The 57671-nt window shown below is 69.8% G+C and carries 44 protein-coding genes (1 of these 44 cut by a window edge); 25 read left to right on the top strand and 19 right to left on the bottom strand.

From position 1 onward, the window contains the following. The first annotated feature begins 41 nt into the window (after nucleotides 1-41). The 6 genes from FOJ82_RS08685 to FOJ82_RS08660 all read left to right on the top strand — a co-directional run bounded on the left by FOJ82_RS08685 (nucleotide 42) and on the right by FOJ82_RS08660 (nucleotide 8508). The gene (locus FOJ82_RS08685; protein WP_143938099.1) at nucleotides 42-818 is read left to right on the top strand and encodes an SDR family NAD(P)-dependent oxidoreductase; all 777 of its coding nucleotides are present in this window, start codon (nucleotides 42-44) and stop codon (nucleotides 816-818) included. Nucleotides 819-824: 6 nt separating this feature from the next. Continuing rightward, nucleotides 825-1652 carry a lysophospholipid acyltransferase family protein gene (locus tag FOJ82_RS08680; protein WP_143938098.1) on the top strand — a complete coding sequence of 276 codons (828 nt, stop codon included), beginning with the start codon at nucleotides 825-827 and terminating at the stop codon, nucleotides 1650-1652. Beyond that, nucleotides 1652-3358 carry an FAD-binding oxidoreductase gene (locus tag FOJ82_RS08675; protein ID WP_143938097.1) on the top strand — a complete coding sequence of 569 codons (1707 nt, stop codon included), beginning with the start codon at nucleotides 1652-1654 and terminating at the stop codon, nucleotides 3356-3358. The genes FOJ82_RS08680 and FOJ82_RS08675 overlap by 1 nt, the downstream gene beginning before the upstream one ends. 249 nt (nucleotides 3359-3607) lie before the next feature. Further along, the gene (locus tag FOJ82_RS08670; protein WP_143938096.1) at nucleotides 3608-4531 is read left to right on the top strand and encodes a type IV toxin-antitoxin system AbiEi family antitoxin domain-containing protein; all 924 of its coding nucleotides are present in this window, start codon (nucleotides 3608-3610) and stop codon (nucleotides 4529-4531) included. Nucleotides 4532-4700: 169 nt separating this feature from the next. After that, nucleotides 4701-8042, top strand: a complete 3342-nt coding sequence (locus tag FOJ82_RS08665; RefSeq protein WP_143938095.1) for a PPi-type phosphoenolpyruvate carboxykinase family protein — start codon at nucleotides 4701-4703, stop codon at nucleotides 8040-8042. Between the two features lie 70 nt (nucleotides 8043-8112). Next, on the top strand, nucleotides 8113-8508 hold the full coding sequence (locus tag FOJ82_RS08660) for a VanZ family protein (RefSeq protein ID WP_185975694.1): 396 nt from the start codon (nucleotides 8113-8115) through the stop codon (nucleotides 8506-8508). Between the two features lie 30 nt (nucleotides 8509-8538). On the opposite strand, the gene FOJ82_RS08655 is transcribed toward FOJ82_RS08660, so the two are convergent. Beyond that, nucleotides 8539-9423, bottom strand: a complete 885-nt coding sequence (locus FOJ82_RS08655) for a dihydrodipicolinate synthase family protein (RefSeq protein WP_143938094.1) — start codon at nucleotides 9421-9423, stop codon at nucleotides 8539-8541. A 33-nt stretch (nucleotides 9424-9456) separates the two neighbouring features. After that, on the bottom strand, nucleotides 9457-9948 hold the full coding sequence (locus FOJ82_RS08650; protein ID WP_185975693.1) for an IclR family transcriptional regulator: 492 nt from the start codon (nucleotides 9946-9948) through the stop codon (nucleotides 9457-9459). An 85-nt stretch (nucleotides 9949-10033) separates the two neighbouring features. Here FOJ82_RS08650 and FOJ82_RS08645 point away from each other — a divergent pair, with 85 nt between their 5' ends. Further along, entirely contained in the window at nucleotides 10034-10567 is a 534-nt protein-coding gene (locus tag FOJ82_RS08645; RefSeq protein WP_143938092.1) for a hypothetical protein, read from the top strand. Between the two features lie 328 nt (nucleotides 10568-10895). Next, nucleotides 10896-12152, top strand: a complete 1257-nt coding sequence (locus FOJ82_RS08640; RefSeq protein ID WP_143938091.1) for an MFS transporter — start codon at nucleotides 10896-10898, stop codon at nucleotides 12150-12152. On the opposite strand, the gene FOJ82_RS08635 is transcribed toward FOJ82_RS08640, so the two are convergent. The 6 genes from FOJ82_RS08635 to FOJ82_RS08610 form a co-directional block, all read right to left on the bottom strand. Next, nucleotides 12122-12778 carry a hemerythrin domain-containing protein gene (locus FOJ82_RS08635; protein ID WP_143938090.1) on the bottom strand — a complete coding sequence of 219 codons (657 nt, stop codon included), beginning with the start codon at nucleotides 12776-12778 and terminating at the stop codon, nucleotides 12122-12124. The genes FOJ82_RS08640 and FOJ82_RS08635 overlap by 31 nt on opposite strands. Before the next feature lie 73 nt (nucleotides 12779-12851). Then, nucleotides 12852-13874, bottom strand: coding sequence for an exo-alpha-sialidase (locus tag FOJ82_RS08630; protein WP_143938089.1), 1023 nt, complete (start codon nucleotides 13872-13874; stop codon nucleotides 12852-12854). Continuing rightward, nucleotides 13874-15373 (bottom strand): tripartite tricarboxylate transporter permease, encoded by a 1500-nt coding sequence (locus FOJ82_RS08625; protein WP_143938088.1) that lies wholly within the window; start codon nucleotides 15371-15373, stop codon nucleotides 13874-13876. The genes FOJ82_RS08630 and FOJ82_RS08625 overlap by 1 nt, the downstream gene beginning before the upstream one ends. Then, nucleotides 15370-15870: a tripartite tricarboxylate transporter TctB family protein gene (locus tag FOJ82_RS08620; RefSeq protein WP_143938087.1), complete on the bottom strand. Its 501-nt coding sequence runs from the start codon at nucleotides 15868-15870 to the stop codon at nucleotides 15370-15372. The genes FOJ82_RS08625 and FOJ82_RS08620 overlap by 4 nt, the downstream gene beginning before the upstream one ends. A gap of 5 nt (nucleotides 15871-15875) precedes the next feature. After that, entirely contained in the window at nucleotides 15876-16829 is a 954-nt protein-coding gene (locus FOJ82_RS08615; RefSeq protein ID WP_143938086.1) for a tripartite tricarboxylate transporter substrate binding protein, read from the bottom strand. A 14-nt stretch (nucleotides 16830-16843) separates the two neighbouring features. Beyond that, nucleotides 16844-17704: a dihydrodipicolinate synthase family protein gene (locus FOJ82_RS08610; RefSeq protein WP_143938085.1), complete on the bottom strand. Its 861-nt coding sequence runs from the start codon at nucleotides 17702-17704 to the stop codon at nucleotides 16844-16846. Nucleotides 17705-17819: 115 nt separating this feature from the next. Here FOJ82_RS08610 and FOJ82_RS08605 point away from each other — a divergent pair, with 115 nt between their 5' ends. The 3 genes from FOJ82_RS08605 to FOJ82_RS08595 all read left to right on the top strand — a co-directional run bounded on the left by FOJ82_RS08605 (nucleotide 17820) and on the right by FOJ82_RS08595 (nucleotide 19991). Continuing rightward, complete coding sequence (locus tag FOJ82_RS08605) at nucleotides 17820-18479, top strand: GntR family transcriptional regulator (RefSeq protein ID WP_143938084.1); 660 nt, start codon at nucleotides 17820-17822, stop codon at nucleotides 18477-18479. A 106-nt stretch (nucleotides 18480-18585) separates the two neighbouring features. Beyond that, the gene (gene yaaA, locus FOJ82_RS08600) at nucleotides 18586-19359 is read left to right on the top strand and encodes a peroxide stress protein YaaA (protein WP_143938083.1); all 774 of its coding nucleotides are present in this window, start codon (nucleotides 18586-18588) and stop codon (nucleotides 19357-19359) included. Beyond that, nucleotides 19356-19991, top strand: coding sequence for a DUF6518 family protein (locus FOJ82_RS08595; RefSeq protein WP_143938082.1), 636 nt, complete (start codon nucleotides 19356-19358; stop codon nucleotides 19989-19991). Before yaaA ends, FOJ82_RS08595 begins: the two co-directional genes overlap by 4 nt. Here the strand turns inward: FOJ82_RS08595 and FOJ82_RS08590 are convergent. Continuing rightward, nucleotides 19975-21156 carry a hypothetical protein gene (locus FOJ82_RS08590; RefSeq protein ID WP_143938081.1) on the bottom strand — a complete coding sequence of 394 codons (1182 nt, stop codon included), beginning with the start codon at nucleotides 21154-21156 and terminating at the stop codon, nucleotides 19975-19977. The genes FOJ82_RS08595 and FOJ82_RS08590 overlap by 17 nt on opposite strands. Nucleotides 21157-21256: 100 nt before the next feature. Between FOJ82_RS08590 and FOJ82_RS08585 the strand changes: the two genes are divergently transcribed. Both FOJ82_RS08585 and FOJ82_RS08580 read left to right on the top strand, forming a co-directional pair. Next, nucleotides 21257-22666, top strand: a complete 1410-nt coding sequence (locus tag FOJ82_RS08585) for an MBL fold metallo-hydrolase RNA specificity domain-containing protein (protein ID WP_143938080.1) — start codon at nucleotides 21257-21259, stop codon at nucleotides 22664-22666. 49 nt (nucleotides 22667-22715) lie between these two features. Continuing rightward, nucleotides 22716-23648, top strand: a complete 933-nt coding sequence (locus tag FOJ82_RS08580; protein ID WP_143938079.1) for a 1-phosphofructokinase family hexose kinase — start codon at nucleotides 22716-22718, stop codon at nucleotides 23646-23648. Here FOJ82_RS08580 and FOJ82_RS08575 read toward each other — a convergent pair whose 3' ends face one another. Continuing rightward, nucleotides 23649-24311 (bottom strand): pentapeptide repeat-containing protein, encoded by a 663-nt coding sequence (locus tag FOJ82_RS08575; RefSeq protein WP_143938078.1) that lies wholly within the window; start codon nucleotides 24309-24311, stop codon nucleotides 23649-23651. A 129-nt stretch (nucleotides 24312-24440) separates the two neighbouring features. Between FOJ82_RS08575 and FOJ82_RS08570 the strand changes: the two genes are divergently transcribed. After that, the gene (locus FOJ82_RS08570; protein WP_143938077.1) at nucleotides 24441-25406 is read left to right on the top strand and encodes an acetylxylan esterase; all 966 of its coding nucleotides are present in this window, start codon (nucleotides 24441-24443) and stop codon (nucleotides 25404-25406) included. Nucleotides 25407-25440: 34 nt separating this feature from the next. On the opposite strand, the gene ppdK is transcribed toward FOJ82_RS08570, so the two are convergent. Together ppdK and FOJ82_RS08560 are read right to left on the bottom strand one after the other, a co-directional pair. Beyond that, complete coding sequence (ppdK, locus tag FOJ82_RS08565) at nucleotides 25441-28089, bottom strand: pyruvate, phosphate dikinase (protein ID WP_143938076.1); 2649 nt, start codon at nucleotides 28087-28089, stop codon at nucleotides 25441-25443. Between the two features lie 101 nt (nucleotides 28090-28190). Continuing rightward, complete coding sequence (locus FOJ82_RS08560) at nucleotides 28191-29069, bottom strand: pyruvate, water dikinase regulatory protein (RefSeq protein ID WP_143938075.1); 879 nt, start codon at nucleotides 29067-29069, stop codon at nucleotides 28191-28193. Between the two features lie 130 nt (nucleotides 29070-29199). Here FOJ82_RS08560 and FOJ82_RS08555 point away from each other — a divergent pair, with 130 nt between their 5' ends. After that, nucleotides 29200-31716, top strand: coding sequence for a sodium-translocating pyrophosphatase (locus tag FOJ82_RS08555; RefSeq protein ID WP_143938074.1), 2517 nt, complete (start codon nucleotides 29200-29202; stop codon nucleotides 31714-31716). A gap of 120 nt (nucleotides 31717-31836) precedes the next feature. Further along, nucleotides 31837-32568 carry a DUF4282 domain-containing protein gene (locus tag FOJ82_RS08550; RefSeq protein ID WP_143938073.1) on the top strand — a complete coding sequence of 244 codons (732 nt, stop codon included), beginning with the start codon at nucleotides 31837-31839 and terminating at the stop codon, nucleotides 32566-32568. A 36-nt stretch (nucleotides 32569-32604) separates the two neighbouring features. Here the strand turns inward: FOJ82_RS08550 and FOJ82_RS08545 are convergent, their stop codons facing one another. Further along, on the bottom strand, nucleotides 32605-33852 hold the full coding sequence (locus FOJ82_RS08545; RefSeq protein ID WP_185975692.1) for a glycosyltransferase 87 family protein: 1248 nt from the start codon (nucleotides 33850-33852) through the stop codon (nucleotides 32605-32607). A 145-nt stretch (nucleotides 33853-33997) separates the two neighbouring features. On the opposite strand from FOJ82_RS08545, the gene FOJ82_RS08540 reads away from it, so the two are divergent. From FOJ82_RS08540 to FOJ82_RS08525, 4 genes are read left to right on the top strand one after another with little or no spacing between them, the layout of a single operon-like run. Further along, entirely contained in the window at nucleotides 33998-35125 is a 1128-nt protein-coding gene (locus FOJ82_RS08540; protein ID WP_143938071.1) for a lipid II:glycine glycyltransferase FemX, read from the top strand. Nucleotide 35126: 1 nt separating this feature from the next. Further along, entirely contained in the window at nucleotides 35127-36158 is a 1032-nt protein-coding gene (locus FOJ82_RS08535; RefSeq protein WP_143938070.1) for an alanine racemase, read from the top strand. 50 nt (nucleotides 36159-36208) lie between these two features. After that, nucleotides 36209-36655 (top strand): Fur family transcriptional regulator, encoded by a 447-nt coding sequence (locus tag FOJ82_RS08530; protein ID WP_143938069.1) that lies wholly within the window; start codon nucleotides 36209-36211, stop codon nucleotides 36653-36655. A gap of 45 nt (nucleotides 36656-36700) precedes the next feature. After that, nucleotides 36701-38164: a catalase gene (locus FOJ82_RS08525; protein WP_143938068.1), complete on the top strand. Its 1464-nt coding sequence runs from the start codon at nucleotides 36701-36703 to the stop codon at nucleotides 38162-38164. A gap of 55 nt (nucleotides 38165-38219) precedes the next feature. On the opposite strand, the gene FOJ82_RS08520 is transcribed toward FOJ82_RS08525, so the two are convergent. The 5 genes from FOJ82_RS08520 to FOJ82_RS08500 form a co-directional block, all read right to left on the bottom strand. Continuing rightward, nucleotides 38220-39599 (bottom strand): hypothetical protein, encoded by a 1380-nt coding sequence (locus FOJ82_RS08520; protein WP_143938067.1) that lies wholly within the window; start codon nucleotides 39597-39599, stop codon nucleotides 38220-38222. 73 nt (nucleotides 39600-39672) lie between these two features. Continuing rightward, entirely contained in the window at nucleotides 39673-42054 is a 2382-nt protein-coding gene (locus FOJ82_RS08515) for a transglycosylase domain-containing protein (RefSeq protein WP_143938066.1), read from the bottom strand. Next, entirely contained in the window at nucleotides 42047-42463 is a 417-nt protein-coding gene (locus tag FOJ82_RS08510; RefSeq protein ID WP_143938065.1) for a DUF5318 family protein, read from the bottom strand. Before FOJ82_RS08510 ends, FOJ82_RS08515 begins: the two co-directional genes overlap by 8 nt. Nucleotides 42464-42703: 240 nt before the next feature. Then, nucleotides 42704-43591, bottom strand: coding sequence for a mechanosensitive ion channel family protein (locus tag FOJ82_RS08505; RefSeq protein WP_143938064.1), 888 nt, complete (start codon nucleotides 43589-43591; stop codon nucleotides 42704-42706). Between the two features lie 17 nt (nucleotides 43592-43608). Beyond that, the gene (locus tag FOJ82_RS08500) at nucleotides 43609-45018 is read right to left on the bottom strand and encodes a M23 family metallopeptidase (protein ID WP_185975691.1); all 1410 of its coding nucleotides are present in this window, start codon (nucleotides 45016-45018) and stop codon (nucleotides 43609-43611) included. Nucleotides 45019-45225: 207 nt separating this feature from the next. On the opposite strand from FOJ82_RS08500, the gene FOJ82_RS08495 reads away from it, so the two are divergent. Next, on the top strand, nucleotides 45226-46665 hold the full coding sequence (locus tag FOJ82_RS08495; protein WP_246099814.1) for a CCA tRNA nucleotidyltransferase: 1440 nt from the start codon (nucleotides 45226-45228) through the stop codon (nucleotides 46663-46665). A 73-nt stretch (nucleotides 46666-46738) separates the two neighbouring features. Further along, entirely contained in the window at nucleotides 46739-48685 is a 1947-nt protein-coding gene (locus FOJ82_RS08490) for a DUF6049 family protein (RefSeq protein ID WP_143938061.1), read from the top strand. Between the two features lie 20 nt (nucleotides 48686-48705). On the opposite strand, the gene FOJ82_RS08485 is transcribed toward FOJ82_RS08490, so the two are convergent. After that, nucleotides 48706-50085, bottom strand: a complete 1380-nt coding sequence (locus FOJ82_RS08485) for a D-apionate lactonase family protein (RefSeq protein ID WP_143938060.1) — start codon at nucleotides 50083-50085, stop codon at nucleotides 48706-48708. Nucleotides 50086-50296: 211 nt separating this feature from the next. Between FOJ82_RS08485 and murJ the strand changes: the two genes are divergently transcribed. From murJ to FOJ82_RS16465, 3 genes are all read left to right on the top strand, one after another. Then, nucleotides 50297-54082: a murein biosynthesis integral membrane protein MurJ gene (murJ, locus tag FOJ82_RS08480; RefSeq protein ID WP_143938059.1), complete on the top strand. Its 3786-nt coding sequence runs from the start codon at nucleotides 50297-50299 to the stop codon at nucleotides 54080-54082. Nucleotides 54083-54171: 89 nt separating this feature from the next. Continuing rightward, the gene (locus FOJ82_RS08475; protein ID WP_143938058.1) at nucleotides 54172-56286 is read left to right on the top strand and encodes a GDSL-type esterase/lipase family protein; all 2115 of its coding nucleotides are present in this window, start codon (nucleotides 54172-54174) and stop codon (nucleotides 56284-56286) included. After that, nucleotides 56280-57671: the 5' portion of an SGNH/GDSL hydrolase family protein gene (locus tag FOJ82_RS16465; protein ID WP_221933101.1), read on the top strand. It continues 42 nt past the right edge of the window; only the first 1392 of its 1434 coding nucleotides appear in the window; the start codon lies at nucleotides 56280-56282; the stop codon falls past the right edge of the window. Before FOJ82_RS08475 ends, FOJ82_RS16465 begins: the two co-directional genes overlap by 7 nt.

Raw genomic sequence — 57671 nt, 5'->3', positions numbered from 1 at the left:
GCAGTTCCGGATAGCTTCCCGGAGGGGATACGGTAGACGTCATGGCAACGGCACTGATCACGGGCGCGACAGCGGGTATCGGCAACGCGTTCGCACGCGAACTGGCCGCCCGGGGCAACGACCTGGTCATCGTCGCCCGTGACACCGAACGCCTGGAGTCCGTCGCCGAGAAGCTGCGCGCCGCCCACGGCGTCGACGTGGAGGTCCTCACCGCAGACCTCTCCGTCCGCGACGACGTGGACCGCGTCGCCGGCCGCCTCGAGGACCAGGCCCGCCCCGTCGACATGCTGGTCAACAACGCCGGCTTCGGGCTGCACTCGTCCCTGCTGGACGAGTCCGCCATCGACACCCACGTGAAGGCGCTCGACGTCATGTGCCTGGCCGTGCTGATCCTCGGCGGCGCCGCCGGTCGGGCGATGTCCGAGCGCGGCCGCGGCCAGATCATCAACGTCGCCTCGTCCTCCGCCGCGATCTTCTCCGGCAACTACTCCTCCATCAAGGCCTGGGCCCGCACCTACTCCACGGCACTGGCCCTGGAGCTCAGGGGCACCGGCGTCACCGTCACAGGCCTGCTCCCGGGCTGGGTCCGCACCGAGTTCCACGACCGCGCCGGCATCTCCGCCTCCAACCTCCCGGGGTTCGTGTGGATCGACGCCGACGAGTTGGTGCGCGAGTGCCTCGACGACGCGGCCAAGGGCAAGGTCGAGTCCATTCCCACGTGGAAGTGGAAGCTCGCCATGTTCATCGGCGACCACGGGCCCCGCGCCCTCAACCGCTTCGTGTCGTCCAAGCTCTCCAAGAGCCGGAAGAAGCACTGAGTCCCAGTGGCCAGGAAGGACGACTCGCGCGGGCGCTACAAGTCCCGCCTGAACGCCACGACGAGGCAGGCGGCCCAGATACTGCTGCTGCGCCCGTACGTGTGGCGGCTGCTGCGCGTCCACGTCCACGGACTGTCGAACCTGGACGCCCTCGAGGCACCGTTCGTGGTGGCCGCCAACCACTCCTCGCACCTCGACACCCCGCTGATCTACGGCGCGCTGCCGAACAAGTTCTCCAAGTACCTGGCCGCCGGTGCCGCCGCTGACTTCTTCTACGACAAGTGGTGGAAGTCCGGCCCGATGTCGCTGTTCTTCAACGGCTTCCCCATCGACCGCGGCCGGGATCGCGACGACGACGACCGCAAGGGCCGCTCCAAGGACAAGAACGTCCGCGGCATGTCGTCGGCGCTGCTGTCGGACGGGATCCCGCTGCTGATCTTCCCCGAGGGCACCCGAAGCCGCACCGGCGCGATGGCCCCGTTCAAGCCGGGCGTGGCCGCGTTGTGCATCTCTCGTGGCGTGCCTGCAGTCCCGATCGCGCTGGTCGGCGCGTACGCGGCGTGGCCGTCGCAGCAGAAGCACCTGCCGCGGGGACGTCCCGCCGTGCACGTGGTGATCGGGCGTCCGATGCGTCCGCTGCCGGGCGAGATCGCCCACGAGTTCAGCGAGCGGATGCGGCGCCGGATACTCGAGCTCCACGACACCACAGCTCGTGCGTACGGGGCGAAGACGCTCGTCGAGTACGCACACACCGTCGCCCTCGAGAAGGCGGCCAAGACCGAGATCTCCGCACTGGCCGAAGATGCCAGCACGCGGACAGACGAGGAGGACTGATGATCCAGGGCGTGAAGCAGCAGAAGTGGTGGGGCTGGGGCGAGGAGGGCAAGGCCTACCAGCACGCGGACAAGCCGAAGTTCGCGCCCTTCGTGAAGCGGATCGTGGGCGTCGACATCAACCAGCCTCGCATGTCCCCGCCGCCCTTCGAGAGCCTCGACGTGCCGCCGTCGCGCCTGTCGGAGGAGCTGCGCGCCGAGTTCCAGGCCATCATCGGCAACAAGTTCGTCCAGTCCGACGACGAGACCCGCGTCGTGCACGCCTTCGGCAAGGGCGTGCGTGACCTCGTCCGCGTTCGCCGCGGCGAACTGGGCCGCGTGCCCGACGTCGTGCTCTACCCCGGCACCGAGGAGGAGGTGGCGCGCATCGTCGACAGCGCCATCGCCGCCGACGCCGTCGTGATTCCCTTCGGCGGTGGCTCCAACATCGTCGCGGCCCTCGAGGCCGAGCCGGGCGAGACCCGCCAGGTGGTCTCGGTGAACATGGGCCGCCTGAACAAGGTGCTGGAGATCGACGCCGAGTCCGGTCTCGCCCGCATCCAGGCCGGCGTCTTCGGCCCGGACATGGAGGACCAGCTCAAGGCCCGGGGCTGGACCATGGGACACCACCCCGACTCGTTCGTGTGGTCGACCCTGGGCGGCTGGATCGCCACCCGCAGCTCCGGCATGCAGTCCGACAAGTATGGCGACATCGCCGACATCGTCCGCGGCCTGCGGATGGTGATGCCCGGCCAGATCCTGAACCTGCGCCCGCTCCCGTCGACCTCCTCCGGTCCGAGCGTGCGCGAGATGGTGCTGGGCTCCGAGGGGCGGCTCGGCATCATCACCGAGGCGTGGGTGCAGGTACACCGGATCCCCGAGGTCCGCGAGCTGCAGGCCTACTTCTTCCCCAGCTACGGAGACGGGCTGAGGGCCTGCCAGCAGATCGTCGAGTCCGACGCCGCCGTCATGATGGCGCGCGTCTCCGACCCGATGGAGACGCAGTACATCATGGCCAACGGCAAGAAGTCCGGCCGGGTGGGCAGCCTGATGAGCAAGGCGATCTCCAAGGTCATGGAGGCCAAGGGCTGGGACCTGGAGGGGATCTGCATGTCCTTCGTCGGGTTCGAGGGCAGCCCGAACCACGTGCGCTACGAGAAGGGTCTGGTCAACAAGATCGTCAAGGCCAACCAGGGCATGGGCGTCGGCAGCGGCCCCGGCACCCTGTACGACCAGAAGAAGTACGACACTCCCTACATCCGCGACTTCATGCTGGACCACGGCCTCGTCGCCGACGTGTCCGAGACGACGACCCCCTGGGCTTACGCGGAAAGCCTGCACACGAAGGTGCAGCAGGCCGTGCAGGATGCGCTGGACTCCCGTGGCAAGCGTGGCGTGGTGTTCTCGCACCTCTCGCACTCCTACCACTCCGGCGCCTGCCAGTACTTCACGTTCGCCGTCGCCGACGACTCCGAGGACTGCCTGGACACCTACGACGTCGTCAAGCGCGCCATCCAGCAGACGTTCGTCGACCACCACGGCACCGTCTCGCACCACCACGGCGTCGGCGAGGAGCACAGCCCGTGGATGGCCGAGGACATCTCCGAGGCCGGCGTGTTCATCCAGCGCAAGCTGTTCGAGGGCATCGACCCGGGCAGCAACCTGAACCCGGGCAAGATCATCCACGAGGGCAGGCCGGGCATCAGCTCGAACTCCTCCGACGCCTGAGTCGGCCGGCAGCGGCGGGCCACCGGATGGTCGCCGGCCGCTGCCGACCTCTTCGCCCCCACTGTCTGCAACTGGCTTGCGCTCTCCGGACTCGCCTGCGCTGCAGCGAAGGCGAACTGCAACGGTGCTGGCTAACCTGAGCCAACGCCAGCCAACCGGCGCGACCGTGCGAACAGCGTCGGCACGAGTTGTCCACAGCTTCTCGGGTGGGTCTTGTGGCTGGTCCAGCCGGCGGGGTTGGCTCAGGTCATGCTCGACAACCAGCCAATGTTCACCCACGCGCAACTGGTCGCCCACGGCCTGAGCGATTCCGACATCCGCGCCCGCCTCGCTTCCGGGGCGCTCACCCGCATCCGACGCGGCGTCTACTGCCCCGCCATCCACCTGGATCCGGTCGACGAGCACATCAGGCTGGTGCGGGCCACCGTGCCGGGCGTATCGCCGTCGAACGTCCTGAGCCACCAGTCCGCAGGCTGCCTCCTCGGTCTGCCGGTGCCTCGGAGGCAGCTCGGAGTGGTGTCGATGACGCGTCGCAGCGGCGGACACGGCTCCTCCCGACGACAGCTCCGCGTACACAACACGCCGTTGCCCGACGACGAGGTCACGACCGTCGACGACCTCCAGGTGACCACACTGTCCCGCACCACCTTCGACCTGTCCCGAACCCTGGAGTACCCGCACGCGGTGGCGGTGTGCGACGGCGCACTCAGGGAGGGTCTGGAGCGGCAGGACCTGCTGGGGGTGATCGACCGCCACAAGGGCCGCCACGGCAGGGCCAGGGCCAGAATGGCTGCGGAGTTCGCCGACCCGAGGGCCGAGTCCCCCGCCGAGTCCCTCAGCCGGGTCCAGCTGGCGCTGCACGGCCTGCCAGCGCCGGACCTGCAATTCCCTGTGATCAACGCCGACGGGATCCAGGTTGCGCGCACCGACTTCGCCTGGCCCGAGCTGCGTCTGGTGGGCGAGGTGGACGGCAAGTGGAAGTACGGCGAACTCCTGCGGCCGGGCCGGACGGCCGAGACCGCGATCATGGAGGAGAAGCGCAGGGAGGCCGACATCCGCGACGCCGGCTACTGGATCGTGCGCTGGAACTGGTCGTTGGCCCTGAACGGCGAGGAGTTGGCGCGACGGGTGTGGCGCGCGATCCGGCAGCAACGTCGCCTCCTCGGGATCTGACCTGCGCTGTTCACGTCTCGCTCGCACTCGTCGGGTTCGCCCACGTTGCAGCGCAGGCGCGCTGCAGGAACGCGAGCCAGCCTCCGCCAGCGCAGGCGAGCTCGCCGACGATCGCGCCATTGTGCGGGGGCGCCCGCCCTCGCTGGTGGAGGCCGCGCGAGAATGGAACATGGCAAAGTCACTCGACACCGCAACCATCAGTCTGAGACTCGCACTCCTCGGGTACATGCCCGACGCCGTCACCGCCGGCGAGGAGGGCGTCCGGCTCGTGGCGCCGGTCCTGGCCAAACAGCGGGAGCTCGCGCGCCGGCAGGGTCCGCTGCTGTCTCCGATCGGCACCCGGATCGAGGGTTTCCTCGCCGACTACTTCTCCGGCACCGACTGGGACTGGCGGCTCCCGCCGCGCACGCTGGTGCTCGACGAGCCCGGCCTCGCCAGGGCGATGTCCCTGCCGAAGGGCCGCGACGAGTTCCACTCCGAACACCTCAGCTCCTACCGCCTGGCCAACGGGGTCCTGCACAACCCCACCAATGACCGACGCACCACCAAGGGCGTGTTCCACATCGCCGAGGGCGGCCTGCCCATCCAGGACGACAAGATCGCCGTCCCCCGCGAGGTGGCCGCACGAATCTTCGACGCCGCCCTGCACCCGCCCCGGGAGGCGCTGCTCGTCCCCTGGACGGCCGACGCGCCGGAGCCCGCCTACGCCTGGGCGTCGCTGCTGCTGCGGCCGGTGGTGGTGCCGGAGGTGCCCGGCTTCACGCCTCAGCGCTCGATGGAGATCCGGTTCTTCGCCCCCGCGACGCTGCTGGCGAACCTCGATTTCGTAGAGGGCATCTTCGGCAATGCCGGGGACCCGTTCCTTGCCGACAACGACGCCGCCCTCGACCCGACCACCTGGACCGGGCACACCGGCGCCGTCATCCTGGCCCCCCACCTGACCAAGCTCCGCAAGAAGGACCTTGGCCTGCCCCACCACGACGACGCCACCGAGCGCCAGCGCCGCGACGGCCAGTGCTGGAGCGACGAGGACGAGCTCTACAACGGCGGCACCGCCTTCAAGCTGTGCGTGCGGGACGAGCGCGGCGTGATCGTCACGGTGATCGCAGACAACTACTTCGGCTACTGCAAGAAGGAGGTCAAGGCCCAGATCAGCTACGCCGCCAACCTCCTCGGCCTGGTTGAGGAGGAGCACTCCGGCGGGGCGCTGGCGTTCCCGCGATACAACCTCGGCTCCACCTTCAGCACCGAGGCCACCCCCGGGTTCACCTTCGACGACGTCGTCGCCCGCGATCCCGACCTGTGGGAGGTCGTCGACGGCGGCTATGCGACGCACTCCCGGCTCGACGACGTCGTCCTGGTCCCGTCGCCGGCCACGTACTCGCTGCGCGACGCCAAGATCAGTTGGGGCGAGGGCGAGCACCGGCGTGAGCTGCCGCTGCGCGCCGACGTCGTCCACACCTCACCCGACGGATACCAGGTGGAGCTCACCCGCTGGGGCGTCGACGACCCGCAGTGGGCCCTCGTCGGCACCCGCCCCACCCCCACCCAGGCGCACAAGCCGGCCACCGTCTCCGGCGGCGGGAAGTCGGAGATCTCCAAGTCCATCACCGACGCCTTCGTCGAGGCGAACGTCTACCTGCAGGACTTTCGACAGGACCTGGAGCTCGTCCGCCGGATCGTGGACAGGGACTTCAGCGACAGGTTCATCGACAAGTCCGTCGTCGACGAGCGCCCCCTGCTCTCCGAGGACCGCAGCCTCGGTTCGGTCATCAAGCTGCTGTCCCCCGCCGACGACTTCACCGCCGAGTACAACGCATGGGTGGAGCAGATCCCCCACCACGTCAAGGAACTCGTGTTCACCGTGAAGAACGCCCACCGCCGCGAATGGGGCCGGGACTGGATGTCCCACTTCTCGGTGCCCACCGTCAACGGGCGCGCTGGGCACGCGCTGCGGCTCGACGACGCGAAGATCCACGTCAACATGCTGCGGGTCGGCTTCGACTCCGACGGCAGCTGGCGCCTCTTCGGGCTCCGCCACGACTTCCGTCCCGCCGCGAAGGTACAGACCGAGGACGACATCACGGCCTCCATCACCGCCCCCGGACCGGGAGGGAACGCGCTGAGCCGCAAGTACGTCACCAACTGCGAGCGGCTGCTGTTCCAGCGCCCTGACGACGCCATCCACCGCGGCTACGACAAGCAGACGGAGCGCGACATCGCAGCCGGCGCCTTCCTCAGCAACTTCGCGCCGCTGGAGCGCAGCGACGCGCAGGCAATCATGTCCGACACGATGGGCGCCTGGGAGTACTCCGAGCCGATGCGGGAGCTCATCCGCTCCGTGGCCGACGGCGAGCACGAGGAGCGATACTTCGTGTCCTCGGCGCATCCGCGCATCGTCGACGGAGCCCGGACGAAGAACCCGCGCTACCTGCAGGAGCGGCCCGACCTCGCCGACGCCCGCGCCACCGCCCTGGCAGACCTGGCCAGCCACCTCGCCGGGAAGGTGCCCGCGGAGCGGCCCGTGCGGCACAGCGTCGACGTCGTCGTCGGGGGCCGGAGAAACAACCCGGCCGAGGAGAACATCCCGCCCCTTTGCGCCTACGCCCCGCTGCACCACATGGAGCTGCCGGAGCTGATGATGGAGTTCATCTCGTCCATGACGGGCAAGTCGCCCTCGACGACTGGCGCGGGCTCCGAGGGGGCGATGACCAAGGGTCCGTTCAACCCGCTGCCGTCGGTCTATGACCTGAACGCCGCACTGTTGTCGTTCGCGCTCGGCGGCTACGACGGCTGGATCTCATCGGCGGGCGTGGTGGGCCCCTCAGTGCGAGTCGACCACGACATCTCGCTGCTGGTGCCCGAGCTGTTCGCCCGCATGTCGCCCGAGGAGCGCGACGCCGGCAGCCTGCTCGCCGAGGGGGCCCTGGAACCCGTCCCGGACTTCGAACACGACGGGGAACTGGTGCTTGCCTCACGGCTGGGATTCCGGATGACCAAGAAGTTCACCACGAAGTACTTCGGCCGGATCTTCATGCACCCGCACGCAGTGTTCACTGCCGAGATGCTGCAACCCGAATTGCAGGGGATTGAGGAGTACGCGGCGTCGGTGCGCACCATCGTCGAGACCCACCGTCGCGTGGCGCAGACCTACTTCGACGACGGCATCGCCGACCTCGCCGTGCCGCCGCTCAAGATCGTGCTCGGTATCATGGCCTACGGCGAGTACGAGGGGCTGCGGCTGGAATCGCCGGACTTCCGCAAGCAGTTCGAGCGCGAGCACATCCTGGCCTCCGACTGGTACGAGGAGCGGCTGGACTCGGCGGTGCGCGCCGAGGAGGAGATGCGCAACCGCTCCATCGCCCACATCGAGGCGTTCGTCTCGGACGAGTTCAACGCGGAAGCCTCCGAGCGGCTGCACCTGCGCGAGAAGCTGGAACAGCTCCGTTCCAACCGTCCGGTCAAGCAGTCCCTTCGCGGTACCATCGGCCGCCAGGCCAGGTACGCCTGACCCAACCCAGCAGCCGCCGTCGCGTAGCATGCCAGGACGGGAAGGCCCGGCAGCCAAGATAGGGGCAAGCATGAGAACACGAGTGAGCGGCTGGTTACTGGCGGCCGCGCTCGTCGTACACCTCCTGGCCCTCTACCTCCCCGGGTCGCCGGACCCGGGGCCGGATGTCGTGCCGCACCTGGACAAGCTCGTGCACGTCCTGCTGTTCGCGACCCCCGCCCTCCTCATCTGCCGGATCACGTCGAAGTGGTGGCCCATCGTCGCCATGGCAGCCCATGCACCCGTCAGCGAACTGGTGCAGTACCGGTTGGTCCCGCACCGCAGCGGGGACGTCTGGGACCTCGTTGCCGACGCCGTGGGCGTCATCCTGGGGCTGGGGTTGGCATCCCTGGCGGCGCGTCGCGACGCGGGAGCGTCTCCCAAGTTGGGTCTCCCGTACGGTGAAGGACTGGAGCAACCACGCTGAACGCCGGCGGAGCACACGCCGGGGCGCGACTCAGGGCCGGGCGATCCCCAGCCGGTCCAGAGTGTCCTCGAGGACCGCGACCTGCTCCGGGCTCGGCTCGTCGAGGGCCACGCGCACGGGCCCGGCGGGGACGCCTTGCAGGTCCAGCGCCTTCTTGACGAGCGCGAAGTTGACGCCCTCACAGGCCGTCACGACGTGCTGCACGTCGTCCTGGGCGCGGGCCACGGCGTCGGCGTCGCCCGAGCGCAGCGCGTCGCGCATGGCAACGAACACCGTCGGGAACGCCGCTGACATCCCGCTGACCGCCCCCAGCGCTCCGCCACGGACGCACTCGGCGAAGGTGGCGTCGTTGCCGGTGAAGACCTCGAAGCCGGGGTCGACCGGATCCAGGTAGGCGAGCGTCTCGTCGGCGGGCAACCCGCTGACCTTGATGCCGGCGAGTCCGGCCCGCACCGTGATGTTGCGCACCTGCTCGGGCGGCAGCGCGACGGTGGTCCGGGACGGGAAGTGGTAGCCGTAGAACTGGCCTCCGCCGATGGAGTCGAGCTCGGTGTAGTAGTCCGCCAGCGCGTCGGGATGCGCCACCTCGAAGTAGGGGGTCATGGCGGCGAACCTCGTGGCGCCGACCTCGCGGGCGGCTGCCGTCAGGCGGGCCGCCTGGCGGAGACTGGGCGCACCCGTGTGGGCGATCACCCGATCGGACCCGAACACCCTCACCGCGCTCGCGATCACGGCGGTGCGTTCGCCGTCCTCCAGGGCGATGAACTCGCCGGTGGTTCCGACCGCGAACACGCCGTCGACACCGCTGGCCGCGAGCCAGTGGTGGTACTCGTCGGCCAGGCCGGGGTCGAAGTCACCGGTGTCGGTGAACGGGGTGGTTGAGGCGGTGTAGAGCTGTGCGTCTTTGGCAGCCACTGCTGATCTCCTGTTCGGGTTTCGGCTCCCACACTAGGGGGCCCGGTAGCCAAGCTGTGCCGAGAGTTCCGCCGCGGCAGCAAGCACGGGCGCAGCCCACTCGGCGTCGGAGCGGCTGATCCAGCGGACGTCGGGGACGGACGTGCTGATGGCCGCGACGACGGCGCCCTGCACGTCGCGCACCACCGAGGCCGCGCAGTGCAGCCCGGGCGTGGACTCCCCGTCCTCGATGGCGTAGCCGCGCTCGCGCGTGGTCGCGAGGTCCGCCCGTAGGTCGGGCAGGGTCCGGATGCTCCTCGCGGTCATCACGGGGAGGTCGTCCGGGTCCGGGTAGAGCTCACCGATCTCGACGTCGGTGAGCGCACTGAGCAGCGCCTTGCCGATGCCGGTGCAGTTGGCCGGAAGGCTCTGCCCGATGCCGGATGGGATCTGGAACAGCGCGCGGGCCTCGATCTTGGCGAGGTAGAACACGGAGGCACCCCGCCGGATGCCGACGCTGGCGGTTTCCTGGAGCTCGTCAGACACTTGACATCGAAGTTCGAAAGATTGAAGACGCGTCCAATGCTTCGGACACCAATCCGACATCAGAGACACGAAGGGGTGCTCGGCAATGACGCAAACCGCAGCAATCATCGGGTCGGGCAACATCGGCACCGACCTCATGTTCAAGCTGACCAAGCGCGACGGCAACGTGAAGCTCGCCGCCCTCGTCGGCATCGATCCGAACTCCGACGGCCTCGCCAAGGCACGTGCCCTCGGGCTCGAGGCAATCCACACCGGTGTCGACGGCCTGATCGACTCCCCCGTCTTCGACGACGTCACCATCGTCTTCGACGCCACCTCCGCCGGCGCGCACCACTACAACGCCGAGAAGCTCACCGCGGCCAAGCCCGGCATCCGACTCATCGACCTGACGCCGGCCGCCATCGGCCCCTACTGCGTACCGGTGGTGAACCTCGAGGAGCACATCGACGCGCAGAACCTGAACATGGTCACCTGCGGCGGCCAGGCCACCGTGCCGATCGTCGCCGCCATCTCCTCCGTCGCCAAGGTGCACTACGCCGAGATCGTCGCCTCGATCAGCAGCCGCTCCGCCGGCCCCGGCACCCGCGCGCCGCCCTCTTCGGTGGCCCGCTGCCCCTGATCGCCACCGCCCTGCTCGCCTCGTACGGCAGCTACATCCCGATCGGCCTGGTGATCATCGCCTTCGGTGTCATCTCGCTCGTGGCGCTGGCATTCACCAAGGACCGCACGGGCCAGCCGCTCGACGACTGACTCCCACCTCCCCTTCACGACTGGTCCCCGGTACCGCCCGCACGCGGTGCCGGGGACCAGTCGTTCCCCAGGGGCGACCATCCCGGGAACTGGCGTACACTGGGTCCGTCCGTGCGAGCAATCGAACGGACCCTCGCCTGCTCCTGGTGTGTGTGACCATCGGGACCCTTGCGGGAAATCGACCTCGGAGCACTCCCGTGCAAACCTCACCACTTCGCGCCCTGGCGCACTACAGGATCCTGCCCAAGATCTCGTCCGGACGGGCCATGGTGCTGGCGGTTGCCGCCCGCGCGCCATTCGCCATGATCCCGCTCGGAGTCATGACCGCCATCACCGCCGCCACGGGTTCCGTGGCGACCGGCGGCCTTGCGACGGGGATCGTCTCGATGGCCACCGCAGTCGCCTCCCCCCTGATCGGACGCTGGGCGGACCGCCGCGGCCAGCGCTTCGTCCTCACCCTGCTCACCCCGCTCAACGGTCTCGCGCTGCTCTGCCTGCTCGCTGCCGCCCTGCGCGGCTGGGGCGGGCCGCCCCTGTGGCTGGCCTGCCTCGCCGTCGGGCTCACCTCCCTACCGATCGGCTCCTTCACCCGCGCCAGGTGGGTTGGCGCGGCCACCGATCCCCGGGACCTGTCCACGGCCTTCTCCTACGAGTCCACGGTTGACGAGTTGGTGTTCGTCCTCGGACCGGCGCTCGTGGGCCTCGCCGCTTGGGCCGCCGTTCCGGCGGCCCCCCTCGCGCTCGCGGCCGCGCTGGTGCTCGCGGCAGGGATCCCGTTCGCGACGACAGCGCCGGCAACTGACCCCGTCGCACTCTCGGAGTCGGGAACGGCCCCGGTCCACCCGCCCATCCTGCGGGTCCTGGCCGCCGTCGCACCGGCGATCGTCGTGATGGTCTGCATCGGAACCTTTTTCGGTTCCGTCCAGGCTGCGGTCACTGAGCGCAGCACCCTCCTCGGCTCCCCCGGCCAGGCGGGCCTCGTCTATGCCCTGATGGGGGTGGGTTCCGCCCTGACAGCGCTGCTCGTGGTCATGGTCCCCCAGAATGTCCGGCTGTCGACGCGGTTCCTCGTCGGCGGCATCGGCATGGTGGTGTTCATCTCGATCACCGCGATGCAGGGAACGCTCGCGCTGACCGCCGTCGGACTGCTCCTGGTCGGCCTGTTCATCGGTCCCACCATGGTGACCGCGTTCACCCTCGCCGAGGCCACCAGCCCCAGCGGTGGCATCGGCGTGGCGATGACCGCAATCGGTTCCTCAGTGATCGTCGGTGTCTCCATCGGAGCCACCCTCGGTGGCGCGCTGACCACCCGTGCCGACAGCATCGGCGCGTTCGCAGTGGCCATGGCGGCAGGCATCGTCATCGTCGTCATGGCGCTGGTGGTGCGGCATGGGTCCGCACTCGAAGCGGACCCGTCCGGACTTCAGCTCGATTCCAGCAGTTCACGCCGGTAGGACTCGTACCTGCGCCTGCCGAATCCGCGCCAGACCCAACGGACCGGCGGGGGCAGGTGCTTGCGCAGCCACTCGTCCCCACCGTCTGGCTGCGCCGCCAGGATCTGCCCCAGCATCGGGAATGCGTAACCTCTGGGCGTGGCCCTGCGCCCGTGGGCGGAGGCGTCATCCATCACCTTCTGCACGAACACCTCTTCCATCACCGGCACGACGTTGCCCTCCTCGTCGGGCAGGTGCACAGCGAGCGCGGCGTTGATGCCGACAAGCGCTTCGAGGACCGGATCCGCCTCGGAGGCCCGGCCACTGCTGCGCCAGGCTGGCAGCGCGGCATCGAGTGCCTCGAGATGGAGGAGCATCTCCGCATGCTGCTGCCTCATCCGGTCAACGTGGAGGGTGCAACCCGGTGCCCGTTGGACCAGCGGGTCCCACATCCGCTCGTCCTCGAACTCGTGGTGAGCGTGCAGGGACCGCGAGAGTGCGTGGAGGTGGGCCCCCACCCGGTCGGCGTGGGCAGCATCACCCTGCCTGACGCGACCCACGAGGTCACCACCCTCCCCGAAGGATGACTTGAAGAAGCGGTGGATCTCGGCCATACCGCTGGCGTCGCAGGGCATCATTGCCTCCATTCAGGGGCACCCCCTGCGCCCACGCTTCACAGCGTAAGTCGGCATGCCCACCCCGGCAAGGGGGCGATGCGCATCAGTTGGTGATGCTCGCGAGAGCGACCCGATGCAGTGCGATGCTCCTGCGCTCGACGGTGTGGGTGATCCACAGGTCCGATCGCACGACCTGCATCGAGGGGTAGGAGTACTCGCCCTCACCTGTGGTGACCACCCCGGTCGCCGCGGCCGCGGAAGGAGCACCTGTGCCTGTGGGTGCCGCAGGCCCACCGACGGCGCCGTCGACGACCACGGCGACCTGCCGCCATGACTCTCCAGCATCCCGGGACTCCGACAGGACCAGGCGTGAACGCGCACCCCAGTCATCGGAGGCGTCGTTGTGGCACACGACGATGCGGCCGTCGGCCAGCGCCGCCGCAGCGATCCCGCTGTTGTTGTTCGGCAGGGTGCTCGGCTGCAGCGTCGGCCACGAGTACGGGTCCCGGGTCACGCTTCGGTGGACCGAGCCGCCGCTGCTGCGGGTCAGGACCACCAGTCGGGCATCGGGCAGCACAACTAGGGAGGGCTGGATGCAGCCGGCGCCCCGCACCGCGGAGTGGTCCAGCGGCAGCGGCACCTGCTCCCAGGTCAGTCCGCCGTCGCTGCTCACGTCCAGGAAGGAGTCCCACCTCGGCGGCTCCCAGACCTCGACGGAGCCGGGCGCGAGCCATAGCCCACCCAGCAGTAGTGGGGCCTGCCGCACGGGGCCGCGGCCACCGGACCGGTCGCCCGGCACCAGCTCCGTCGGCGCGCTCCAACTGTGGCCACCGTCACCACTCGTGCACACCCACGTGGTCCACTCGTCGATCCGGTGCCCGCGCTTGAAGAACAGCCAGGTGCGCCCGTCGGGTCCGTCGGCGAGCACGGGGTTCCAGTGCGGGAGGTCATCGTCCGGGGCGATCGGCCGGATGGTGGCGTCGTCGGAGGTCAGGACGTGGACCGTGCTGTCGGGGGAGCCCTCGTGGGCGCCCGCGAACCAGGCCACGACGTGGTCCCCGGAGGGCCTGACCAGCAGCGAGCTGGCGTGCACCTGGATGCCGGGAGCCGGCTCGAACAACAGCATCAGACTGCCGTGGGGGCGCGCCTGGCTGCCCGGTTCTTCAGGCGCTTGCTGATGATCGGCCAGAACAGGGACCCGATGGCCAGGGCCAGCAGCACGGTGGCGATGGGCCGGTTGGTGAGGAACTCGATCGGCTCGCCGATGAGCATCGCCCGGCGGAGGTTCGCCTCGGCGAGCGGTCCCAGGAGGAATCCGAGCACGACCGGCCCGGCCGGGATGCCGACCCGCCGCAGCAGCAGTCCGACGAGGCCGAACAGCAGCATCTGGACGGCGGTGAGGACGTTGTTGGTGGTGGCGTAGGTGCCCACCAGGCAGAACACGAGGATGATGCCCCAGATCCACTGCGGCTGGAGGTCGAGCAGCTTGGTCATGCCCTTGGTCCGCAGGAGGCTGACGATGGTGGAGGCGATGGTGGCGAACAGCATGATCGCGACGATGGTCACGATGATGTCCGGGCGGCGCTCGAACAGCGACGGGCCCGGCTGGATGCCCCAGATGATCATGGAGCCGAGCATGATGGCCATCACCGAGTCGCCCGGGATGCCGAGGGACAAGGTGGTGGTCACGGCGCCGCCGAGCGTGGAGCTGGAGGCGGTGTCCGATCCCGCGAGCCCCTCGATGGAGCCCTTCCCGAACTCCTCGGGGTGCTTGGAGATAGCCTTCGCGCGGTTCCATCCCACGAGGCCGGCGATGTCACCGCCGGCGGCCGGGATGACGCCGATGAGGACCCCGAGGCCGCCGGACTGGGCCATCGGCCTGGCGACGCGCTTCAGCTCGCCCTTCGTGGGCCACCAGCGGCCCAGCGAGGAGATGGGCCTGATCTTGTGCTCGTGGTGGGTGAGGATCTGGTCCAGGACCTCGGTGATCCCGAACAGGCCGATGATCAGGGCGATGAAGTTGAACCCGCCCGTCAGCTCGGCCTGGCCGAACGCGAAGCGGGCGTCGCCCGTGATGGGGTCCAGGCCCATGATGGCCAGCGCTATGCCGAGCAGACCGGCGAAGATGCCCTTGGCAAGGGAGTTCGAGGCGATGGAGATGATGACGGTCAGGCCGAAGCACACCAGGGCGAACATCTCGAACGGCCCGAACCGCAGCGCGAACGCCGCGATGGGTTGCGCCAGGAAGACCAGGACCAGCATCGACATCAGGATGCCGACCGTGGTCGCGATCGCCGAGATCGACAGCGCGAGGCCGGCCTGGCCCTTGCGCGCCATGGGGTAGCCGTCGAGCGTCGTCGCGACGGCGGCCGGTGTGCCGGGGGTGTTGACGAGGATCGAGGGGATCCGGTCCCCGTACTGGGCGGAGACGTAGATCGCGAGCAGCATCGCGAGACCCTGGGCCGGTTCCAGCGTCAGGGTGAAGCTGGTGGCCAGCGCGACGGCCATCGAGATGGTGATGCCTGGGAAGACCCCGACGAGCAGGCCCAGGCCCAGCCCGATCAGGAAGCACAGGATCGCCGTCGGCTCGGCGAGGGCTGACAGCCCTTCGAGGATGGGGTTCACAGCGGCACCTTCAGCAGCAGTCGGAACACCAGGTAGAGCAGGGTGGCGATGATGGCCGGGAACAGCAGCAGCGAGGTCCACTTCCGCAGGCCGTAGATCCAGTTGATCGCGACCAGGAACAGGGGCCCCAGCAACAGGAACGTGACCCCGAAGTGCCACAGCACCAGCACGACCGCCAGACCGCCGACAGTGGCGAGCATCTGGGTCCAGCCCCTGCGCCGGGACGGATCCACCTCACGGTCGATCGATACGCCCAGCAGTGCGTTGGCCAGCATCCACACCCCGCTGGCGATGATGCCGACGGCGATCACCGTCGGCCACCACCGCGGGTCGATTCCGCCCGTCTCGTTGCGCAGGGCGATGCCCCGCGCCCCGACGAGCATCAGCACGCCGAAGCCGAGGACCACCCCTGCCGCCACCTTCTCCATCGCGGGGGCAGTCGCGGCCACGCCGCTGCCGCCGTCGGCGACGCCGGGCTGGTCCTCGGACTCGGTCATTGTCGTCAGCCCTCCAGCAGGCCTGCGAACCGCTCCGCCTCGGACTCGGCGAACTCGGTGAACTCCGCGGAGTCGCGGTAGACGACGAGGTTGCCGCTGCCCGTGATGATCTCCTGGTAGGAGTCCTGTTCGACCGCCTCGGCGATGGCGCTCTCCAGCGTCTCGTGCACGTCCTCGGGCAGGCCCTTGGGTGCGTAGATGCCGCCCCAACCACCGATCTCGATGTCGTAGCCCTGCTCGGCTGCCGTGGGCACGTCGGGGATCTCGGGGTGGCGCTCGGAGTGGAAGATGGCCAGCACCTTGAGCTTGCCGTCGGCCAGGTTCTGCTTGACCTCATTGACACCGGAGGCGGCTGCGTCGACCTGGCCACCGAGCACGGCCGCGACGGCGGGAGCGCCGCCGTCGAACGGCACCGGCTTGATCTGGGCGCCCGTCTCGTCGGCGAGGCTGGCCCCGGCGAGCTCCCAGATGGAGCCCGCGCCGGAGTTGGCGACGGTCATCTCCTTGTCCTGGGCGGCCGCGACGAACTCCTCGAGCGTGTTGTACGGGCTGTCCGCCGGCACCGAGAGGACGCCGGGACCGAGCATGATCTGCCCGAGCATGTCGTAGTCGCTGGGGTGGACGTCGTAGTTCATGGACCCCAGCATCGCGATCTCCACCGGGCCGAAGCCGATGGTGTAGCCGTCGGCGGGCTGGTCCTTGACGTGGAGCATGGCGGTGGAACCGGACGCGCCGGGCCGGTTCTCGACGACGATCGAGACGCCGAGGATGGGCTCGAGGGCCGTGGCGAGGGCTCGCGACGACAGGTCGGAGCCGCCGCCGGCGGCGGCCTGGACGATCAGGGTGATGTCCTTGGTGGGGAACTCGCTGTCCCCACCTTCCTCGCCGGTACCGCCGCTGCACGCCCCGAGGGCGAGCGCGGCCGCGGCCACGGTTGCGATGAGAGTTCTGCGCTTCATGGTGTGTCTCCTTATCACTGGTTTGCCAGGTCGACGGCTGCGGCGATCCTGGTCATGGTTTGCCCGTCGGGCTGGTCGATGGACATCCGGCAGGGTTCGCCGTTGTCCAGTCCCTGCAGGTGCAGGGCGTGCTTGAGGTTCGCGATGCTGCTGCCCAGCACGGGCACCACCTGCGCGATCACGGCCTGTGCGGCCACGGCGGCGGCCTCGTCACCGTCGCGCATGGCGTCTCGCAGTGCGGCCCACGGGCGAGGCGTGGCGCCGCTCACGCCGGAGACGGTGCCGGTTCCACCGGCCCGCATCACGGCGGGGACGTCGGCGTCGTTCCCGGACCACAGCTTGAAGCCCTCGGGGGCGTTGTCGAGGTACTCCACGACGCGCCTGGAGGCCGAGTCAGAAACCTTGATACCTGCGATGCCCGACTTCAGCACCTCGGGCAGGTCGGCCGGCTTGAGGTCCGTCACGGCGACGTCGGGGTAGACGTAGCCGTACAGCTCGCCGCCGCACTCCTCGTTGATGGCGGCCCAGTGCCGCAGGATCCCGCGCGGCGTGGCCGGGATGTAGTACGGGGTGATGGCCGCGTACCGGGTGGCGCCGAGGTCTCGGGCCTGCCTGGTCAGCTCCAGCGCCTGACGGGTGCTGGGCGCACCGACGTGCACCACCACCCGCTGCGGTCCGAAAACCTCCAGGGCCTGGGCCACGAGTGAGCCGTGCTCGGCCGTGGTGAGTGCCGGGTACTCCCCCGTCGTGCCGCCCACGAACACCCCGTCGACGAGGGTGACGAGCCGGTCCAGGTTCGCACGCATCGCGGCACTGTCCACCTCGCCGTCGGTGAACGGCGTGGTGAGTGCCGAGAGGATTTCAGGTGCTGTCATTGGACCCCACTTCGTTGTCGGTCAACCGTTAACGGTTGACGAAACCCTAGCCGTGAGCCGAAGCTGTGTGCAAGCATCTTTGGATAACGTTTGGGTCACGTGAGAGGAGGAAGCCGTGAGTACAGCGGTTCGGACGGTGGCACTGGGAGAGCAGTTGGCCACCCTGCTGCGGGAACGCATAGTCCGGGGCGACGTGCCCGCGGGCACGCACCTGGTGGAGGACGTCCTCGCCGGTGAGCACGGCATCAGCCGCGGCCCGGTCCGGGACGCGCTGCGCACACTGCTGGCCGAGGGACTGCTCGAGTCCCGTCGGCGCGGCTACTTCACCAAGTCGTTCGGACAGGCCGACGTCGACGAGCTCTACGAGATCCGCAAGGCCGCCGAGCACCTCGCCTGCGAACTCGCCATCTCCCGCGGCGGGGCAGCCGAGTGGGACGGGCCACGAGGCGTCCTGGTGGAGATGGCCCGCCACGCCGAGACCGGGAATCGACGCGGCTACGCACAGGCCGACCTCGAGTTCCACACCCGCTTCTACGAGATCTCCGGCAACAGCCGGCTGCTGTCGCTGTGGCACAGGTACATGCCCACCTTCGCGACTCTGCTGGACATCACGAACGCCCAGGACGCGGACCTGCACCCCTCGTTCGAGGACCACACCCTGCTACTGAAACTGGCCGAGGACGGTGACTGGCAAACCTTCCGCGGGGTCCTCGAAGAGCACCTGGCCGGCTCGCACGGCCGGCTGAGCGCCGCCATCTCGGCACCCGGCGCGTAGGGCCGCCGCCGCCCGGATTCCGGCCGTACCCGCCCGTCCCACCTTCGGGGCCGTCCCAACCGGAGGGAGCCTCGCGCGCCCCACGGACATTCCGTATGATCGTCGGATGCTGATCCTCCTCTCGCCCGCGAAGTCACTGGACTTCGAGACGAAGCCGGCCACCCGCAAGCACTCGGAGCCGCGTCTGGTCGCGGAGTCGGAGAAGCTGATCGGCATCATGCGCGAGAAGTCGCCCGCGGACATCTCCAGGCTGATGGACATCTCCGAGGAGCTCGCCACGCTCAACGCCGAGCGGTACTCGAGCTTCGACGCCGAGCACACCCCCAAGAACGCCCGGGCAGCCGTGCTGGCGTTCAACGGCGACGTCTACCAGGGTCTGGCGGCCCCCGATACCTTCGACGCGCGCGACTTCACCGAGGCGCAGAAGACCATCCGCATCCTCTCCGGCCTCTACGGGGTGCTGCGGCCGCTGGACCTGATCCAGCCGCACCGCCTCGAGATGGGCACCAGGCTCACCACCCCGCGGGGGCGGAACCTCTACGAGTGGTGGGGCGACAAGGTGACAGACCAGGTCAAGCGTGACCTCGACTGCTCCCCCGGCGCCGACGTCGTGGTCAACCTCGCCTCCAACGAGTACTTCGGCGTGATCCGCCCGGAGCGCCTCGGCGTCCGCGTCGTCAGCCCCCGCTTCGAGGACCGCGGCCCAAGCGGCGAGCCGCGAGTCGTCTCCTTCTACGCCAAGCGGGCACGCGGGCTGATGGCATCCTGGCTGGTCAAGGACCGCTCCAGGACGCCCTCGCGGGTGTTCGAGTTCAGCGCGGACGGCTACGAACTCGACGACGCCCGCTCCACCAAGGACCAGCCGGTCTTCGTGCGATGAGCCCCGCCGCTACCGCTGGGCCCCCCGCGAACGAGCCCGCCGGCACCGGTGCCCGACGCGTGGGCCTGGTGCTGCTCGCCGCCCTGCTCGCCGGAGTGGTGATCTCCTTCGGGCAGACCGTCGCGCCCGAACCGATCTCACCGCTGTTCAACTCTGCGACGCCGGTGGTCGCGCTGGCCGGAGGGCTGGCGCTGGTCGGACGACGGCTGTGGAGCAACATCGTATTCGGGGCCCTGGCGGGACCGCTCGCGATGGTCGGCTACTACGTCACCACTGCCCTGCGCGACTACGGAGTGTCCATGCGGATGGTGCTGTTCTGGTGTGCGGCCGGGATGGTCAGCGGCGTGGCCATGGGGCTGGCCGTGTGGCTGCTGCGGGGCAACGGATCGCGTTGGTTGCGGGGCGTCGGGGCCGCCGTCCTGCCGGCCACCGCGGTGGGCGAGGCCGCTCACGGAATCGTCCGGATCTCCGACACGACGCCGATCCTCTACTGGTCGGGCCTTGGCGTGCTGGGGCTGGCGCTGCTCGCCTGGCTGGCGGCACGCAGGCTGGACGGCGCCGTCGAACGGGCCGTTGCCGTGGCTGCGACGGCGGTGTTCGCCGTCGTGCTGTTCCTCATCTACGGAGGCTGAACCTCGGCACGTAGCCCGGCTCCGACGGCGTGGCCTCGGTCTCCCCACTGGCACGCCGCAGCCCGATGGCCAGTGAGGCCAGCGCCAGCGCCACCGGCACCGAGGGGATGCGGAACATCTCGTGGGGGTGCAGCAGCGTGAGCCAGCCTAGGCACGCGACCAGGCCGGCCTGCAGGACGACGACGAAACCCAGGGCGTCGCGCCGGTGGAGACCCGCCACGGCCCCGATGGCGAGGACCACGGCGGTGGCAGCGAGCCCGGCGGGGGCCGTGGTCCCGATCTGCATCGAGTACGGGTCCCCCACCCGCAGGTAACTGGCGAACTCGAAGGTCTGGAGCCAGCCCAGGAACGGGAAGCCGATGTTGCCCGCGCTGTAGGCGAGCTGCTCGGCACTGAACCGGGTCCGCACGAAGAAGCTCCAGCCGAAGTACGCGGCCGGCCCGGCTACCAACGCGACGGCTCCGGGCCAGTTGACTGATCGCCCCCGCAGCATGCGGTACGCGGTGTGGAGAAGTAGCGCGAACGGGACGAGGATGAGCTGCTGCTTGAGCAGGCAGGTCACCACCACCAGCGCGGCCAGCACCCAGGCGCTGCCCTTCTCTCCTCGTCCCCACCACAGCAGGATGGCGCAGACCATCGCCAGCTGCATCGGCTCGGTCAGCAGGGTGGTGGAGCTGTAGAGCAGGCCGGGGCTGGCGGCGACGGCCAGACCCCACCAGGCAGACCCACCGCCGCTCGCCACCAGGCGGGACAACAGGTAGCCGGCGCCGAACAGCGAGGCGAGCGTCATGAACCAGAACACCAGCGGCAGGGCAACGGGGTTGCCGAGCGAGAACAACCCCGCGAGCCAGCCCCACAGCGGGCTGCCGTAGCGGTAGCCGGCGAGGTCGATCAGGTCGTGGGCCTGCCCGAGGGCGAACGGGTCGAGGGCGATGGCGTAGTAGTAGACACCGTCGTAGTGCTCCACGCCTGTGACGAACTTGAAGTCGGGATCGAGCTCTCGCACCAGCTGCGCGATGGCGTCGGTGTCGGCGATGTGCAGGAGCTGGCTGACGTGCAGTTCAGGCCAGCGCGACGCCCACTGGGTCAGCGCCGCGACCAGTACGGCCACCGCACCGCAGACCAACGCCACGCCGCGGCCTCCGAGGCGGTGAATGCGGCTCATTCCACGGAGGATACCTGCCGAGGACCGGACGTGGCGGGGGACGGCTGCCGGATCCGACCGAACCCGGGCGCCGGCGCCGGGGGTGCGGCACAGTGGAGGCATGACCGCGCCAGTCACACTTCAGTTCCTCGGAGCCTCAGGCACCGTGACCGGATCCAAGTACCTGGTCGAGGCCGGCGAGCGACGGCTGCTCGTCGACGCCGGCATGTACCAAGGGGCCAAGGAGTTGCGCCTGCGCAACCGCGAGCCCTTCCCCGACGCCAGCACCCTCGACCTCGTCGTCGTCACGCACGCCCACGCCGACCACACCAGCTACCTCCCGGCCCTGGTCAACCAGGGCTTCAGCGGTCCGATCTTCTGCACCCAGGGCACCGCCCGGCTCGCCGAGATCGTGCTGCGGGACTCTGCGTACCTGCAGGAGCTCGAGACCGAGAACGCCATCCGCGGTGGCTACTCCAAGCACGCGCATCCCGAACCGCTCTACACCAAGGCCGACGCCGAGTGGACCATCGAGCTGTTCCAGACCGTCGAGTTCGACACCGACGTGGCCCTCGGGCACGGCGTCGTGGCCCGCTGGACCCGGGCCGGGCACATCCTCGCCTCGGCCTCGGTGAACGTCACCATCGACGGCGTGGCAGTCCTGTTCTCCGGCGACCTCGGGCGCGAGTCCCATCCCGTCGTCCGCCACCGCGACACCCCGCCCGGCGCGCGGTGGGTGCTGTGCGAGTCCACCTACGGAGACCGCGAGCACGAGGACCCGGCCGTGGCCCACGTCGCCATGGCCGACGCGATCACCCGCACGGTGGCCCGCGGCGGCTCGGTGGTCATCCCCGCCTTCGCGATCGACCGCACCGAGGCCGTCCTGCACGCGCTCGTCGCCCTGCAGCGCGAGGGCCGCATCCCAGAAGTGCCGGTGCTCGTCGACGGACCGATGAGCATGAGGGCGCTCGACGTCTACCGGGACATGCCCGAGGAGCTCGCCGAGGGCGTCACCGTCGAGGACTTCCTGGGCCTCCGACGGCTCGAGGAGGTCCGAACCAGCCGCCAGTCGCGCAAGGCGCGCGACGAGAAGGGCTCGCGGATCATCATCTCGTCCTCGGGGATGCTCGAGGGCGGCCGCGTCCTGAGCTGGCTGCAGAAGCTGCTGCCCGACGAGAAGAACTGCGTGGTCATCGTCGGCTACCAGGGCGAGGGCACGCGCGGTCGCGACATCATCGAGGGTGCCCGCCACGTCAAGATCAACGGCCGACACGTCCCCGTGCGGGCCGAGATCGTCGACGAGAACGGGTTCTCCGCCCACGCTGGCGCCTCCGAACTGGTGTCCTGGGTGGCGGCCCTGGACCCCCGCCCCGAGACGGTGTTCCTGGTCCACGGCGAGCCCGGGTCGGCCGCCGCACTGGAGGAGCGGATCGAGACGGAGCTCGGGATCACCACGGTGGTGGCCCGGCACGGGGAGAAGGTGCTGCTCAGCGAGCCGGTCGACGAGGACCTCGAGGACTCCGAGGAGTAGCCCCGCCCGGACCCCACCGGCACCGGCGGCGAGCAATAGGCTGTGGGGCGTGGGAACCCTGCGCACCGTCACCCTGAACACCGGCTTCGACGACTACTACACCGTCACCGGGATGAGTTGGGGAGGGCTCGGGAGGATGCAGGACTTCCGGTCCGTGTGCTCCGGCAAGGGCGTCAGCTGCGCGCGCGCCGCGCTCGCGCTGGGGCTGCCGGTCAAGGCCTACGCGCTGGTGGGGGCCGACGACATCGCCCACTACTCCGAGCGGTTGGCCGAGGAGCACCTCGACCACCATCTCGTCGCCGTGCCGGGCAGCACCCGACACAACCTGACCCTCGTCGACGGCGAGGGCAGGCAGGTGGCCGCCCACTTCGTCGCCAAGGGGTTCACGCTCGAGGGACCCGAGGCCGTCGCGCCGCTGTTCGAGCGCCTGCTGGCTGACCTGGAGCCCGACGACGTGGTCACCCTCAACGGCTCCACGCCGTCGGGCTTGCCGGACGACACCTGGGCCGCACTGGCGCGGGCCTGTCGCGAGCGGGGCGCGCGGGTCGTCGTCGATGCCCAGCAGGCCGCCTTCCGCGCCGCCCTCGCGGTGCCCGGGCTGACGGCGTTCAAGCCCAACGACGACGAGATCGTCGCCCTGCCCGGGGTGGCGGAGGTCGAGCCCGGGGAGCGGGTGGGTCTCGCGCTGGGGCAACTCGCCGCCACCGGCGTGCGGATTCCGCTGGTGAGCCTCGGGGCGCGGGGAGTGGCCGTCCTGCGCGGCGACGAGGTGGTCACCATGGCGTGCCCGGTGGAGAACCCGATCCAGTCGGTGATGGCGGGGGACGCGTTCGTCGCGGGCCTGGTGTGGGGACTGCTCGAGGAAGCCGACGACGAGGGCTGCATCCGCCACGGGCTCGCCGCGGCCGCCGCGCACGTGGCAGGCCTCAGCGGCGCTGCCCTGCGGGAGCGGGCGGTGGCCAACCTCGCCCTCGCGGGCTGATCACGCCAGCCTGATCTTCAGTTCCGCCGCGATCTGCGGAGCGAGGAACATCAGCTGTTCCTCCGACATCGTGGCGCCGCCCAGCCAGGTCCAGCCGCTCACCGAGGACAGCTCCGCGCCGCTGAGGTCGAAGTCGGCCACCTTGGAGTTGTGGACGGTGAGGCTGCCGATCCGGCTGCCCGGGAACGAGACCCGCTTCGCGTCGGCCTGCAGCAGGTCGAGCTCGTCGATGACGCAGTCGGTGAAACAGAAGTCGAGCAGCTTCGACCCGCGCAGGTTCAGGTAACTGATGCGACAGCCCTTGAAGTGGACGGCGCGGGCGTCGAGGTCGAACGCCTCGATGGCTCCGAGCCTTCCGCCGTCGAACTCGACGTCACGCCAAGCCGCGCGCGCCGACCTCACCACCGGCGCCGCCGTCTGCTGGAACCTGGTCTCCACCAGCCGCGACGACGCGAACACCAGCTCGTCCACCACCACGTCCGAGAACAGCGAGCCGTTGACGACGCTGCCCTTGCCGAGATCGAGCCGCTCCGCACGGATGTCCGCGTAGCGCAGGCCGTAGATGTCGGTGTTGGGCTCCAACAGCGACCGCGAACCCTCGCTGAGCTCACCGAAGGAAAGCGCTCTGAGCTGCGGGGGCCTGGGGGCGTCGGATGCTCGCATCCCCCCACCCTAGGGGCGGCCACGGACAAGGGGAGCCGAGGCCTTGGTGACCACCACCCCTCGGCGCCACCCGACCGACAAGGAGCGGGACGGTGTCGCGGGCACCGCCGCGATCAGTAATCTTCTGCCATGCCATTGACTGACCTGACGCTCGCCGAGCTGCGCGAGTTCCGCCCCGACGTCGCCGAGCCCGCCGACTTCGACGCCTTCTGGACCCGCACCCTCGAGGAGTCCCGCGCTGCGGGCGGGGAGGCCACGCTCACGCCGGCCACGACCCCCGTGAACCAGCTCGTCGTCGAGGACCTCACCTTCCCAGGGTTCAACGGCGAGCCCATCCGCGCGTGGGTCACGCGCCCGCGCACCGACTCCCCGCTCCCGGCCGTGATCGAGTACATCGGCTACAACGGCGGGCGCGGCCTGCCGGGCGAGCGGCTGCAGTGGGCCGCCGCAGGCTACGTGCACGTGCTGATGGACACCCGCGGCCAGGGCAGCGCCTACGGCGGAGGCGGCCACACCCCCGACCCGCACGGCTCGGAGGGTTCGGTGGCCGGCTGGATGACCAAGGGCATCAGCAGCCCGGACACCTATTACTACCGTCGCGTCTACACCGACGGCGTGCGCCTCGTCGACGCGGTGAGGCAGTTCCCCTTCGTGGACCCCGACAGGATCTCCGTGACCGGCGGCAGCCAGGGCGGCGGCATCTCGGTGGCGGTCGCGGGCCTGTCGGGGGACGTGTTCGCGGTCATGCCAGACGTGCCGTACCTGGCGCACTTCCAGCGCGCGGTGGAGCTCACGCCGCAGCTGCCGTTCACGGAGGTCACGCAGTACCTGTCGGTGCACCGTGACCGGGAGGACGTCGTGTTCAACACGCTGTCCTACTTCGACGGCGTGAACTTCGCCCGTCGCATCAAGGCCCCGAGCCTGTACTCGGTGGCGCTGATGGACCCGATCGTGCTGCCGTCGACGGTGTTCGCCTCCTACAACCACGTCCCGGCCGCGGACAAGGAGATCGCCGTCTACAAGTACAACGGGCACGAGGGCGGCCAGATCCACCAGTGGGTGCGCCAGACGCAGTGGCTGGCGGAGCGCCTCTGACCCGTACCGGGGGCAGAGGCGCGTGCCGGTCAGCTCACTTCTGGTTCAGCACCGCCTTCGCCGCCGCGAACCTGGCGATCGGGACGCGGAACGGGGAGCAGGACACGTAGTCGAGCCCGACGGAGTTGAAGAACTCAACCGAGTCCGGGTCTCCCCCGTGTTCCCCACAGACGCCGGTCTTGAGGCCCGGCTTCGTGCTGCGTCCCTTGTCCACGCCCATCTGGACCAGCTGACCGACGCCGTCGACGTCGATAGTCTCGAACGGGTTGCGCTCCAGCACGTGGTCCATGATGTAGTTCGTCAGGAACCCGTTCTCGGCGTCGTCGCGGGAGATGCCGATGGTGGTCTGGGTGAGGTCGTTGGTGCCGAAGCTGAAGAAGTCGGCGTGCTCGGCGATCTGGTCGGCGAGCAGCGCGGCCCGGGGCAACTCGATCATCGTGCCGATCGTGTAGTCCAGCTCCCGCCCGGCCTGGGCCAGCTCGTCGGCCACCGTCTTCTCGACGATGGCCCGCTGTGCCGAGAGCTCCTGCGTGAGCGCGACCAGGGGGATCATGATCTCCACCTTGACCGTCTCGCCCTCGCGGTCGAGCACAGCCAGCGCAGCCCGCACGATGGCCCGGGTCTGCATCTCCGGAATCTCCGGGTAGAGCATTGCGAGCCGGCAGCCGCGGGTGCCGAGCATCGGGTTCTGCTCGTGCAGCCGCTTCACCTGGGAGAGGGTCTCCCTCGCGTCGGCGAGCTCCGCGCCGTCGTTCCCGGCGGTCTCCAGCCGCTGCACCAGCAGCGACTGCTCCACGAGGTTGGGCAGGAACTCGTGCAGCGGCGGGTCGAGCAGCCGCACGGTCACCGGCAGGCCCTTCATAGCCGTGAACACGCCCTCGAAGTCCGACTGCTGCATCGGCAGGATCTCCGCGAGCGCCTCGGCGCGCTGGGCCTGGTTGTCGGCCAGGATCATGCGACGCACCGCCGGCAGCCTGTCGGCGGCCATGAACATGTGCTCGGTGCGGCACAGGCCGATGCCCTCGGCGCCCAGCTCGCGGGCCTTCGTCGCGTCCTCGAAGTTGTCCGCGTTTGCCCGCACGCCCAGGCGGCGGACCTCGTCGGCCCATGCGACGACGCGCTCGAAGTCCTCGTTGATCTGCGGCGGGATCAGGTCCAGCGCCTCGCCGTAGACGTCACCGGTCGAGCCGTCGAGGGTGATGACGTCGCCCTCGTTCAGCACCCGGTCGCCGATGGTCAGGGTCCGGGCCTTGACGTCGATCTTGATGCCACCGGCGCCGGCCACGCAGGGCTTGCCCATGCCGCGCGCGACGACGGCCGCGTGCGAGGTCATGCCGCCGTGCGCGGTCAGGATGCCCTGGGCGACGATGACACCGTGGATGTCGTCGGGTGTGGTCTCGTAGCGCACCAGCACCACGGGCTCGCCCTTGCCGCCGCGCTCGGCGGCGGTGTCGGCGTCGAACACGACCTCACCGACGGCGGCGCCCGGGGACGCGGGCAGGCCCTTGGCGATCGGGGTCCGGCCGTGCGCGGGGTCAATGGCCGGGTGCAGCAGCTGGTCCAGCTGGGACGGTTCGATCCGGCCGAGGGCCTCGTGCTGGGTGAGCACGCCCTCGTCGACCAGGTCCGAGGCCACCTTCAGCGCGGCGGCGGCGGTGCGCTTGCCGTTGCGCGTCTGGAGCAGGAAGAGCCGACCGTTCTCGACGGTGAACTCCATGTCCTGCATGTCCTTGTAGTGGGCCTCCATCTTGGCCATCGTCGCGATCAGCTCGTCGTAGGCCTCGGGCAGCACGTCGCGCATCTCCGCCAGCGGGCGGGGGGTGCGGATGCCGGCGACGACGTCCTCACCCTGCGCGTTGACGAGGAACTCGCCGTAGAGGGACTTCTCGCCGGTGGAGGGGTCGCGGGTGAAGCAGACGCCGGTGGCCGACGTGTCGCCGCGGTTGCCGAAGACCATCTGCATCACGTTCACGGCGGTGCCGAGTTCGGCCGAGATGTTGTTGGCGCGGCGGTAGACGTCCGCGCGGGGGTTGAGCCAGGACCGGAACACGGCGTCGACGGCGCGGTGCAGCTGCTCGCGCGGGTCCGAGGTCCACTCGCCGCCGAGGTGTTCCGCGGAGATCTCCTTGAACGTGGCGACGAGTCCCTTGAGGTCCTCGGCCGTCAGGTCGGTGTCCTGCTCGACGCCGCGCTCGGCCTTCAGCCCCGTCAGCGCGTCCTCGTAGAGGTAGGCGGGCACCTCCTCCACGACTTCGCCGTACATCTGGATGAAGCGGCGGTAGCAGTCCCAGGCGAACCGTTCGTTGCCGGACTCCTGCGCGACCGCCGCCACGGACTCGTCGGACATCCCGAGGTTGAGGATCGTGTCCATCATTCCCGGCATCGAGACCACCGCACCGGAGCGCACGGAGACCAACAGCGGGTTGCTGCTGCCCCCGAGTACCTTGCCGGTGCGTTCCTCGAGCCGGGCGAGACCCTCCTCGATCTCCTCCCGCAGCCCGTCGGGCCACCGGCCGTCGCGTTTGGTCGCCTCGATGCATGCCTCGGTGGTTACCGTGAAGGCGTCCGGGACCGGAACCCCCACGCGGGCCATCTCCGCAACGCCGGCGCCCTTGCCACCCAGCAGTGGCTTCATCGAGGCGTCGCCTTCGGAGAGGTCGTAGATGAAACGCTTCTCAACCATTTGATCTCCTTCGACCACATCTTGGGACCTCGTCGTCCCCTGTCAGCCACCCTATGACCTCGCAACCCCGTTGGAGAGGCGGGGTCGAATAATTGCACTCGTCACCGGGAGGGGCGCGCCACCCCGGGCACCTGTCGCAGGGCTTGACCGACCCGTCGGGCGCGGGACTGCACCAGGTCCACGATCCGCGACGCCAGTTCCTCCAGCGCCACCCCGGTGGTGTCGACGATGGGGCACTTCAGCTGCTGCTGCACCTGCCGCACCTCGAACAGCTCCTCGTAGATCCGGTCCAGGTCGGCGTAGCCGTCGCGCGTGCCGAAGCCTCCCATGCCACGGACCCGCTCACCCCGGATTTTCTGCAGCTGCGTGGCCTCCATCGTCAACCCGACCAGCCGCCACGAGTCGACGGTGAACAGTTCCTCCGGCGGCGCGATCCCGGGCACCAGCGGCACGTTGGCGGTCTTGAACCCGAGGTAGCCCAGGTACATCGACAACGGCGTCTTGCCGGACCTCGATGCCCCCGTCAGCACGATGTCGGCCTGCCGGAGCGCGCCGGGCGCGGCGCCGTCGTCATTGCGGACGGCGAAGTCGATGGCGGCGATCCGGGTGAAGTAGTCCGTCTCCACCCCGACGGGGCGGCGCGGCGCGTCATCGGCCTCGGCGCCGGAGGCGTGCTCGATGGCGTCGAGGGTGTCGCTCATCAGGTCCACGTACGGGACGCCGAGGTCGGTGCAGATCTCCTCCACCAGCTCCACGAGCTCGTCCTCGACGAGCGTGAACAGCACGACGTTCGGCCTGCCCCGGCGTTCGCGCAGCCCCTCCAGGGCGTCGTGGACGGACTGCTTGGAGGTCATCCGCCGGTGTCTGACGAGCCGCACCTCCTGGCCGGGGAACTGGGCGACGGCGGCGCGCGCGATGCGGACCGCGGACTCCCCCGAGGAGTCGGCGACGATGTGGATCTCCAGCGGCTCTGCTGACATGGCGTCAATCTAGCGGTGGGGGTGAAAGCGATTGTCCGACCCCGGTGTTTCCGGCCGGAACTGCCGGGCGTAGCATCCGGACCATACGGGCGATGGAGTCCGATTTCAGCACCTCGCAGGAGTGATCCGAATGGGCACAACAGCATCCAACGAAGGGCGAGTACAGCCACGGAGGGCGACCCGACGGCGCTGGTGGGCGGCAGTCGCCGGAGCCGGCACGCTGGTCCTTTCCGCCTGCGCCGGGCAGACACCGTCCGGCGACGGCCACCAGGTCGGTGGCGAGGCAAACCTGCAACTGCCGGACCTCGGCTCGGTCAAGTTCGTGGGGCTCCCCGGCGACGTCCTGCTCGCGCTCGGGCTCGTCGTGTGCGCGCTCGGGCTCGTGTTCGGGCTGGTCACCTACCGCCAGCTGCGGGCGATGCCCGCGCACCACTCCATGCGCGAGATCTCGGAGCTGATCTATCGCACCTGCAAGACCTACCTCGTGCAGCAGGGCCGGTTCCTCCTGCTGCTGTGGGCGTTCATCGCGACGATCATCATCGTCTACTACCTGTTCCTGGTGGGATTCGGCGTGGGCCGCACGGCCATCGTCATCGGGTTCTCCCTGGTGGGCATGGCCGGCTCCTACGCCGTCGCCTGGTACGGCATCCGCGTCAACACGTTCGCCAACTCCCGCGCCGCCCACGCCTCCCTCGGCGGCAGGCCCTACCCGCTGCACGACATCCCGATGCGCGCCGGCATGAGCGTGGGCATGGTGCTGATCTCCGTCGAACTGGCGATGATGCTGGTGATCCTGGTGTTCCTGCCCGGCGAGATCGCCGGTGCCTGTTTCATCGGGTTCGCCATCGGCGAGTCGCTCGGCGCAGCGGCGCTGCGGATCGCGGGCGGCATCTTCACCAAGATCGCCGACATCGGGGCTGACCTGATGAAGATCGTGCTGGGCATCCGCGAGGACGACGCCCGCAACCCGGGCGTGATCGCCGACTGCGTCGGTGACAACGCCGGCGACTCCGTCGGCCCCTCCGCCGACGGCTTCGAGACCTACGGCGTCACCGGCGTCGCCCTGATCACCTTCGTCCTCCTGGGCGTGCCGGACCCGACGATGCAGGTGGCCCTGCTGGTTTGGCTGTTCGTCGTCCGCGCCGTGATGTTGGTCGGCTCCGGCATCTCGTACTTCGTGAACCACGCGATCACCCGCCGCCGCCACCGCGACTCCGTCGACATGGACTTCGAGTCACCGCTCACCTCACTCGTGTGGCTGACTTCGGTGATCTGCATCGCCGCGACGTTCGGCACCTCGGCCCTGCTGCTGACCGGCATGGGCGACGGCCTGTGGTGGAAGTTGTCCCTGATCGTGAGCTGCGGCACGCTCGCGGGTGCACTGATCCCCGAACTGGTGAAGGTGTTCACCTCCCCCAACGCCAAGCACACGCGCGAGGTGGTGGTGTCCTCCAGCAAGGGCGGCGCTTCGCTCAACATCCTGTCCGGCCTGGTGGCCGGCAACTTCTCCGCGTACTGGATCGGGCTGGCGATCGCCGGCCTGATGTCGGTGGCGTACTGGATCTCGAACCTCGGCCTCGGAGACCTGATGCTCGCCCCGGCCGTGTTCGCGTTCGGTCTGGTGGCCTTCGGCTTCCTCGGGCTGGGTCCCGTGACGATCGCCGTCGACTCCTACGGTCCCGTGACCGACAACGCGCAGTCCGTCTTCGAGTTGTCCCGGATCGAGGACCTCGGCGTCGACGACGAGCTCGAGACCGAGTTCGGGGCCGCCCCGGACCACGAGCGGGCCAAGTTCCTGCTCGAGTCCAACGACGGCGCCGGCAACACGTTCAAGGCGACGGCGAAGCCCGTGCTGATCGGCACCGCCGTCGTCGGTGCCACCACGATGATCTTCTCGATCATGATGGGCCTCACCGAGAAGCTGACCGAGAACGTCGACAAGCTCTCCCTGCTGCACGCACCCTTCCTGCTCGGCCTGATCGTCGGCGGCGCGGTGATCTACTGGTTCACCGGCGCCTCGATCCAGGCGGTGACCACCGGTGCCTACCGCGCCGTGGAGTACATCGGTGCCAACATCCGGCTCGACGGCACCACTCGCGCCTCGACGAAGGACTCCTCGAAGGTGGTTGAGATCTGCACTCGCTACGCCCAGAAGGGCATGCTCAACATCTTCCTGGGCATCTTCTTCGCCACCTTGGCCTTCGCGTTCGTGGAGCCCTTCTTCTTCATCGGTTACCTGATCTCGATGGCGCTGTTCGGGCTCTTCCAGGCGATCTTCATGGCCAACGCCGGCGGCGCATGGGACAACGCGAAGAAGCTGGTGGAGGTGGACCTTGCCGCCAAGGGCACCCCGCTGCACGCCGCGACGGTCGTCGGCGACACCGTCGGCGATCCCTACAAGGACACGTCCTCGGTGGCCCTGAACCCGGTGATCAAGTTCACGACGCTGTTCGGCCTGCTGGCCGTCGAACTCGCCCTCGCGCTGGCCCACCAGGGCCTGGGGAACCTCACCACCGCCCTCGCCGTCGTCTTCGGCCTCGCGTCGATGTACTTCGCGTTCCGCTCCTTCCACGGCATGCGGATCGGGGAGGAGATCGAGGACCTGGATGTCTCGGAGGGAGCGGTCGCGACGGCCGAGCACTCCTGATCGTGAAATCACCCCGATTGCACGCCTGATGTGGAATGGTGAAGGCGTCCGGTCGGCCCGGGAGCACGATCGCGCCCGCAGGACCGAACGGACCCGACAGCACTACTGAAGGACTCGATCATGACCGACCCGAACAACCCCTACGGACCGAACTCCGGCAACCAGGGCCCCGACGGCCAGCCCTCGGCCAACCCCTACGGCCAGCCGTCTGCGGGCGACGCCTACGGCCAGCAGTCCACGCCCGACCCGTACTCCCAGCAGCAGGCCTCTGACCCGTACTCGCAGCAGCAGTCGGCCGACCCGTACGCCCAGCAGCAGCCGGCCGACCCCTACGGCCAGCCGTCAGCCGACCCGTACGCGCAGCAGCAGCCGGCCGGACCGTACGGCCAGCCCTCCGCCTCCGACCAGTACGCGCAGCAGCAGGCGGCGGACCCGTACGGCCAGCAGGCACAGGGGCAGTACGCCCAGCAGGGCCAGTACGCCCAGCCCGACCCGTACGCGCAGGGCTACGCCGGCCCCGGCGGCGGCCCCTCCTACGGAGGCAGCACCGATCTGGGCTCCCAGGGCAAGGGCTTCTTCGGCGCCCTGTTCGACTTCAGCTTCTCCACCTTCGTCACCCCGAAGATCATCAAGCTCGTCTACATGATCGGCACGGTGCTCATCGGGCTGGGCCTGGTGATCTTCCTCATCTCCTCGCTGGTGACCGGTGAGGCGCTCGCCATCCTGGCCGCGATCATCGTCGGCCCGATCGTCGCCCTCATCTACCTGGCCATCATGCGAATGACGCTCGAGATGTACTTCGCCGTGGTGCGCCTGTCCGAGGACGTCCACCACCGCCTGCCCAAGCAGTGACACCGGGCCGGCAGCGCCGGTCCCACGATGTGCGAATCAGAGCCCCTCGCGAACCTCGCGGGGGGCTCTGGTCGCCAGTACCCACGCCGTCGCGAAGAACAGGATCCCCCAGATCACGTACGAGTTCCCGACGACGGACTCCCACGCCTCCCACGGCGCGGCCGCGCTGGGTTCCGGCTCGACGTGCCAGATGCCCTGGCTGTAGAACACCAGCACGCCGAGCGCCGTCGTCCCCAGCAGCAGCACCCCGGTGGCGCCAGACGTGCGCAGTCCCAGGGCCAGGAGGACGATCAGCGCCGGGACCAGCCACACCCAGTGGTGTGCCCAGGACACGGGCGAGGCCAGCAGCGCGTAGATTCCCATGACGAGCATCGCGACGACATCGTGCCCGCGCCTGCACAGCAGGTGCATCAGCAGCAGCGAGCTCAGCCCCAGCACGGCGCAGATGCCGAACCAGAGCAGCGTCGTCGTGGACTCGCCCAACCAGAGCCGGTTCAGCAGGCCGTTGAGGGACTGGTTCGAGACGTAGGAGAGCTCGCCGATGCGGGTCGGGTCGGAGAGCGTCTCGCTCCAGTACTGCACCGAAGCGTCCCAGGTGATCAGGAACCCGATGCCGGTGTAGACGAGCGCGGACCCGATGCCCACCAGCAGCGCCCGCCAGTCCCGGCGCGCCAGGAAGTAGGCGAGGAACACCGCAGGCGTGAGCTTGATCGCCAGCGCCAGCCCGACCAACGAGCCCTGCCACCACCGACCCCGGCCGGCCAGCACGTCGATGACCACCAGCGCCATCAGCACCACGTTCACCTGCCCGAACTCGATGGTCTCCCGCACCGGGATGATCCACATCAGCACCGACGCCAGCGCGACCGCGACCCACGCGGCCTCGGCGAGGCGCCGGTCGAGCACCTCGCGGACCACCAGCAGCACGACGACCAACAGCGCCGCGAGTGTCACCAGCGTGAAGATGACGTTGGCCACGTCGAAGGAAAACAACGTCAGCGGCACGAACAGCACCGCCGCGATGGGCGGGTAGGTGAACGGCAGGTTCGCCCCGACCGCCGTGTCCGGCAGCACGCCGTAGAGGTCACCGCCGTCGCGGAAGACCTGGGCGCCGAGGCGGTAGACGTCGAGGTCGATCCGGTACGGGATCCACGGGTCCACCGTCGGGATGCCGAACACGAGGCAGTTGACTCCCCAGGCCAGGAAGAGGACTGCGGCCACCCGTGCGGCGCGCGAGCCGAGGTAGAGCTCCAGGAGCTGGTTCGCGAGCCGGGTGGGTTGCATTGCCTCATTATTGCTGGTGACCAGCTCCGGCGGCACGCCGAGGACCGTGCCCGGGCGTGCGCGACCCGAGGCGCGTCGCCGGAGCCTGTCACGGTGGGATCCCGGCACCCGGCCGCCCGATGGCTCCTCCGGTAGGTTGGGGGACGTGACTATCGACGTACGGCCCATCACCGCGGAGCAGCATCTCGCGTTCATCGCGGAGCGCGGCTCGGCATCGTTCCTGCAGACCCCGGCCTGGGCGAGCGTGAAGTCCGAGTGGCGCGGCGAGTCCCTCGGCTGGTTCGACGGGACGGCACTGATCGGGGTCGGACTGGTGCTATACCGGCAGCTGCCCAAGCTGAAGCGCTATCTCGCCTACCTCCCCGAGGGCCCCGTCCTGGACTGGGAGCGCACCGACATCGAGGAGCAGCTCGACGCCCTGGTGGGGTACGCGAGGACCGCGAAGGCGTTCGCCGTCCGGATCGGTCCGGCGCTGAGGCACCACGCCTGGGGTCCGGCCACCATCAAGCAGGCGATCGCCGACGAGCAGGTCACCCGGCTCTCGCAGGTCGAGGCCGACGAGACCTCCCTCGCAGGCACCCGCTGGCTGCGGCAGCTGCAGCACCTCCACTGGCGCCCCGTCTCCGGCGACGAGGGCTTCTCCGCAGGGCAGCCCAAGTTCAACTTCCAGCTCCCGCTGCGCCACGCCGACGGCAGCCCCAAGTCCGAGGATGAACTCCTCAAGGGCATGAACCAGCTGTGGCGGCGCAACATCAAGAAGGCCGCCAAGTCCGGCGTCGAGGTCCGGCGCGGGACCCGCGACGATCTCGCCCGCTTCCACGAGATCTACCTGGAAACCGCCGAGCGCGACGGCTTCACCGGCCGCGCCCTCAGCTACTTCGAGACCATGTGGGACGCGCTCAACGCCGAGGACCCGGAGCGGATGCGCGTCTACCTGGCCGAACACGAGGGCGACCTCGTGGCCGCGACCACCATGATCGTGGTCGGCGAGCACTCCTGGTACTCCTACGGCGCCTCCACCACCGCCAAGCGCGACGTCCGGGGCTCCAACGCCGTGCAGTGGCAGATGATCCGCGACGCTGCCGCGGCCGGGTGCGCGGTCTACGACCTGCGCGGCATCACCGAGGGCGTCGGTGCCGACGATCCGGAGATCGGGCTGATCCAGTTCAAGGTGGGCACCGGCGGCGAGGCCGTGGCCTACCTCGGGGAGTGGGACAAGCCGATCAACCCGGTCCTCTACCTCGCCTTCGACCAGTACATGAAGAGGCGCTGACATGACCCTCCGCCTGAACGTGGACGCCGACGCCTGGCGCAGCCACCACCGCAGCCTGCTCGAGCAGGTGCCGGGCCTGGTGCCCGTTGCCAAGGGCAATGGCTACGGCTTCGGCCTCGAGAACTGCGCCCGCGAGGCCGTCGCGCTGGGCGTCGACGCAATCGCCGTCGGGACCGCCCATGAGGTGCTGCCCGTCCGGCTCGCAGGCTGGAGCCGCGACGTCGTGGTGCTGAACCCGTGGCGGCCGGCGGACCCGCTGGCCACCAGCCTGCTCGAGGACGAGCACGTCATCAGCACAGTCTCCCGCACCCGCGACCTGGACCAGCTCCGGCAGTCCCACCAGCGCGCCCGCATCATCCTGGAACTGGACACCACGATGCACCGCCACGGCCTGCGGGCCGCAGACCTGGACCACGTCGTGACCGCCGGTCTGGCGCTCGAGGGCTGGGCCGTCCACCTGCCCGCGAACGGCTCCCTGGAGGAGGCGACGGCGCTGGCCCGCGCCGCGCTGGCCCACCAGCACGCGCCGGTCTGGGTCTCGCACCTGAGCGTCGCCGATTACGCGGCGTTCTCCACCGAGATGCCGGTGGAGACCCGGATGAGGGTCGGCACCAGGCTGTGGCTGGGCGCGCCGGAGGTCCTCGCGACCACCGCGACCGTGCTGGACGTCCACCCCGTCAAGCGCGGCGACCGGCTTGGCTACCACCAGGCCAGGGCCCCGCGCGACGGCTTCATAGTCGTCACCAGCGGTGGCACGGCCCACGGCATCGCGCTGGCCGCCCCGGTCCCCCAGCGCTCGCTGCGGCAGCGGATCAACACCATCGCCGATGGCGTGATGAGGGCCGCGGGCAACGCCCTGTCCCCGTTCACCGTCGGCGGCCGCAAGCGCCCGTTCGCGGAGCCGCCGCACATGCACTCGTCGATGCTCTTCGTAGCCGGCCGCCGCCCCCGCGTGGAGGTGGGCGACGAGGTCCCCGTCACCTGCCGCATGACCACCACGCGCTTCGACGAGGTCGTCCTCGGCCAGAGGTGAAAACCCCGCTTTCTTTGAATCATTCAAGAAAAGCGGGTACTGTGGGCGACATGCCCGCAACCGTGACGCTCAGCCCGGAGGAAGCCACCGCGCTCCTCCGGAACGCTGGTCTGCGCGTCACGCGCCAACGGGTCGCGGCGCTGCAGTCCCTGGCAGACCACAAGCACGCGACGGTGGACCATATCGTCACCTCCCTCGAGGGCGGGCTGCCCAAGGTCAGCTTCCAGGCCGTCTACCTCGTCGTGGCGGACCTCCTGCGAGCGGGCATCATCACCCGGCTCGACCTGCCCGGCCACCCCAGCCGCTACGAGCTGAACCTGCGGGACAACCACCACCACGTCGTGTGCACCGTGTGCGGCCGCGTCGAGGACGTCGCCTGCGCCGTCGGGGAGGCCCCGTGCCTGCACCCCAGCCAGACGCACGACATGGACATCGCCGTCGCCGATGTCCTCTACCGCGGCGTGTGCCGCGCGTGCCGGGAGAACCCGGCCCCCTGAATCGCTGTACCCACAACAGTCGAACCACAACAGAAAGCGAGCAACGTGACCAACCCCCACACCGGCTCCACCACCCAGGCCGGCATTCCCGCCGTCAGTGACCGCAACTCCCTGTCGGTCGGCGCGAACGGTCCGATCGTCCTGCACGACCACCACCTGGTCGAGACGCTGCAGCACTTCAACCGCATGAACGTGCCGGAGCGTCGCCCGCACGCCAAGGGCGCTGGCGCCTTCGGCGAGTTCGAGGTCACCGAGGACGTCTCGGCCTACACCAAGGCGGCCGTCTTCCAGCCCGGTGCGAAGACCCGCGTCCTCCAGCGCTTCTCCACGGTCGCGGGCGAGCTCGGCTCCCCCGACACCTGGCGCGACGTGCGCGGCTTCGCCATCAAGTTCTACACCGAGGAGGGCAACTTCGACCTCGTCGGCAACAACACCCCCGTGTTCTTCCTGCGTGACCCGATGAAGTTCCCCCACTTCATCCGTTCACAGAAGCGCCTCCCCGACTCCGGCCTGCGCGACGCCACGATGCAGTGGGACTTCTGGACCCAGAACCCCGAGTCCGCCCACCAGGTGACCTACGTGATGGGTGACCGTGGCCTGCCGACGTCGTGGCGCCACATGAACGGCTACGGCTCGCACACCTACATGTGGGTCAACGCGCAGGGCGAGAAGTTCTGGGTGGCATACCACTTCATCTCCCAGCAGGGCGTCGAGAACTTCACCGCCGACGAGGCCGACAAGCTGGCCGGCCTCGATGCGGAGCACCACCGTCGCGACCTGTTCGACAACATCGCCGAGGGCAACTTCCCCAAGTGGGACCTCTACGTGCAGGTGGTCCCCTACGCCGAGGCGAAGGACTACCGCTTCAACATCTTCGACCTCACCAAGACGATCTCGAAGAAGGACTACCCCCGCATCAAGGTGGGCACCCTCACGCTGAACGAGAACCCCACCAACTTCTTCGCCCAGATCGAGCAGGCGGCGTTCTCCCCGGCAAACATGGTCCCCGGCATGGGCATGAGCCCGGACAAGATGCTGCTGGGCCGCAACTTCGCCTACGCCGACGCGCAGCGCTACCGCATCGGCACCAACTTCCAGCAGCTGCCCGTGAACAAGCCGATCAACGAGGTCAAGTCCTACAACTTCGAGGGCAACATGACCTACGATCACCGCGGCGCCGCCCCGGTCTACGCCCCGAACTCCTTCGGTGAGTCCTGGTCCGACGAGACCGGCGCCATCGAGACGTCGTGGGAGACCGACGGCGACCTGGTGCGCTCCGCCTACACCCTGCACGCCGAGGACGACGACTTCGGCCAGGCCGGGACGCTCTACCGCGAGGTGTTCACCGACGAAGGGCGTGCGCGCTTCATCGACACCCTCACCGGCCAGGGCGAGGCCATCGAGAACGACGTCGTGCTGGAGAACTTCTTCCAGTACTGGACCGCCGTCGACGTCGATCTCGGCGCCGCGCTCCGTGAGCGTGTCAACGCCGAGGCCGACGCCGCCTGACGGCTCGCGATTCGAAGGAGGGGCCCCGGGCGACCGGGGCCCCTTTTGTCGTCGGTCAGGCAGCCGCGACCAAGCCCTCGTCGTCGAGGCGCTCCAGCTCCTCGCCGTCGGCAAGCACCCCGCCGATGGGGTCGCTGTGGTCGGGCGCGCGGAGGGGGTCGTCGGCGGGGCGCACGACGTCGCGCAGGAACAGCACCACCAGCCACAGGTCCACCGCGAGCCGCAGCCCGAGGGCCAGGAAGTAGAGCATCTCTGGGCCGGTCTTGGCCGATGTCAGGTGCCCCGACAGCCAGCCCCAGATCGCCAGGTAGTAGCCCACCTGCGCGACGCTGAAGACGATGTACTCCGGCCCGGCCGGGCGTGCCAGCACCAGGGCGAACAACAGCCACAGCCCGGTCTGCGGCGAGTAGGCCGCGCCGAGCATGGCGCACAAGAACACGAAGATGGCCACCACGGTGCCGACGCGCGGACGTCGCTTGCTGACGTAGAGCCAGGTCACCAGTACCGCCAGCAGGAACAGCAGCAGCATGAAACCGAGGTAGCCGGCCGCCCGGACGTTCCAGCCGGTGAGCTGCAGCAGGTACCACAGCGAGCCGTAGGAGGACTCGCCCCCGACCTGGTTCTGGTAGAACGAGATGACCTTGTCCACGTCGGTGAGCACGAGCGGGACGTGCACCACCACCCAGGTCAGGACGGCCGGCAACAGGAACAGCGCCTGCTGGGCCCAGGTGCCGCGCAGGCCGATGCACACCGCGACGGCGAGGATGACGATCATCGGCATGGTGCCGGCCGAGGCAGCGAGCCCGAGGACGATGCCCGCCTCGAGGACGCGGCGCTGCGCGAACTGGAGCAGTCCGACGGCGGTGAGCGCGATGGGCAGGATGTCCCAGTGGACCAGGCCGGAGGCAAACACCACGGGCGCGGCCGCGATCAGCATGCCGTCCCAGGTGCGGTACTTCCCGTTGCACGAGCCGCGGCCCATCATCGCGGTGGAGATGACCCACGCGAGGAAGAAGGCGAACAGCATGACGGCGTTCACGGCGAAGAAGATCTGGGCACCGTCGAGCTGGACCTGGACGTCGGCGTCGGCTCGGATGTCTGCGCCGAGCGCCGCGGAGATGCGCACCGTGGCGAGCACCAGCACGCCCAGGACGGGCGGGAACAGCATGCCGCCGTCACCGCCGAAGGGCGGGGTGCCCAGCCCGAACCCCTGCCCCGTGTACATCAGCGGGATGTCGGAGTAGCAGAGCCGGATGAATGCGTTGATGGGGTTGGTGGCGTCGGTCTGGATGCAGGGGACCTGCCGCACGGCCAGCACGGCGAACGCCAGGGCGGCCGTCAGGATGGTCCAGGGCAGCGGGTTGAACCAGCGTCCTGCGGCGCGGGCGTGCTTGCCCATGGGGCCGCCGAAGGCCGGGAGCAACGCGTTCTTCACGGGAACACCCTAGCCGTCAGGGGCGGCGCGGACCGCGCACCCGCCCAGGGTTGCGCAGTCCCGACGCCGGGCCCTAGCCGTCCCCGGGTGTGGCGGGCGGGCGGCTGGCCTCCTGCCCGGGCACCCCGCTGGAGCCCTGCCCCGGCTGGCTGGTGGCGTCGGGCTCCTCGGGTTCGTCGGTGGGCTCCGGCGGCGCCGAGGTGGGCTCCGGCTCCGGCTCCGAGGTGGGCTGCTCCGGCGTCGGCTCCTGGCTGGGCTCCTGCGTGGGCGGCTGGCTCTGGGTGGGCGTGGGCGTCGGGGTGGGCGTCGGCGTGGGAGAGGGCGTCTGGGACGGCGTGGGCGTCTCCGTCGGCGTCGGGGACTCCGACGGCGAGGGCTCTGGCTCCTCGGTGGTGGGCGTGCTCGTGGGCTCCTCGTCGCGGCCGTCCATCTCCTCGGGCTCGGCGAAGTCGAGCACCTCCATGCCCTCGGTGGCCTGCTGCATGTAGTCCACCCACGTCATCAGCGGGTAGCTGGAGGCGAAGAAGGTGCGGTCGCCCGGCCGCTTGAACGGCACCAGGTCGCCGTTGCCGCCGTCCCCGGCCACGTACATCACGGCGGTGGAGATCTGGCGGGTGTAGCCCACGAACCACGCCGAGGTGATGGTCTCCTCGATGCCGTTGGTGCCCGTCTTGCCGGCCACCGGCCGCCCGAGGTCGGACGCCTTGCGTCCGGTGCCCTCCTGCACGACGCTGGTGAGGGCGTCGGTCACGTTGGCGGCGACGTTGGGCTCGATGGTCTGCTCGGGGGCCTCCGGCGCCTCGTAGAGCACCTCTCCGAAGCGGTCCTCCACCCGCAGCACGATGTGGGTGTCCTTGCGCTTGCCCTCGTCGGCCAGGGTCGCGTACGAGTTGGCCATGTTCACCGGGCTGACCTCGGCGAAGCCGAGCGCGATGCGGTTGTGCGCGTCCCAGCCCGCGCCCGTCGGGGCCCCGGCGTCGTTGGCGGCCTTGATGACCTCGTTCGGGCCGTCGGGGATCTGCTGGGTCATGTCGACGAAGGCGGTGTTGATGGAGTCGGCGATGGCCTTGCGCAGGGTGACCGGCCCGTACTGCTGCTGGTTCTGGTTGTTGATGGTCTGGGTGTCACCGGTGGGTGTGAACGTGTCGCCGTTGAGGACGCTGTCCAGCGAGAACCCGTGGCGGAGACCCGCGACGGCGGCGAAGGCCTTGTACGTCGAGGCCGCAGGTCTGGCGGTGGTGGCCCAGTTGCGCGAGTTGGAGACGTAGTCCGGGCCGCCGTAGAGCGAGAGGATCCCGCCGGTGTAGTTGTCGACGGAGGACAGCGCGATGTGGAGGTCGGAGGCGCTGACCTCCTCGGTGGACTCCTCGGCAGCCAGCCTGGTGTGCTCCTGCGCGACGGTGGTGGCCGCGGCCTGCATGCCCTTGTCCAGGGTGGTGACGATCTTGAGCCCGCCGCCGGAGATCTGCGCGTCGGTGAAACCGATCTCTGCCATCTCGTCCTCGACCATGGAGATCAGGAAGCCCTTGGGGCCGCCGTAGCGGTTGTTGACTGGTACCTCCGGGAACTCGGGGAGCTTGTCGACGGAGGCGTCGTACTCGGCCTGGGTGATGGTGCCCATCTCGAGCATGCCGCCGAGCACGTAGTTGTAGCGGCCGCGCAGGCGCTCGACCTTCTCCTCCCCGCCGGAGGGGTTGAACCCTGCCGGGTTGTTCAGGATGGCCGCCAGCGCGGCCGCCTCCTGGACGGTGAGCTCCTCGGCCGGCTTGAGGAAGAACGACTTCGCCGCGGCTTGGATGCCGTAGGCGCCGCGGCCGAAGTAGATGGTGTTCAGGTAGCCCTCGAGGATCTCCTCCTTGGTCACCTCACGGCCCATCTTCACGGCCAGGACCAGTTCCCGGACCTTGCGGGAGAACGTCCGCTCGGACGTCAGGTACATGACCTTGATGTACTGCTGGGTGATCGTCGAGCCGCCGCCCTGGATCTCACCACCGCGCACGATGTTCCACATCGCTCGCGCGATGCCGCTCACGGAGAAGCCGGGATCCTCCCAGAAGGTCCGGTTCTCCGCAGCCACGACGGCGTCCTTCATGACCTGCGGCATGTCGGCGAAGTCCATGGTGACGCGGTTCTGGACCGCGAGCGAGCCCAGCTGGTTGCGACCGTCGTTGTAGTAGATGAAGGTCGTGTTGGTGGTGAAGTCCTCGTTCGGGTCCGGGAGGTCCGTCGTCGCGTAGAGCAGCAGGAAGCCGCCAAGTCCGGTGAGCCCGAACAGGAGAACAGCCACCAGGCCGACGATGCCGACGCGGCCCCAGATCTTGCGCGCGTTCGACTTCTTGCTCCCCCGCTTGGCGGAACCACGCACGGGCTTCTTCCCGGCCGTGGCCGCCCTCGGGTTCGTCTTCTTGCCGCTCGACTTCTTCGCAGCCCGCGTCGGGGTCTTGCGTTCAGCCATAGATGTCCTCAACCGTCTTCCGTCTGCGTGGCGGCTTGCGCTTGCGCCCGTCGCCCAGCAGGTATGCCTTGATCATGTGGTTCCACCCACATTCGGTGCAGACCTCGACGACGCACACCTTGAACTCGCCGTACTCGTCCTGCATCTCTTCCAGTTCCTTCGTGGACTTGATCCGCCCGGAGTACTGGCCGAGTTGCTCACCGAAGACATAATTCAGGTTGATCAGTGGCGCGTGGCTGCACATGGGGCATCCGACGCTGGATTCCTCCCCGTGGTGCAGCGCGGCACGGACCAGGAGCGGGTCGGCGTCGCAGACGTCGGGCCCCATGACGCGCGACGGCCTACGCGCCGCCTCGAGCGTCGCCCGCCGCTGCAGCGCGTAGTCAACTTCCTGCCGTTTGGACCACATCACGTCAAGACTAAACGCGCACGCAAGCACAGGGGCGCTGATTCGCCCCAACGGGCGGTCCACCGTCGCCTCCGAGCGGTCGGGCCCTGCGCAAGACTGTCGCGCTCCGCGCGGCACTCGGGCTCCACCGCAACACTGTTGCGCTGAGGGCTGTTCGGCCGCGCGCGAGAGTGTCGCGCTGGGCGCGGCACTCGAGGGCCAGCGCAACACTGTTGCGCTGGGACCGACCCCGGGCGACGGTCAGGCGGTGGCGGGCGGCACCTCGGCGGTGCCGGGCAGGATCGGGCCGCGGATGCCGGCGGCGGCGACGGCGCGCTTGGCCCGCAGTCGCACCTCGCGCATCGCGCCCCACTGGTTGTTGGCGGTCGTCTTGATCAGGATGTTCAGCGTCATGGTGCCGCCGGACATGGAGTCCACGCCGAGGACCGTCGGCTCCTGGAGCAGCACCTGCGCCCACTCCGGCTCCTCGTCCATCCCACTGATCGCCCCGCGCAGCACGGAGGCCACCTTCTCCGGGTTCTCGTCGATGGCCACCGGCACCTCGATCATCGCGGTCGAGAACCCCTGCGAGATGTTGCCCAGGGTCAGGATCTCGCCGTTGCGCAGGTACCAGACGGTTCCCGTGGCGGTGCGGACCTTCGTCACGCGCAGGCTCACCTCCAGCACGGTGCCCGTGACGCTGCCCACCTCGATCAGGTCGCCGATGCCGAACTGGTCCTCGGCCAGCATGAAGATGCCGGACAGGTAGTCCTTCACCAGCGACTGCGCGCCGAAGCCGATGGCCAGCCCGCCGACGCCGGCCGATGCCAGCAGGGGCGTCATGGGGACCCCGACGATGGCCAGGACCGTGAGGACGGTCACGATGCCGATGACCACGTCGACGACGTTGTTCAGCAGGGACCCCAGCGTGGAGACCCGCTGCTTGTGCCGCTCCGAGGCCAACCCACTGGCCCGTGCCAGCAACCGCTGCGCCTTCGTCCCCAGGTCGTCGGCGGCCTTCTCCGGGGCCCGGTCGGCCAACGACCGGGTCACGCGCCGGATGAGCAGTTTCAGGAACAGGCGCAGCACCAGCGCCATGACGAGGACGAGGACCACCAGGACGGCGCGCTCGAGGATTTCAGCAGGCATGCCCCCATCTTGCACGCTCAGTCAGCGGTGGCGGTGCTCTCGGAGGTGACGGTGGGCGTGGCGTCGGGCGTCGGCGTGACCTGCCGCGTGCCGGTGACGCTGGCGCTGGGCGATTGCCCCACGTTGCCGGACGGGCTCACCGCGATGCTGCTCGACCCGCTCGGTCGGGGCGAGGACCCGCTCGGACTCGGCGACGACCCACTCGGACTGGGCGAGGACCCGCTCGGACTGGGCGAGGGGGAGCCGCTCGGCCCGTCGGTGGGGCCGGGGGACTGCGAACCGCTCGGCCCGTCGCTCGGGCTGGGCGACGGCGTCTCGCTCGGCTCCCCCGTCGGGGTCGGCGTGGGCGACGGTGAGGCGCTCGGGTCCGGGGAGGCGCAGGGGTTCGGGTCCGACGTCGCCCCCGGAGCCGGGGTCGCTCCCGGGTCGGGCGACTCGGAACAGGTCGGGGTGGGCTCGGCCCCGCAGGTCGGGTCCGTCGTCGGGTCGGCGCTGGGATCGGCGCTGGGCGCGGGCGAGCAGCTCGGCCGCGGCGAGTTCGTCGGCGTGGGCGAAGGCGAGGGCGAGGGCGACACGGTGGCCGACGGCGTGGCCGAGGGTGTCGGCGACTCCGTGACGGTGGGCGTCACGGTTGGCGAGGGCGTCGGGGAGGGAGACTGGCTGGGCGTGGCGGTCGGCGTCGGCCTCGGGGTGGGTCGGGCGATCGGCCGGTTGGTCATCTGGGAGGTGTCCACGTCGACGATCTCGCCGTTGAGCCACTGCTCGGGGTTGGTGTACCAACCGTTGGCGACGACCTCGAAGTGCAGGTGGCAGCCGGTGGAGTAGCCCGTGTTGCCAACGCGCCCGACGCCCTGGTGGACGGTGACCTGCTGGCCGACGCGGACTCCCACGGCGGAGAGGTGGTTGTAGGTGGTGACCACGTGGTAGCCGCCGATCCGGCCGTGGTCGACCCGCACCTGCATGCCGTTGCCGCCGGCCCAGCCGACCTTCGTCACCTTGCCCGGTGCGGCGGCGCCGACCGGCGTGCCGCACGCAGCCGCGAAGTCGAGGCCGGTGTGCAGCTTCCAGACGCGCAGGATGGGGTGGAACCGGTTGCCGAACCGGGAGGTCTTGCGGCCCGAGACCGGCTGGGACAGGAGCGCCCCCCTCGGCAGGTCGACGGCCGGGACCGTGTACTGCGACTTCGTCGTCGTCGGGGTGGCCGCGGCGGCCATGGTGGGAGCCAGGCTCGGGAGTCCGGCGGCCAACAACTCGGGGGCCTCGGCCGGCGGCGCCATCGTGACCCTGGCGTCAGCGCGGTGGTTCTCGAGTTCGGTCTCGGGGGTGGGGCGGGCGTCGACCGGCGGCGCGGACTCGACCACCGGGATCGCCTGGACGTCGCTCTCGCCCATGGTGGTGTAGGCGACGGCGCCCGTCAGGGCAGCCACGATCCCCACGGCAACAATGCCGGAGCCAATTCGACGTCTGGCCACGTCCACCCACTTCCGAGTCAACGTTCCTAGGGAAACATGGAAGGGGTTCAACACGCCAGAGCCTCCGGCCAACCGATCATTCTCACACGGCGACACCGACCACTTCTGCAACGACACGACCGGCGTGACCGGAGGTGCGGCGGCAACGTAGACTGTTCCCTCGTGCCGAGCCTCACCCAAGCCCAGAAGAACGCCGTCGAAGAGTTGCTGCGGATATCCAGCATCATCGACGAGCTCGGCGACCTCTTCCACGAGGCCGGCGAGCGCCTCTACCTCGTGGGTGGGTCGGTGCGCGACGCGCTGCTGGGCGGCCTCGGCCACGACCTGGACTTCACCACCTCGGCCATGCCGGACGTCACCGCCCGCCTGCTGTCCCGGTTCACGCCGACGACGTGGGACATCGGCAAGGCCTTCGGCACCATCGGCGCCCTCCGGAAGCACGACGGCCAGGAGTGGCAGATCGAGGTCACGACCTTCCGCGCCGACGCCTACGAGCCGGGCTCCCGCAAGCCGATCGTCGCCTTCGGTGACAACCTCGCCGACGACCTCGTCCGCCGCGACTTCACCGTCAACGCCATGGCCGTCGACGTCCGCACGCGCGAGTTCATCGACCCGCACGGCGGCCTGGAGGACCTGGCCGCGGGCCTCCTGCGGACTCCGGCCGCACCGGAGATCTCGTTCTCCGACGACCCGCTGCGCATGATGCGCGGCGCCCGGTTCGCGTCGCGGCTGGGCTTCCGCGTGGCCCCCGAGGTCGAGGCCGCGATGAAGTCGATGGCCGAGCGCATCAACATCGTCTCCGCCGAGCGCATCCAGGGCGAGCTGTCCGGCCTCCTGCTGACCGACTCCCCCCGCGCCGGCCTCGACCTGCTCGTGCGCACCGGCATCGCGGACCACGTGCTGCCCGAGCTGCCGGCACTCAAGCTCGAACTGGACGAGCACCACCGCCACAAGGACGTCTACGAGCATTCCCTGATCGTGCTCGAGCAGAGCATCGACCTCGAGAAGGCCCGCGGCCACGAACCCGACCTGATCGGCCGCATCGCCGCGCTCCTGCACGACATCGGCAAGCCCGCCACCCGCCGCTTCGAGGGCAGCAAGGTCACCTTCCACCACCACGACGTCGTGGGCGCCAAGCTGGTCACCAAGCGGCTCCGCGCGCTCAACTACCCGTCGAACGTGGTGAAGTCCGTCGCCCTGCTGATCGAGCTGCACCTGCGCTTCCACGGCTACTCCGAGGGCCAGTGGAGCGACTCGGCCGTGCGCCGCTACGTCCGCGACGCCGGGGACCAGCTCGAGCGGCTGCACATCCTCACGCGATCCGACTGCACCACCCGCAACAAGGCGAAGGCGACGCGGCTGCGGCGCGCCTACGAGGAACTGGAGTGGCGCATCGACGAGCTCGCCGAGCAGGAGGAGCTGGCCGCGATCCGTCCCCACCTCGACGGCACGCAGATCATGGAGGTCCTCGGCATCGGTCCCGGCCGGGAGGTGGGCGAGGCCTACAAGTTCCTGCTCGAGCACCGCCTCGAGCACGGCCCCGTCGACGACGAGGCCGCCAGGCAGCTGCTGCTGGACTGGTGGGCGAAGCGCCAGTCCTGAGCCGGCGCCGCGGACCGGGTGCGCCACCCGCCTCGCCGCCCGGACGACTCCGGCCGCACACTACGATGGACCGGTGATCGCAACCCGTCCCCGCCTCCGCGCCCTGATCGCGGCGCTGCTGGTGCTGGTGGCGGCGGTCATGATCGCACCGACGGCGCGCGCCGAGGACGCCGCGACCATCGACGTGACGATCACCGACGTGTCCACCCCCGTCCTGGACCTGACTGATCCGGAACAGGTCGTCGAGATCAGCGGCACCATCATCAACACCTCGGCCACCCGGGTCCGTTACGTGGCCATCAACTTCTGGCACTCCAGCGATCCGATCACTTCCACTGACGCGCTGGCCGCCGCCGTCGACTCGCACCCCACCGATCCGCTCGGCGAGCGGACCGAGCCCTGGTCCGAGGAGTCCGGCCACATCCAGGTGATCACCCGCGGCGACGACGACTGGTTCGAGCCCGGCGAACGCGCCACCTTCACGGTGAGCGCCAAGGTCTCCGAGTTCGCGCTGCCCACCGACGAGGCCGTCTACCGGATCGGGGTGCACGTGCGCGGCATCCCTGAGGCGGGCGACGGCAACGTGACCGTCGGCCGCGGCCGCATCCTCGCTGTCGCCACGCAGGGCGAGCTGGAGATCGCGCCCGTGGTGAAGCTGACCGCCACCCCCACCCGGATGGCCACCGGCGAGTTCCTCGACGACAGCCTCCTCACCGCACTCGAGGGAAACCTGGGCGAACTGCTCGAGACCGCCGAGACCAGCGGCGCAACGGTGCTCCTGGACCCCTCCCTCCTGTCCGAGGCGACTGCCCTGGGCGAGGACCACGTCGTCGGCGACGAGGAGCACGAGGGGCACGAGACCGCGGCCGAGTGGGCCGAGCGGGCGCGCGCGCTCACCCTCGACGGCGGCGCGCTCCGGCTCCCGTACGCGGACCCGGACGTGGCGCGCTCCGTCGTGCAGGACAACCTGGGCGAGGTGATGGGTTGGCAGGCGACGGCGGTGGCCTCCGAACCCACCCGGTCCCTGCCGCTGGCCGTGGACCTGGGCGGCGACGCCACGTCGGCCAACACGTCGACGCTCGGACGCTACGGCGTGGGGACGATCTTCGCGGACAACGTGATGGGCGAGGGCACCGGCACCGGCGGGGTGGTGGCCGTGGACGAGATCGCGCAGACCGGCATGGGCCCGGGCGGCCGTGACTCCGCCGCGCAGCAGCTCTCCCGCCGGCTCGCCGAGGAGTTCGTCTCCGACGGCCCCCGCGTCTACCTGCTGCGCACACCGGCCGACGTCGCGGCCCTCGGCTCGCTGGAGCACAACACCCTGGTGCCGGTTCCCGACAACGGCGGGGGCACCACCCAGTTCACGCCGCAGCAGACGGTGCCGGAGCCGCACCTGCAGCTCGCGGCGGAGCTGGAGCTGGTCCACTCCCGAGCCCAGTTCCTGCAGGACCTGACGGGCGAGTCGGACCCCGAACTCATGGAGGTGCTCTCGGCCAAGGCATCGGCGTCGGGCTTCGCCGACGAGGCAGCGGCGGTGGCCTACGTCGAGGCGCATCCCCTGGCCACCGTCGACACGAACCAGGTCACCATCAGCGCCGCCCAGCAGTTCGTGATGGGATCGCGCACCAACAACTTCCCCGTCACGGTCACCAACGGGCTCAGGTTCCCGGTGACCGTGCGCCTCGTGTTCGACAGCGCCTCACCGCAGCGCATCCAGGTGCCGCCCACGGACTTCGTCACGCTCGAGCCCGGCGAGAACCTCTCACTGAACATCACCCCGGAGGCCTCGTCCAACGGCGTGGTGGCCGTCGAGGCCTGGTTGCAGACCCGCGGCGAGGAGAACTTCGGCCTGCCCGTGACCATTGAGATCACCGCCACCAACCTCGGCAGCGTGGGCTGGATCATCATCATCGTCTCCGGCGCGGTCGTGCTGGGCGGGACGTTCCTGCGGATCCGGGCCGTGCAGCGCGAGAACGCCAGGGCCGACGCCGAACAGGCCGACGACCCCCCGGCTGAGTAGTCCGCGCGCCCGGTCCGCAGCTACCCGTCGGCGTCTGCCAGCAGGTGCGGGACCTCCGGCACCGTGCCGATGCACAGCACGTCAGCGCCGGCCTCGCGCCAGGCCCGGACCGATCTCCCGACCCAACCCGAAGGAAGGCCGTCCGGGTCGCGCAGCGGACCCACGCTGACGACGGCGCCCGCCGAGCGTTCCCGGGCGGTGGCGACCATCGCCGGGTAGGCCGCAAGCGTCTGCTCGATGGAGGTGGCGTCGACGGCGTGGACCCGCGGGGAGTACGTGAAGGACACCACGTCGAAGCCCACCAGCAGGTGCCGTTGCAGCTCGGCGAGGTTTCGGGTCGTCCCGCCGCCGACCACCGTCACCACGCCACCGAGGGCAGCCCGGGCGGTATCGACCCACTCGGCAGGGGTGGTCTCCCACCGCTCGTCGTCGGGCAGCACGAGGAGCCGGGCGGGCGACGGCGTCGGCAGCGCGGCACGCACCGCCTGCCAGTCGGTGTCCGGTCCCGCCAGCACCTCGAGGTCCCACACCCGCGCGGTGGCCGCCTGTTGCATGGTGGCCCGGGCCGCCTCGGCGTCGTCGCCGCGGACCCTGGCCCGGATCCCGTCGACCACCTCGAGCGCGGCCGCCAGCTGTGCGTCCGGGACCACGTCGTCGAGGAGCGCCAGCAGCTGCGTCCCCCCGACGGCGTGTTCGGGCTGCTCGTGGTGGCCGCGGGCCGCGTTCTCGAAGCGGATGCTGACGCGCTGGAAGATCCTGTCACCCGCGGTCACCAGCCTCGGCCGGGGCTCGCTGGAGGGGGTGCCGTAGGTCTTGAAGGAGGCGTCGGACCAGTTGCGCTGGTCCTCGGTCTCGAACAGCTCGCCCTCGAAGCGGTGGTCGATGTGGATCCCCCCGGCGGTGACCCCGAGCCGGTCGAACGGACCGAGGGCTGGCAGGGTGGTGCCGTCGGCGGCGACTCGCTGGGGGACGATGAGCTGCGGCACCGGCCGGCCGATGCCCGGGCTCCCACCCAAGCTGCTGTCGACCCGGCCACCGACGTGGCTCAGCGGGTGCAGGATGCACAGGCCGGAGCGGTTGGTGGCGAAGCGCCCGGTCCACTCGCCCTCGATCGTGGCCACCACCTCGTCGGGGGTCAGGTGGTAGCTGCCACGCACGAGCAGCGGAGCACCGCCGGGCCTGTGGTCCAGCTCGAAGTGCACCTCGGCGCCTCTGCCCCACGGCTCGACGCGCAGTGCGCTGATCTCGGCGGGGATGGTCCCCCAGTCGGCGTCGCGCACCGCGACGTGGATCCGGTTGGCGACGTCGGCGCCGCGCCACGTCACGTCCCTCAGGTCCGCGCCGTCGAGGCGCGCTGACAGTTCACCCAGCACCAGTCGTTCCCGGCCCACTTCGGACATCAACGCCCCTCCCACCGAATGTCGTGTTCCCCAATCCTCGCGGACCCTCGGGGCCGGTCGCAGCCTCCGTGGCAAAGTTCTGGCCAATGATCGGGCGACGCACGACGAGGCCCGGCCGGCCCGGTTCCCGGCGGTGCGCCGTGGCGCAGCGATGATCACCGGGTAGATTTCCCCCTGACCGGGTTTCCGTAGGCCGGCGACGAGGAGAGCAGTGAGCCAGGTAAGTAGCACCAAGAAGTTGGTGTCTGCCAGCGCACTCATGGCCTCGGGGACCCTCATCTCCAGGGCCCTCGGGTTGGTCCGGGTGATGCTGATCGCGGTCATCCTCGGCAACGGCACCCGCCAGGCGGACATCCTCGCCCTGGCCACAATGGTGCCCAACTCCCTCTACATCCTGTTCGCCGGTGGCGCCCTCAACACCGTCCTGGTCCCCCAGATCGTGCGGGCCATCAAGAACGACGCCGACGGCGGCGAGGCCTACACCAACCGCATCATGACCGCGTTCATGCTGATCGTCGGCGCCGTCGCCGTGGTGGCCACCGTCTGCGCCCCGCTGATCACGCAGCTGTACTCGTCGGACGCCTGGCGCGCGGAGGATCTGGCGGCGCAGTACGCGTCGATGGTGGCCCTGACCTACCTGACGCTGCCGCAGGTGTTCTTCTACGGCGCGTTCTTCCTGCTGGGACAGGTTCTCAACGCCCGCGATCGCTTCGGCCCGATGATGTGGGCGCCCATCGCCAACAACGTCATCTCCGTGCTGGTGCTGGCCGTGTACCTGTTCGTGTGGGGCACCCAGGGCGACCGCGGCGCCGCGTTCACCACTCCGCAGATCCTGCTGCTGGGCATCGGCTCGACGGTGGGCATCCTCGCGCAGTCGCTGGTGCTGCTGCCCTACCTGCGCAAGGTGGGCTTCCGGTTCCGCCCCCGGTTCGACCTGAGGGGCACCGGCCTGGGCAAGACGTTCTCCCTGACCAAGTGGACGATGGGCTTCGTCGCGGTCAACCAGGTGGTGCTGGTGATCGTCACGCGACTGGCGACGTCGGCCACCGCCGGGGGCTCCGGGTCCGGCTACAACGTCTACTCCAACGCGCACCTGATCTGGATCCTGCCGCACTCGCTGATCACCGTCTCCCTGGCCACGGCGATGCTGCCGAACGCCTCCCGGCTCGCGGCCGCGTCGAACTTCACCGGCGTCGCGCAGGAGGCCACCAAGACCATCCGCCTGGCGCTCATCCTGCTCGTTCCCGCCGCGGTGGGCTTCTTCGTGCTGGCCGGCCCGATCGCGGACCTGCTGTTCGGCCACGGCCAGGGCACCGAGGACTCGCAATACGTTGGGCTCGCGCTGATGGGCTTCGCCCTCGGGCTCGTGCCGTTCACCGTCCAGTTCGTGTGCCTGCGCACCTACTATGCGCTCGAGGACACCCGCACCCCGTTCCTGCTCCAGTTGCTGATCGCCGGCGCCAACGCGGGGTTCGCAATCCTGTTCGTGTGGCTCGTCACCGACCCCGGCCAGGTCGCCGCCGCACTCGCCCTCGCCTACTCCGTCGCCTACCTCGTGGGGGTCTTCCTGAGCTGGCAGCTGTTGAAGCGCCAGGTCCCGGACCTCGACGGGGGCGCCGTGGCGTTGCACATCGTGCGGCTGCTGCTGGGCGCAGGGTTGGGCGGCGTGGCGGCCTGGTTCGTGGCCCGTCTCGTCATCGACTGGCTCGGGGAGGGGATCGGGGCCCTGGTGGTGGCCATCCTGGTCGGCCTGCTGCTGATCGGAGTCATCTACCTCGTCGTCGGCCGCCTGCTGCAGGTGCGCGAACTGCGCAGCCTCACGGGTCTGGTCAACATCGTGCGACGTCGCGGCAGCGTCCCTGCCGAGGCGGGGGCTACGGAGGACCGCACGCGCAGGTCGAAGCAGGACGCCTCGCCACGGGATGCCTCCGACGACGGCTGGGACGACGGGGACCAGGAGTACTCCGCCGGGAGCATCGCCGCCGGGCTCACCGAGGACCTGATGCCCACCCAGCTCACCCCGGCCATCCACCTCGACGACGAGGACGAGCCGGGACCCGTCGGGCGGCGCTCCGAGTACGTCGCGCCGGTGCAGCCGGAGGAGCCCGAACCCAGCGCACCGCTGTACCGCGACGAGGCCTCCGACCACACGGCCCCTGCGGACGACGACGAGTGGGCCGAGCGCTCCGACTTCGACGACGAGTCGCTCCAGGAGACCCGCCTGCGCCCGCCGCTGGCGGACCCCCGCTGGTCGAGCAGCCCGGCGAGCGCAAGCGAGCAGGGCCTGTCAGGACCACCCCCGGACACCCAACCGCTAGCGGAGCCCGGGCTGCTGCTGAGCACCCGTTTCCGCACTGACGAGCTCCTCGCCGACCGCGCCGGCATCGAGACCTGGCGCGCGCACGACCTGGTGCTGTCCCGCGACGTCGTGGCCCACGTGCTGCCCACCGACGACCCCCGCATCCCAGACGTCCTCGACGCCGCGCGCAAGGGTGCAGTCGCCACGGATTCGCGCTTCCTGCGGGTCCTCGACGCGGTGGAGGTGCAGGACCAGGACCGCGGCATCGGCGCCTACGTGGTGTGCGAGTTCGCCACGGGCAAGAACCTGCGCGAGATCCTCGGCTTCGGTCCGTTGAGCACGCTCGAGTCCGCATGGATCGTCCGCGAGCTGGCCGACGCGCTGTCGAGCATGCACACGCAGGGCCTGTTCCACGAGCACCTCACACCCGACAATGTGGTGATCACCAACAGCGGCGACGTTAAGCTGGTCGGCTTCGGCGTCGAGGCGGCGGTCTCGGCCGAGCCCCGGGCGACGAGCTGGACCGACCGGGAGGCCGCAGACGTCCGCGGCCTGGCCAAGCTGCTCTACGCCACCCTCGTCCAGCGCTGGCCCGGCGGGCCGGCATTCGGCATGGAGGCGGCGCCCATCATCGCCGGCGAGCCGGCCAGCCCCCACATCGTGCGCGCCGGCGTCTCGCCCGCCCTGGACCGCATCACGTCCGCCACCCTGACCGAGCGCGGTGCGGCGGCGGAGCGCCGGATCACCACCGCGGGACAGTTGGCTGCCGCCCTGTCCTCGGTGCTCGGCACCGCCGACCCCACCTCCGACCTGGAGCACCGCGTCCGTGCCGCCCGCGGCTCGGCCCCGAGGCGCTCCGCCGAACCCTTCGACGCCGCCGGCGGGCGCGTGCTGCCGGAGGACTCCAACGTCATGATGGCGGCCGTGCCCCGCGACGTCGGACCTGAGTCCGCCGCGCTGTCCCCCACCGCCCTGGCCGCCGCTCATCCCGACGTCCCGGAGGTGCCCGGACTGGAGGACGAGGACGGCCGCGATGGGCCCCGACCACCCGGGCGTCGCGCCCTCTGGCTGCTGGTGGCCCTCGTGCTGGGAGCGCTTGTGGTGTCCCTGGTCATCGTCGCGATCAACAACGCGCGTGACAACGCCGCACAGGACCCCGCCACGCCCACGCAGCAGACCACCACCACGACCGATGGCCAGACCACCCCCGGCGAGTCGCCGACCCCGGCCGGTCCGTTCGAGATCGTCGCCGGCGCGGACTTCGACCCCGCCGCGGACAACGGCAACGACGAGGAGAACCCGGACCTGGTGCCGCTGGCTTTCGACGGCGACCCTGCCACCGGCTGGTCCACGCTGCGCTACCACAACAACCCGGACATGGGCGGGTTGAAGCCCGGAGTCGGCATCGTGCTGGACCTCGGCGAGCCGAGGCAGGTCACCGAGGTGGAACTGTTGTTCGAGGCACCGGGGGCGACGGTGGAGTTGCGCGTCCCCGCCGAGGCCGGTGTGACGTCGGCGCCGATGGGTTCCGAATCGGAGTGGAGCGTGCTGGCCACGCAGACCGAGGCACCGGAGACCACGGTCCTGACCGCCGACAACGCCACGGAGACCCGTTTCGTGATGGTCTACCTGACGACTCTCCCGCAGGTGGAGGAGGCGCGCTTCCTGGCGCAGGTCAATGAGGTGACCGTCCGCTGAGCTCGGGATCAGCAGACGTCTGATCTCGATCGGTGAGCGATTCACCAGTTCCCGTTGACACGCCGTGACCGACCCGCGAGTGTCCCAGCATGCGCTTCGATGTCGAACGACGTGCCCTGCTCACCTGCGCCCTCGCGGTCGCCCTGGTCCTCGGCCTGATCGGCCTCGGCCCCGCCACTTCGAGAGCTGAGGGGCCGCCACCCCCACAGTCCACCATGGTCTTCGGATTCGGCTGGAACGTCGGTGACGCCCGGGCCCGGTTCGACGGCTCCGAGCACTTCGGCTTCGGGCCCGCCGCCAACGGAATGGCCGCCGCAGGCGCCCTGGCGCAGGGCACGCTGCAGGTGAACTTCACCGCTTCCGCCGTCGCGGGAACCCAGACCATCGCACACCTGTTCTCGTCCGAGAATCCCTCGCACGGCGCGACGCTCTCGCTGGTCGGCAGCTCACTGCGCTTGCAGGTCACGGGCGCCTCGGGCGTCCTCCTGGAGCGGACCGTGCCCGTGGCGCTGACCGCGGGCGAGCCGCACCAGGTGCACGTCGTGGTCGGCAACGGCCATACCTGGATCCACCTCGACGCCAGCCCGGTCCTGTTCACCGACGGCGCACCGTTCATGGCCGACTTCGGCCTGGACAGCGTCCACGTCGGCCAACGCAACGCCGGCGACGGCGTCTGGACCGATGGCTTCACCGGCACCATCCAGCGCCTGGTCATCACCGACGGCCGCGTCACGTCCCCCGAGATGCAGGGCATCGCCCCGGACAATGACTCCATCAACCGTTTCCCCGTCGCCCTCGACGACCTCGAGACCATCCGCGACCAGTTGCTCGCGCCGGACAAGGAGACGCCGTCCACCTGGGTCTTCACCGGCGACTCCATCACCCACGGCGCACTCTGGACCTATGGCTTCCGCTCGTGGGCGGAGCAGGCGCAGGCAAGGTTCGCGGAGCTCGGCAACGAGGAGGACACGGTCGTGAACACCGCCATCTCCGGGCACACCGCCGGCGCGAGCGCCAACACCATCGGCGTGCGCGACACCTTCGAGGAGCGAGCCGGCCAGTACGATCCCGACGTGGTTGTCACCATGATCGGCATGAACGACGCCGCCACCACCACGAACCAGACCCTCTCGATGTACGAGGACAACCTGCAGGAGATCATCGACCGGACCCGTGCCGTCGGTGCCGTCGCGGTGTTCGCCACCGCCAACCCGATCCAGGGTGGCCCGAGCGGGGTCCGCGCCAACTACCCGGAGTACGTCCAGACGATGCGCGAGGTGGCCGCCCGGAACCAGGTCGTGGTCATCGACAACTTCGGCGAGTGGAGATTCACGAACGCGGGGGAAGCCCCCCAGCTCTGGTACGGCGATGCGATCCACCCCAGCGCCCACGGCCACTGGCAGTTCGCGCGCAACTTCTTCGAGACCTTCGGCCGCTGGAACCCCGAAGCCGGCGTCGGCGCGGAGGGCGCGGAGATCCCGCGCGGCGGGCACGTCCCCAACAGCTCCGTCCTGCTCACGAACGCGGTCTCGCAGACGTTCGGCTACGGATTCACCGGCGCGTTCGACGGCACCCGGGTCGAGGACCGAAGTGTGGACCTCGGAACGACTGGCGTTGGCAGCCAGGTGCAGGGCACCTACCTCGCCCGGTTCAGCACCACCTCCGCCGAGGAGGGCGTCCTGCTCTCCCTGCACGACTCCGCCACCGCGGACTCCTTCCTGCGCCTCGTCAGCAGGGACGGCGGAGTCCACGCCACCGTCGTGAACGAGGGCCGCGAGCTCCTGTCGCTGTCCTCCGGTGACATGGGCCTCGACGACGGCGCGCGCCACTCAGTCTCGCTGGCCGCCGGTCAGGGCACCACCCGGCTCCTGGTCGACGGCCTGACCGTGGCAATTGCTGACCGGCAGGTGTTCGGGGCCGACGTGCCGACCGCCGACACCCTCCATGCGGGCGGGGTTGCCACCGGCGGCGGCGTCTCCGCCGGGTTCGTCGGGAACCTGGAACGGGTCTGGGCCTGGGCCGCTGCCTCTGAGCCGTTCCACTACCTGGTGGAGCGCTCGGCAACTGTCGCGGACCCCGAGTTCGTGGACAGCTTCCTCGGTTTCAGCGCACCCACCCACCAGTCCCACCCCGTCCTGGTCCTCGGCGAGCTCTCAGTCCTCGGCCGCCGGAGGGGAGCTGGCGCACCTGGCCCCAGATCCTGACCGAACGCAACCGCTGGGAGCGTGGCCATCGTCGGGACTACGTGGTGACGGCAACTCCCGGCACGTCCTCCCTCGCGGAGCGCATCACCTGGCTGGAGCGGGCTGCCGGAGTGTCGGACTCGCGACTGGTACTGCTGCCCGTCGTCTCCGCCGATGTCGCCGCCGCCGGCGGCGAGGAGGGCTACGCCGTCGAACTGGCCGGTGCGATCAGGGCCGTCCGCGCCCTCGGACGAACTCCCATCCCCGTGACCGACCCGGCGGCCGAGCTGACGTCGTCGGCCCTGAACGACCTGGTCCGCGCCGTAGCCGCAGAGAACAACGCGTTCGTCATCGACCTCGCCGGCGAGATGCTCGCGCAGAACTCCGGCACGGTCCCCTCCACGTGGTTCGACGGTGACGCGCTCTCCGCGTTCGGTCACGGCCGGGCCGCGGCCCGGGTGCTGAAGGACCTCGGCATCTATGACCAGGGCTCCAACTCGGCGAACTCCATGGTCCGTCCGGCCACCTCCCCCAGCCTGACGGCGCCGGCCACCCTGGCCGCCGCCGGAACCGTGGGCACCGTTGACGGCCCGAGCGGCCGGGTCTCGGTGCCCGGCCTCGCGGTCGGGAACTCCGCCACAGCCCCCGTGACCATCGCCGTCCCGGCCGACGCAGAGCCCGGCGACGTGATCCGGGTGGCGGTCAACGCCTCCGCCGCCAACCAGCGCCAGGCCATCGCGCCCCGTGTGGTCGAAGTCGCTGTCGCAGCCGATGCCGAGCCAACAGCGACCCCGAAGTCCACTCCGACCGTCACGGTCACAGTCACGGCCCCCACCCCTACAGTCACGACGACCACCACGGTCACCCCGACCGTCACCCTGACGCCCACCACCACCGTGACGCCGACCGCGACGCTCACCCCCACCGTCACCACGACCGCCACGTCGACCGCGACCGTGCACCCCACAGTCACCGTGACCGTGGCCCCGACCACCAAGGCGCCAACGACCTCCCCGCCCACCGACGCGCCCGTGGACTTGTACCTGGCGCCCGGATTCCACCGTGTCAACGGGCGCCAGTGGTACACCGAGTGCGAGGCCTACTCCCGGACCATTCGCTGCACCACCCAGATCCACGGAACACAGGTCAACCTGGTCGACGGGCACTACGTCTCCACCACGGGCTGGATCTTCAACAACCTCACCTACGCCCCGCTGATGACTCGCTCACAGTGGGCGTCGAACCCCCTCGGGTACACGGGTTCGTGGAGCGCGGCCGACGGCCGCAGGTGGCGCACCGAGTGCGACACCGCGATCACGGGCAGCGATGCCTCCCGGTCCTACACGTGGTCCAGCCACATCTCCTCGGTGCAACAGGCCGACGGCACCTGGCGCCACTTCCCCGAC

It is taken from the genome of Tessaracoccus rhinocerotis, assembly GCF_007197885.1.
Taxonomy (GTDB): domain Bacteria; phylum Actinomycetota; class Actinomycetes; order Propionibacteriales; family Propionibacteriaceae; genus Arachnia; species Arachnia rhinocerotis.
This window is presented reverse-complemented; position numbering and strand designations above follow the sequence as displayed.

Coding starts and splice junctions, on each gene's coding strand:
- FOJ82_RS08685 (WP_143938099.1), top strand. CDS start 42: ATGGCAACGGCACTGATCACGGGCGCGACAGCGGGTATCGGCAACGCG.
- FOJ82_RS08675 (WP_143938097.1), top strand. CDS start 1,652: ATGATCCAGGGCGTGAAGCAGCAGAAGTGGTGGGGCTGGGGCGAGGAG.
- FOJ82_RS08670 (WP_143938096.1), top strand. CDS start 3,608: ATGCTCGACAACCAGCCAATGTTCACCCACGCGCAACTGGTCGCCCAC.
- FOJ82_RS08665 (WP_143938095.1), top strand. CDS start 4,701: ATGGCAAAGTCACTCGACACCGCAACCATCAGTCTGAGACTCGCACTC.
- FOJ82_RS08660 (WP_185975694.1), top strand. CDS start 8,113: ATGAGAACACGAGTGAGCGGCTGGTTACTGGCGGCCGCGCTCGTCGTA.
- FOJ82_RS08645 (WP_143938092.1), top strand. CDS start 10,034: ATGACGCAAACCGCAGCAATCATCGGGTCGGGCAACATCGGCACCGAC.
- FOJ82_RS08635 (WP_143938090.1), bottom strand. CDS start 12,778: ATGGAGGCAATGATGCCCTGCGACGCCAGCGGTATGGCCGAGATCCAC.
- FOJ82_RS08630 (WP_143938089.1), bottom strand. CDS start 13,874: ATGCTGTTGTTCGAGCCGGCTCCCGGCATCCAGGTGCACGCCAGCTCG.
- FOJ82_RS08620 (WP_143938087.1), bottom strand. CDS start 15,870: ATGACCGAGTCCGAGGACCAGCCCGGCGTCGCCGACGGCGGCAGCGGC.
- FOJ82_RS08615 (WP_143938086.1), bottom strand. CDS start 16,829: ATGAAGCGCAGAACTCTCATCGCAACCGTGGCCGCGGCCGCGCTCGCC.
- FOJ82_RS08610 (WP_143938085.1), bottom strand. CDS start 17,704: ATGACAGCACCTGAAATCCTCTCGGCACTCACCACGCCGTTCACCGAC.
- yaaA (WP_143938083.1), top strand. CDS start 18,586: ATGCTGATCCTCCTCTCGCCCGCGAAGTCACTGGACTTCGAGACGAAG.
- FOJ82_RS08595 (WP_143938082.1), top strand. CDS start 19,356: ATGAGCCCCGCCGCTACCGCTGGGCCCCCCGCGAACGAGCCCGCCGGC.
- FOJ82_RS08590 (WP_143938081.1), bottom strand. CDS start 21,156: ATGAGCCGCATTCACCGCCTCGGAGGCCGCGGCGTGGCGTTGGTCTGC.
- FOJ82_RS08585 (WP_143938080.1), top strand. CDS start 21,257: ATGACCGCGCCAGTCACACTTCAGTTCCTCGGAGCCTCAGGCACCGTG.
- FOJ82_RS08575 (WP_143938078.1), bottom strand. CDS start 24,311: ATGCGAGCATCCGACGCCCCCAGGCCCCCGCAGCTCAGAGCGCTTTCC.
- FOJ82_RS08570 (WP_143938077.1), top strand. CDS start 24,441: ATGCCATTGACTGACCTGACGCTCGCCGAGCTGCGCGAGTTCCGCCCC.
- ppdK (WP_143938076.1), bottom strand. CDS start 28,089: ATGGTTGAGAAGCGTTTCATCTACGACCTCTCCGAAGGCGACGCCTCG.
- FOJ82_RS08560 (WP_143938075.1), bottom strand. CDS start 29,069: ATGTCAGCAGAGCCGCTGGAGATCCACATCGTCGCCGACTCCTCGGGG.
- FOJ82_RS08555 (WP_143938074.1), top strand. CDS start 29,200: ATGGGCACAACAGCATCCAACGAAGGGCGAGTACAGCCACGGAGGGCG.
- FOJ82_RS08550 (WP_143938073.1), top strand. CDS start 31,837: ATGACCGACCCGAACAACCCCTACGGACCGAACTCCGGCAACCAGGGC.
- FOJ82_RS08545 (WP_185975692.1), bottom strand. CDS start 33,852: ATGCAACCCACCCGGCTCGCGAACCAGCTCCTGGAGCTCTACCTCGGC.
- FOJ82_RS08535 (WP_143938070.1), top strand. CDS start 35,127: ATGACCCTCCGCCTGAACGTGGACGCCGACGCCTGGCGCAGCCACCAC.
- FOJ82_RS08530 (WP_143938069.1), top strand. CDS start 36,209: ATGCCCGCAACCGTGACGCTCAGCCCGGAGGAAGCCACCGCGCTCCTC.
- FOJ82_RS08515 (WP_143938066.1), bottom strand. CDS start 42,054: ATGGCTGAACGCAAGACCCCGACGCGGGCTGCGAAGAAGTCGAGCGGC.
- FOJ82_RS08510 (WP_143938065.1), bottom strand. CDS start 42,463: ATGTGGTCCAAACGGCAGGAAGTTGACTACGCGCTGCAGCGGCGGGCG.
- FOJ82_RS08505 (WP_143938064.1), bottom strand. CDS start 43,591: ATGCCTGCTGAAATCCTCGAGCGCGCCGTCCTGGTGGTCCTCGTCCTC.
- FOJ82_RS08485 (WP_143938060.1), bottom strand. CDS start 50,085: ATGTCCGAAGTGGGCCGGGAACGACTGGTGCTGGGTGAACTGTCAGCG.
- FOJ82_RS08475 (WP_143938058.1), top strand. CDS start 54,172: ATGCGCTTCGATGTCGAACGACGTGCCCTGCTCACCTGCGCCCTCGCG.